Origin of the sequence: Bacteroides sp. 224 (genome assembly GCF_010500995.1) — a bacterium.
GTDB lineage: Bacteria > Bacteroidota > Bacteroidia > Bacteroidales > Bacteroidaceae > Bacteroides.
This window is the reverse complement of record NZ_QVMK01000005.1, coordinates 57,672-105,308: the sequence shown is the minus strand read 5'-3', so window position 1 is coordinate 105,308 and position 47,637 is coordinate 57,672. Positions and strand designations below refer to the sequence as shown.

General features: G+C 40.4%; 28 protein-coding genes and 3 pseudogenes (1 of these 31 cut by a window edge). 8 read left to right on the top strand and 23 right to left on the bottom strand.

Annotated elements, in window-relative coordinates; genetic code table 11:
* Positions 1-320 precede the first annotated feature (320 nt).
* From D0T60_RS05095 to D0T60_RS05005, 20 genes and pseudogenes are all read right to left on the bottom strand, one after another.
* A complete protein-coding gene (locus D0T60_RS05095; RefSeq protein WP_163217070.1) occupies positions 321-1,535 on the bottom strand; it encodes an IS256 family transposase in 1,215 nt (404 codons plus the stop codon).
* Between the two features lie 94 nt (positions 1,536-1,629).
* Entirely contained in the window at positions 1,630-2,529 is a 900-nt protein-coding gene (locus D0T60_RS05090) for a glycoside hydrolase family 25 protein (RefSeq protein WP_163217069.1), read from the bottom strand.
* A gap of 93 nt (positions 2,530-2,622) precedes the next feature.
* Entirely contained in the window at positions 2,623-4,269 is a 1,647-nt protein-coding gene (locus tag D0T60_RS05085; protein ID WP_163217068.1) for a diphosphate--fructose-6-phosphate 1-phosphotransferase, read from the bottom strand.
* Between the two features lie 156 nt (positions 4,270-4,425).
* Complete coding sequence (locus D0T60_RS05080) at positions 4,426-5,670, bottom strand: aspartyl protease family protein (RefSeq protein ID WP_163217067.1); 1,245 nt, start codon at positions 5,668-5,670, stop codon at positions 4,426-4,428.
* A gap of 8 nt (positions 5,671-5,678) precedes the next feature.
* Positions 5,679-7,079, bottom strand: coding sequence for a TlpA disulfide reductase family protein (locus D0T60_RS18990; protein ID WP_163217066.1), 1,401 nt, complete (start codon positions 7,077-7,079; stop codon positions 5,679-5,681).
* 575 nt (positions 7,080-7,654) lie between these two features.
* Positions 7,655-9,064, bottom strand: coding sequence for a DUF1735 domain-containing protein (locus D0T60_RS05070; protein WP_163217065.1), 1,410 nt, complete (start codon positions 9,062-9,064; stop codon positions 7,655-7,657).
* A 20-nt stretch (positions 9,065-9,084) separates the two neighbouring features.
* Positions 9,085-10,773 carry a PKD-like family lipoprotein gene (locus D0T60_RS05065; RefSeq protein WP_163217064.1) on the bottom strand — a complete coding sequence of 563 codons (1,689 nt, stop codon included), beginning with the start codon at positions 10,771-10,773 and terminating at the stop codon, positions 9,085-9,087.
* A 12-nt stretch (positions 10,774-10,785) separates the two neighbouring features.
* The gene (locus D0T60_RS05060) at positions 10,786-11,628 is read right to left on the bottom strand and encodes a DUF4843 domain-containing protein (RefSeq protein WP_163217063.1); all 843 of its coding nucleotides are present in this window, start codon (positions 11,626-11,628) and stop codon (positions 10,786-10,788) included.
* A 27-nt stretch (positions 11,629-11,655) separates the two neighbouring features.
* The gene (locus tag D0T60_RS05055) at positions 11,656-13,209 is read right to left on the bottom strand and encodes a RagB/SusD family nutrient uptake outer membrane protein (protein ID WP_163217062.1); all 1,554 of its coding nucleotides are present in this window, start codon (positions 13,207-13,209) and stop codon (positions 11,656-11,658) included.
* 35 nt (positions 13,210-13,244) lie between these two features.
* Positions 13,245-16,616, bottom strand: coding sequence for a SusC/RagA family TonB-linked outer membrane protein (locus D0T60_RS05050; RefSeq protein ID WP_203558283.1), 3,372 nt, complete (start codon positions 16,614-16,616; stop codon positions 13,245-13,247).
* 474 nt (positions 16,617-17,090) lie between these two features.
* Complete coding sequence (locus tag D0T60_RS05045) at positions 17,091-18,458, bottom strand: efflux transporter outer membrane subunit (protein WP_370524387.1); 1,368 nt, start codon at positions 18,456-18,458, stop codon at positions 17,091-17,093.
* A gap of 11 nt (positions 18,459-18,469) precedes the next feature.
* On the bottom strand, positions 18,470-21,577 hold the full coding sequence (locus D0T60_RS05040) for an efflux RND transporter permease subunit (protein WP_163217060.1): 3,108 nt from the start codon (positions 21,575-21,577) through the stop codon (positions 18,470-18,472).
* Between the two features lie 11 nt (positions 21,578-21,588).
* Complete coding sequence (locus tag D0T60_RS05035) at positions 21,589-22,758, bottom strand: efflux RND transporter periplasmic adaptor subunit (protein ID WP_163217059.1); 1,170 nt, start codon at positions 22,756-22,758, stop codon at positions 21,589-21,591.
* A gap of 820 nt (positions 22,759-23,578) precedes the next feature.
* Positions 23,579-25,948 (bottom strand): glycoside hydrolase family 3 N-terminal domain-containing protein, encoded by a 2,370-nt coding sequence (locus D0T60_RS05030; RefSeq protein ID WP_163217058.1) that lies wholly within the window; start codon positions 25,946-25,948, stop codon positions 23,579-23,581.
* 249 nt (positions 25,949-26,197) lie between these two features.
* The gene (gene carB / locus D0T60_RS05025) at positions 26,198-29,530 is read right to left on the bottom strand and encodes a carbamoyl-phosphate synthase (glutamine-hydrolyzing) large subunit (protein ID WP_370524386.1); all 3,333 of its coding nucleotides are present in this window, start codon (positions 29,528-29,530) and stop codon (positions 26,198-26,200) included.
* 72 nt (positions 29,531-29,602) lie between these two features.
* Positions 29,603-30,739 (bottom strand): annotated as a pseudogene (gene carA / locus D0T60_RS18755) (glutamine-hydrolyzing carbamoyl-phosphate synthase small subunit); the annotation flags it as partial.
* Between the two features lie 99 nt (positions 30,740-30,838).
* Entirely contained in the window at positions 30,839-32,722 is a 1,884-nt protein-coding gene (locus D0T60_RS05020; protein ID WP_163217057.1) for an amidophosphoribosyltransferase, read from the bottom strand.
* 2 nt (positions 32,723-32,724) lie between these two features.
* Positions 32,725-34,569, bottom strand: coding sequence for a glutamine--fructose-6-phosphate transaminase (isomerizing) (gene glmS, locus D0T60_RS05015; protein WP_163217056.1), 1,845 nt, complete (start codon positions 34,567-34,569; stop codon positions 32,725-32,727).
* Positions 34,570-34,784: 215 nt separating this feature from the next.
* Complete coding sequence (locus D0T60_RS05010; RefSeq protein WP_163217055.1) at positions 34,785-35,474, bottom strand: DNA alkylation repair protein; 690 nt, start codon at positions 35,472-35,474, stop codon at positions 34,785-34,787.
* A 198-nt stretch (positions 35,475-35,672) separates the two neighbouring features.
* Positions 35,673-36,008, bottom strand: coding sequence for a hypothetical protein (locus tag D0T60_RS05005; RefSeq protein ID WP_163217054.1), 336 nt, complete (start codon positions 36,006-36,008; stop codon positions 35,673-35,675).
* A 480-nt stretch (positions 36,009-36,488) separates the two neighbouring features.
* On the opposite strand from D0T60_RS05005, the gene D0T60_RS05000 reads away from it, so the two are divergent.
* Positions 36,489-37,274, top strand: coding sequence for a hypothetical protein (locus D0T60_RS05000; RefSeq protein WP_163217053.1), 786 nt, complete (start codon positions 36,489-36,491; stop codon positions 37,272-37,274).
* Positions 37,275-37,289: 15 nt separating this feature from the next.
* Here D0T60_RS05000 and D0T60_RS04995 read toward each other — a convergent pair whose 3' ends face one another.
* Genes D0T60_RS04995 through D0T60_RS04985 form a run of 3 tightly spaced genes read right to left on the bottom strand, consistent with a single transcriptional unit; the run spans position 37,290 to position 41,254 of the window.
* Positions 37,290-39,638 carry a hypothetical protein gene (locus D0T60_RS04995; RefSeq protein ID WP_163217052.1) on the bottom strand — a complete coding sequence of 783 codons (2,349 nt, stop codon included), beginning with the start codon at positions 39,636-39,638 and terminating at the stop codon, positions 37,290-37,292.
* Positions 39,639-39,652: 14 nt separating this feature from the next.
* A complete protein-coding gene (locus D0T60_RS04990; protein WP_203558281.1) occupies positions 39,653-40,657 on the bottom strand; it encodes a hypothetical protein in 1,005 nt (334 codons plus the stop codon).
* Positions 40,658-40,681: 24 nt separating this feature from the next.
* Positions 40,682-41,254: a hypothetical protein gene (locus tag D0T60_RS04985; protein WP_239059493.1), complete on the bottom strand. Its 573-nt coding sequence runs from the start codon at positions 41,252-41,254 to the stop codon at positions 40,682-40,684.
* Between the two features lie 41 nt (positions 41,255-41,295).
* On the opposite strand from D0T60_RS04985, the gene D0T60_RS04980 reads away from it, so the two are divergent.
* From D0T60_RS04980 to D0T60_RS04950, 7 genes and pseudogenes are all read left to right on the top strand, one after another.
* Positions 41,296-42,060 carry a glycerophosphodiester phosphodiesterase family protein gene (locus D0T60_RS04980; protein ID WP_370524384.1) on the top strand — a complete coding sequence of 255 codons (765 nt, stop codon included), beginning with the start codon at positions 41,296-41,298 and terminating at the stop codon, positions 42,058-42,060.
* A gap of 121 nt (positions 42,061-42,181) precedes the next feature.
* Positions 42,182-42,997, top strand: coding sequence for a diaminopimelate epimerase (gene dapF / locus D0T60_RS04975; RefSeq protein ID WP_163217050.1), 816 nt, complete (start codon positions 42,182-42,184; stop codon positions 42,995-42,997).
* An 11-nt stretch (positions 42,998-43,008) separates the two neighbouring features.
* The gene (locus D0T60_RS04970) at positions 43,009-44,238 is read left to right on the top strand and encodes an LL-diaminopimelate aminotransferase (protein WP_163217049.1); all 1,230 of its coding nucleotides are present in this window, start codon (positions 43,009-43,011) and stop codon (positions 44,236-44,238) included.
* Positions 44,239-44,275: 37 nt separating this feature from the next.
* Positions 44,276-44,989 carry a hypothetical protein gene (locus tag D0T60_RS04965; protein WP_163217048.1) on the top strand — a complete coding sequence of 238 codons (714 nt, stop codon included), beginning with the start codon at positions 44,276-44,278 and terminating at the stop codon, positions 44,987-44,989.
* 113 nt (positions 44,990-45,102) lie between these two features.
* Positions 45,103-45,768 (top strand): annotated as a pseudogene (locus D0T60_RS04960) (ammonium transporter); the annotation flags it as partial.
* A gap of 89 nt (positions 45,769-45,857) precedes the next feature.
* Positions 45,858-46,547: pseudogene (locus D0T60_RS04955) on the top strand (glutamine synthetase type III); the annotation flags it as partial.
* A gap of 388 nt (positions 46,548-46,935) precedes the next feature.
* Positions 46,936-47,637, top strand: the 5' portion of a protein-coding gene (locus tag D0T60_RS04950) for a hypothetical protein (RefSeq protein ID WP_163217047.1). 225 nt of this gene lie beyond the right edge of the window; only the first 702 of its 927 coding nucleotides appear in the window; the start codon lies at positions 46,936-46,938; the stop codon falls past the right edge of the window.

The following is a 47,637-nucleotide window of genomic DNA, read 5'->3' as shown; positions in this document are numbered from 1 at the left end:
TGTCTGTATATGCTTCGTTGCTTATAAAGTATATAAGGAGTTAGAACGACTCATAAAGGAAAAGAAGATTCCTTTGAGTGTTGATAAAGTATTGGACATGGGAGCGTAAATTAAACTGTGTCAGCGCTTCGCTTTCACTTTAAAATATCAGGTTTTTCATATCCTTTTCTCATTCAATGGGTAATGAGGAACCTGAGTTTTGTTGGTAAAAACGGTTAGGGGTCGATCCCCTAATCGTTTTTGTTTCAATGGTACAAAGTATCACCATCGTTTTGTTGGTTTTACAAATCTACTAAATAATGCGGATATTTTAAATTTGGCTAAAACAATTTAAACCTCTCAGGATATAAAATAGCCAGTTGTTGTGCTGTTTTCCCCCAGTTAGCTAGTGGCATAGTCCATTTTTTGCGTATGTTCCGATAGGCTAAATAGACCAGTTTCTCTAACGCTGTATCATTAGTAAATACACCTTTGTTTTTAGTCACTTTCCTGATTTGCCGATGATACCCCTCTACGGTATTTGTGGTGTAAATCATTCTCCTAATGCCATCAGAGTACTGGAAGTAAGCAGAGAGTTTGTCCCAGTTATCACGCCAAGACTTGATGACGATAGGATAATCCTCTCCCCATTTAAGTTCCAGATTGTCTAATTCAACTTCTGCCTGCTCCTTGCTAACAGCTTGGTAAACCAATTTGAGGTCTTTCATAAAAACCTTTTGATTTTTACTGGCAACATACTTTATGGAGTTTCGTATTTGATGAACAATACAGCTTTGGACGGTGGTCTCCGGGAAAACGCTTTTGATAGCATCTGAAAAACCAGTCAGGTTATCTGTACAGGCGATAAGAATGTCCTTTACCCCACGAGATTGTATGTCAGAGAGACAAGATAACCAAAAATTGGCACCTTCACTTTTGGAGATGTACATACCCAGTAGATCTTTATATCCATCAGGGCTGATGCCGATAATATTATAAATAGCTCTAGTTACAGGACGATTCTTCTCGTCCATAACTTTGTAATGGATAGCATCCATCCAAACAATTGCGTATACATTTTCCAAAGGGCGAGAACGCCAGGCTTGTATCTCGGGAAGAACACGATCAGTGATCGAACTGATAGTTTCAGCAGAAACTCGATTACCCAAATTCTCTTCCATCCAGTCACTGATCTCACGGGTACTATTACCCAAAGCATATAAACCAATGATACGGTCGGAAACTCCGTCTGCCAATATACGTTCACGCTTTTTGATAAATTCAGGCTCAAAAGTGGATTCTCGATCACGAGGGGTATGAACGGTTACCTCGCCAAGAGGAGTCTGAACCTGTTTAGAGGTATAACCATTCCGACGGTTGCCCAAGGAACGTTCTTGCTCATCCATGTGAGCATCCATTTCACCTTCTAAGGCTGCATTGAGAATACTTTCCAATAAGGGGGCAAAAGCACCGTCTTTACCTAATAAAGACTTACCGGACTTCAATTGCTCTAAAGCCTTGGTCTTAATACTGTCAAAATCAAATTCTTCTTTCATAAAAAACTGTGTGAGTAAAGTTAATAATTTATTCTTTACTGACACAGTTTAGATTACAGTCTCGAATTAACTCAAAACACTTACAATAAAGCTTCTATTTATTCTGTTTTTCAAGCCCGGGTCGCCTGCCGGAAGCACTAATTGTCAGCCCTTGCAACTCCTTCAATGTTCCGTTGAAAACGTTCAAATCTACAGCTTCTTTAATGCCGGGCACACGTCCTACATCTGAATGTTGCCAGAAATTCCATTTACCCTCATAATGTACGGAATCAACATAATAATGAGCAATCCAATAAGGATAGGTATTGAACAGAGAATCATTCAGGTATTTCATCTTGAATTTATAAGAGGCGTAAATAATGGGCTTCACTCCATAATGAGTTTCTACCTCTTTAAGCCATAACTTTACACCTTCCTGCAATTCCTCTTTGCTCTTATTGCCTGTTATTTCCACATCTAATACAGGAGGCAAATCGCCATTCTTTAACTGAACGGTACGAATAAAGAAATTGGCCTGCTTTAAAGCGTCTGTTTTAGGTATATAAAAATGATAAGCCCCTCTAATAAGCCCTTGCCTGCGCGCCATATCAAAGTTCCGGTGAAAAGTACTATCGCACAAATCACCTCCTTCGGTTGCCTTCATAAAAGCAAAACGAATGGGATGAGCGGCACTTTGATTTGTGTCCAGCTGTGCCCAGTCAACCTCGCCTTGATAATGAGATATGTCTATACCATGCACCAAGTATCCATACGGCATACACACTCCATACGCTTTCTGACCACGACAAGGCTTCCATCGGTAAGAATAAGGACGAATAAAGAAATAGTAAAAAACAGAAATAAAAAGAAATACAATAGTTACAGCGATTATATTCCGCACCCAGTTTGGCATATCACGGGCAGCAGTTTTCTTCTTTCGCTTTCGAGTAGTATTAGTGCGACGGGAAGATAAGGCAGGTTTCTTGCGCGATTTAATCGCTTTTCGAGGAGGCATGGTTAAAGAGTCAGGAGTTAAAAGAAGTTAGGAGTTAAAGAAGTTATAGGTATATAAGTAATCTATTCTTTAACTCCTTTAACTCCTTATTTATTATTTAGCTTGCTCTAACTGCAATGTTTTAGTAGGTTGATCGCAAACCTCGGTTGGACCAAAATACTGGATAGGACCCGGATATACATAGTCTGTATTAACAGCCCATTCATCACGTTTTGCTGCGAATGTTTTAAATGGAGCACCATCCAATTTCACCAATGCTTTCTGAATAACCGGTTTCATTTCGCCGTGGCGACGTTCCATATTCATCATCATAGTGATAGGCACACCACCTGCAATCCATTGTTCGGCAGGAGCTGTTGTATTACGTACGGAAGACATATATCCTGTCTTGCCATTAGCAATCAACAAAGAAGCTGTATAACCCAATGAGTAGCAATAATCGGCATCATAGTTAGATGGAGCAGCACAACGTCCCTCATAACCAAAGAAGTGATGTTGAGCAGCAAACTTACCTACAAACTTACCTTCTTCTTTCCACTTAGCAAGTTTAGTAGCTACCATTTCCGACAACAGTTTTTCTGTTTCGATTAATGATACCTGCACATTTCCGTGTGGGTCGCGATCCAGTGTTAACTGACGGGCAACACCTTCCGGAAGACTTGCATACACATCTGCATTTTCTTTAGAAAGCTTAGAGATAATATATTCGCGTTGGTGAGATTTCTTAATGTGCGAGAACTCATCGGCATTGTGAGCAAGGAAGTCGTTTAGTTCGGAAATCAATCTTTTCATAGCCGGAATAAACTCAACCAAGCCTTCGGGAATCAATACAGTACCAAAGTTATTACCTTGAGCAGCACGGTTGGCAACTGCCTGAGCAACGTAAGTCACCACATCATCTAATGACATATTCTTTGCTTCTACTTCCTCTGAAACGATACATACATTAGGTTGCACCTGAAGCGCACATTCCAAAGCGATGTGAGAAGCCGAGCGTCCCATCAATTTAATGAAGTGCCAGTATTTGCGAGCTGAGTTACAGTCACGTTGAATATTACCAATTACTTCTGAGTACACTTTACATGCTGTATCAAAACCAAATGAAGTTTCAATCATTTCATTCTTCAAGTCACCGTCAATAGTCTTAGGGCAACCGATTACTTGTATGCCATAGTTTTTAGCTGCATAGTATTCAGCCAACACACAAGCATTTGTGTTAGAGTCATCTCCTCCGATAATTACCAATGCTTTGATACCCAGCTTCTTCAAGATCTCGTAACCTTTTTCAAACTGTTCGGCAGTTTCTAATTTAGTACGACCTGAACCGATGATATCAAACCCACCGGTATTACGATATTCGTCAATAATATCGCTTGTCAGTTCCATATAGTTGTGATCTACTAAACCACCCGGACCTAAGATGAAACCATACAACTTGCTATCTTTGTTCAGCGTTTTAATACCATCGAAGATACCTGAAATTACATTATGTCCACCGGGAGCTTGTCCACCGGAAAGTATTACTCCTACATTAACAGCAGGAAGATTTGCTGCCTCCTTTGATTCTACAAACTGAATCAACGGCATACCATAAGTGTTAGGAAATAATTTTTGAATGGCTTCTTGGTCGGCTACTGATTGTGTAGCATCTCCTTCGGATACTTTTACTGAGCCTCTTAATGCTTTAGGAAGTTTTGGCTGATAGTCAGCCCTTGCAATCTGCAATGCACTTTTTGTCATCTTTCTATCTATTTTTAAAGGTGTTTAGTTCGTATTTCAATTAAAACGGAACAAATTTCGCCTTTTTTTTTCAGATATGAAAGACTTATGAGTTGAAAGTTGAGAATTGAAAATTGAGAGTTACGATGCCGCATAGTAACTCTCAACTCTCAATTCTCAATTTTTAATTAAATCAAACAAGTGTACTTCGTTTTTCAGCAAATCAATTACGATATTAAATTTACTGAAGAAGCCTACGCCCAGCGAGCCATCCGGAAGTGTTTTGTTTTTATTACTTGGTCCGGCTTGTAGAGTGACGGGGATGTCTTTATCTACAAAATCATCACCTAAAAGAAATTCGTGTGCTTTACCATTGTACACAGGGGTAACAATTCCTAAGCTCATCGTAGAAGCTTGCGATTCGGGCTTAAACCCGGATAGTAGCAGTCTGTTTTTACGAACGAAGTTGCTAAACATTATCAAGTAGTAGTTTGCACCCGTATCCATAATAAAGTTTCCGTTCACAACTTTATCACCTGTCAGATTTATACTACTGGGTAACAACATTAAACCATGAGGAGTTTTTACCGGTATGGTGATGTTCTTTCCTTTATATTCTCTGTTGCCGAAAGTATATAAATCAATCTGTTTAGTATCATAATTAATCGAGGTAATGTATCGTTTCACCAGGTTCAGTCCGATAATTCCATCCATTTCATGTCTTACTTTAGGGAAAAGTGCCATATTTTGGTCTTTAAGACTTAACTCTTCCGTTAAATGAACGACATTACCACTTGATATTTCAATATGCTGCTGCCCTCCCACTACATTGGCATTTTGAGAGTGGCTTACCGATATTCCCAAAGAGTCTGCCAATGATTTACGAATAGCCATACCATCGGCTCCGGTATCCAATAAAAAACGCAACGGCATATCAGACTGATTCAATTTCAGTGTCAGGTAGATAGAGCCCTCCGACACTTCGATAGGTATAGTTGCCACGTGTTTAGATTCCCAATAGCGACTGGCACCAAACAAACGATCGAAGTAATCTACAAATAAGATTTTATTATCCTTGGTAAAAGCTACCTTAGAGTTTTCTTTAGTCTGATCGCTTAAGGTAAATACAACGTCTACCACTGCTTTGCCTTCTTCCTTCTTTATTTTTTTCGAAGATAGTTCTATCGATTCTATTTCTTTATTGTTCCAGATAATATTCAGCAAGCTCTGTGCCGAAGGCCATGTATTGGTATGAACAGTAAACTCAGGAGCTACACACTGCTGAATGATGGCATGATCTTTCGCCTTCAATCCGGCAGTAAAGGTGGTCAAAGCCACCTTTACACTGTCTATATTTACTTGTGCCGATACAGCAAGCGGTAATACAGCTAATAAAATAAGAAGTTTCTTTATCTTATTCATTCCCTTACTTATTTAAGAGCATCATTCAATACGGTTCTGATTTCTGCCGAAGATGGACGCGGAGCATCTGCAAATATCAGGTTACCATCTTTGCCTACTAAGATAAAACGTGGAATACCTTTAATTTTATAAGGTCCCATCAGTTTATCATTGGCTTCTGCTCCTGCAAACAGTTGAACTCCCGGTAGGTTTTCCTGTGCCACGAAGTCTTTCCATTTTTGCATATCACCGGCTTTGTCAACGCTTACACCTATAAAGACAATGTTCTTATTATCTTTATATTCTTCTTCCAGTTTCTTTAATTCAGGAAGTTCTTTCTTACAAGGAGCACACCAGGTTGCCCATACATCTACATACACTACTTTTCCTTTGAAATCAGAAAGAGCATGCGTTTTTCCGTTGGCATCTGCAAAAGCAAAGTCAATAGCAGGATCTCCCTTTGCATTCTTTATCAAAGGAAGTCTTTCATCGGCCAATCTCTTTTTCTGAGCATCTGTTACAAGATACTTAGCATAAGAATCGATATACTGATCGAGTACCAATAATATTTTTTTGTTTTTAGAATATGCTAATACAAGCTCAGCTCTAACCATAGGATCGGCTCCATTCATCAACTCTTCATTATCAAGAATGCCGCCCTCGGGAGTAGCAGTAAGTTTGCGTTTCGTTTCATCATCAAGATCGTCTGATGTCCATATTTTCACCATCTTAAGTTGGCTCAAAAGACGCAGGCCTTCCGGATAGCTTAATATAAAAGGATCGGCTACAAACTTCTCCATATTAATAGCTCTGTAAAAATCGGGATAATCTTCTCCCTGAGGATGTGCCGGACGAGGGAGGAATAGATAAGAAGTAGCCAAATCTATAAGGTTCAACTCTTTATATTTGGCAAAAACTTCATTAAACACTTTATTTGATGTAGATTTTGCTTTATACTTCTTTATTTCTTTTTCTTGCTGTTCGAGTAAAGGAAAGTAATCTACATAAGTAGTCATTCCTGCAGAATAACGATATAGCATCGCTTCAAGCGGTGCTACAAGTTCTTCCCACCGAGCCATCTCTTTATTTTCAGGTGTATTATCTTTCCCTGTTAGTTCGTAAGTTGTATCGGTGATTTTAACGGATAGCTTATCCCCCGGCTTAAAATAGAAGTTATAGCTATGTCTTTTCGAGGTCGATAATCCAAGTGCATAAAATCCTTCTTTAGAGGGATAAAAAGCCAGAATAAAGCGACCATCTTCGCCTACTTTAGAAGATGCCAATTCTTTATAATTGCCGTTTTCAATAGCAAATAGCTTTACGTTTTCAACTTTGCCTCTTCCCCATATACCCTCTATGGTAGAGAGACTTTGCGCACTTGCCAGAGAAGTCATAATAACGAGTGCCAAACTTAAAAATACTTTTTTCATATCAGAGTAATTTGTTGTTTTATACTTTTACAGTATCAAGGTTATACAAATATTTTCGTTCAATTAAGTCTATAAAAGCGTTACACCTTAGATCTCTATGTAAGCTTTGCCTTTTCAAAATGCAAAAGAATAACAAAGAGTTCTACCGCATATTGCTATTAAGCAGTAACAAAAGTATTATTTTTTTTTAGATTAATAGCATTTAGACAATATGTTTTATAACGAGATATAGTTTATTTAACTGAAACTGATAGAAAATTCATACTCATTGGCGAAATTAAAAGAACTATTTCACCACAGATTATCACAGATTACTAATTAGGGTTCTGCGTTATCTGAATAGTTTGTGGTGAAATAGCTTCTCTTCCTTCGGGAAGAAGGAGTCTCCGCGAGGGGAGGTGGTAGGAGAATGCAGAAGAGTACTGCTTCGGCTGGTAAAGAGGCGCGCAAATGCGTAAATAAAAGAAGCTGTGTCAAAAAAGGTTGTTACCAACTATTTGACACAGCTCTCCAAATGTATTATTCTGCTTTTACACGGCTACATTACTTGTACTCCGAATCGCATGAATTACTCATTACTCAGCGGTATAGATAAAGAAATTTGTGAAAGCAGTGTATCCAGATGCCGGTATCATATTGCCCAATCTAATATAGCGAGCAGTCACAGGTTTCGCAAATTTGAAATACATATTTGCTTGACCGGAAGGATTTAAGGAGCCGAGACTTACCGAAAGGCCGCTAGTTTCATTATACATTTTTTCTCCAGCATAAGAGAAGTCTATGTTTTTAGGAGCCATATTTTTATTGTTGGGCACGATATGTAACCCGGTTATATTGCTAATTTCGCTTCCCAAATCGATTGTGAGAGTTGCCGTAGCTTTCGTTACCCAAAAACCTCCTGAAAACATATCATTCCACTTACCTGTCATAAGCGAATAATTACCTGCCGGTATCACATTATAAGCTTTTCTATCGGTTTGCTTCGTTCCAAATCCAGTATCACTCGTTTCAAGTGTACATCCATCAGATATGGAATTTACCAACAGATAGTATGTATCTGTAACCATAGTCTTCACAGGTTCCGCCGCCCCTGGTGAGTCGACTGATTTTATCTTGATAGGAACCAGATAATTACTACCTGCAAGCTGCGATGCATCACCCTTGTAGGTGATTTTTCCATTAGCCGAAGTGGAACCTGCCGGCAGTGAAAGTTCAGCCAAATCCCAGTCTGTTGCAGGAATAGCTTTGAAATCAGTTCCGTACTGGCTATTGAAGGCTGCTACCTCGCTATTGTCTACTTCCAAACTTACATTGATATCATTGTCGGATGCCATATAAGCCACCATCGGAATAGTACACTCCTTTAACGTCGCGTCTCCTACTACCATCAGGTTGTTTTTTCCTTCCTCAAATCCTACACCGTTCTCCTGTATCACATTCATAGCCAGATAAGAAGTTCTCTTGGCGTAGTCCATTTGCGCGTCATATCCCCAAGCCGAAGTAATACGAAGGGGCACGATGTATCCGTTTGTATCGACAAACTCTTTTAGAGCCCGAGTAATGGCAATGGTAAGCGTATCCGAAGATTCTGTACTTCCTTCAGGAATAGTCAGAGTCGATTTATTAAGCTTTACCCAATTGCTAAAAAGACGATTGTAAGATGTCTCATTATTTCTATTGTATACATCTACCAGCAGGGTATCAACCGCAATTTTCACCTTCAGGTCATTTCCCGCGGGAGATGTACAGTTGACTACCAGCTTGGCAATCAATGTATCCATGTTAGACACCTCGCCCTCTATCGTGCGGTGGGAATCAAAGCTCAGCAAAGCGTATTGTTCGCTGATAAAGACTTTGTTGGAGGCCTCAGCAGCCGTCTGTTTCTCAAAGTCATTGATGTCTTCCGAACATCCTGCCAAGAAACTGAACGAAACCCCAACCACGGCCAGTAGGCCTGCTATTTTTCTAAGTTTTCTATTCTTCATCTTTTCAAATCGTTTAAGGTTTATTTGTAATCTACACCTACTATTTTTCCAAAACCTTTCCATGACATATCTATCGTTTCATCATCAGTTACCTTATGTGTGGCCAGTTCAAGATCGCCAGAAGAGATACTTGGCATTTTATAGAAATCAATTCTACCTCCTTCGTCTCCTAAAGAGCTGTTGTAGGTAGCAATCGCCAAATTTTTACTGCTCGTGCTTGGAATCAAAAACTTCAAAGAGGTGATTTCACTGTAGCCTTCAGGAACAACTTTATCCGTTATTTCTCTTACTACTGCATTGCTGCTCGATATATCGGCATAATAAACCTTGTTGTCGTCTGTAGCATAGTAGATAAAGGCATTGTTGGGTTCGGGAGCGGCAGCAATAAACTTGGCACGAGCTATTCCCGTAGAAGCGTCAAACATACACTTTCTCAACTTATTTTCTTTCCCAACCAGAAGAGTTATACTTGTTGGCGAACCAAATTCAATATATTTGACTTTACCATCCGCTTGTTTCAGAAGGGCGAAACTCGTCATTTTACTTATGTTGGTATAACGTTCGCTCATATACAGCAGTCCTTCATTTTCATCATTAAAGCTAAAAATATGATCGGTACTCTCATCCACAACCTTATCGGTAAAGAAAAACCCGGTAGAGAAATCAGCGGAAGAACGGTACGTAGTCTGGCAATTGAATCTCTTCTCCTTCTGATCGTAAAACATGTTAAGCCTGGGGCTGCACGCTAAGAATGGAGCTGGCTCATACCGTTCACTATCGTATACGGTACTTCCTGTACGATAAGCATTCATTGGAAAAGAGAAGAAATAGTACACCGGGAAAATCTTGTGCAAATACCAATTTCCCTCTCCTTTGTCGTTTTTCACATATATGTATGTATTAGGACGTACAATATTACTCGAAATAAAATAACCGGTCTTCATTTTCTCCGCAATAATAGGCCGCCCAGCGGCTACATAGTCATCATAAATGGGCGAATTGCTTTCTACGGAATTGGAAACGTCATAAGAAGCATCCCAACTGAAATCACCCACTTTCAAACGCGTCGTATAGTGGTCGGTCAGCAAATACATCGAACGTTTAGACCCGTCTGGCTTATACGGATTAGGGGCAGTGGCATCGTCAAATATATTAATTCCATAAGGTTTCACCCCTTCGCGTTGCAAAGAAGGTGCGGTAGAAGCCAATATATCATACTTAGGAATGAATTGATTCTGGGTATTATGAACAATCATTCCCATATCAAATTCGTTTTCTTTCTCGTATACCAGTACATATCCCTTGTTAAAAGTTCCCGCTACCTTTATGCTAAAAATATCGCGGTAAGCAACACCCGTCAGTCTATTCTTAACTTCGAAAGCACAAGTGTATGTTTTGTACGGAGTACCGATAGGGGCAGCTATCTCAAAATCAAAATTCCGACCCTCTTGCAATACACTCCATTCAGTGCCGTTTCTATAATACCATGTATAGTCGAGATCATCCTCATGTCCCATAGTAGGATCAAATTCGGGGGTAATTTTCAGTTGTTCTCCTATTTCTACCGAATAGCTTTCTTCAATGCCAGTGATATCATCCACCTGATTGATTGCTTTGTAGTCATAATTGCCCTTGTCTTCATTGCACGCCACCAGAGACAACAATGCAGCACATACAATTATTATTCTTAAATTCATTATATATTTCATATCCGTCATCTTTTATTGAATATTCATACCCATCTTAACTTCGCTGCCAAATTCATCCAACAGAGCTTTTCCATCATGGTCTTTTTTATACTGTGCTAAGTAGCGGTTGGTCAATGCAATCAGCCCATAAGTCATTTCAGTTGGAAAGCGTTTATCAAATGTCTTTTCTCCTGTCGGGTCGTTATCATCTGGATCTAGTTCAAAGAATTCTCTTGTCAGTCCGCAAGCCTCGCATATCGCATCCAATTTAACTTTGCTATATGGACCAAACATCCCATTCAGAGGCATCGACGAGTAAGAAGCCGCCCACAAACCCGGTTTATCTGCCAACGCCGTAAAGTATATGCTGTAGATCAACCCGTTCTTAACTCCATGCTTATCATCTAATACCTTTGAATAATCCGTATGAAAGTTCTCATTCGAAGCCAAACGAATACGAGCAAGCAGCATTTCCTTATCTACCGCTTTCGTACGATTCAGTTTCACCTCTACAATTCCATAGACTGAGCCGGCAGGCAGATAGGCAGACAGAATCTCTATATCTTCGCCTTCAGTAGCCGTAGACTCTTCGGGAATCAACACCACTTTCGCCACGCGGTCTTTTTCCGAAATCTTTCCCATTAGCTTTAAGGGAATCCTAATGATAGTATCATTCTTCACCGGATTGTCATATCCCATGTTGATAATTATCTGATCATCACTATCTCCTAAACTGGAAGGTACTGCATCCGCATATTTAAAATAAATTCGGGGTACATCTTCGTAGGTTATTAAATCTTCGTCAGCGCAAGATGCCCATCCTATCCCTTGGAGTAGAAATGCGCAAACCCACCATTTTAAACTATTTTTTTTCATATTGAATTTTATTTTTAAAAGACAAAATTATATCTCTGTTTCAATCTTCGGGAGAGGTATATTATACATTTTTTTGGTATTCATCTTTTCCTCCACACCGTCTTTATATCCGTAAAACATCTTCGCGGTATTCAGTCTCTTATGATAAAAATAGACTTGCCCTTCTCCATAGAATTCTTTATAATATTCGCTCAGAATATGAGATTGGAAATCTTCGTCCGAAGAAGTTTCCGTCAAATAATAAGAGCTGGTATCCGGGATACCCCTATGAGAAGAAATTCTGTTCAATAGTTCGGCAGCCGTCCCCGTTTCACCCACTTTCAAAGCGGCTTCCGCTTGGATATAATACATCTCGGTGATACGAATCAACGGCTGAAAATCAACTAATGCCGGAATATTCGTATTGGTCACCATATTAAACTTGTTAGAGATGTAGGTTCCCTCCTGCGAATAGGAAGAAGCGCCAGACTCGTTATTGCTTTCCACCCATTGTCTGGCACGGACATCTATTATAGCTTTCAGGTTATCGCCAAAACCTTCATAGATATTCTTCATCAGATTGTTGCGGTCAACCGCATACATAGTCGCAAGCTCCGACTTATTGAAGAAGGAATTGAAATTGGAAGTCATATTCGGATTATTAATACCGAAGATTACTTCACTGAAGAAAGAATAATCTTTGTTGGCAACCACCTTGGTAGCATCCGCCCATGTGAACTTTTTCACATCACCGCCTACCACGTCGGTCACTACCTTGGCTGCAATAGCCGCATTCTCGTGGTCTTCCATGTATTGCAACACACGGGCTTCGAGCGCTTTCACCGCATAATAATTCATGCGTCGATTGCGGTTCTTATAAAAATCATCCGACAGTTTTTTGCTTATGGCAGTATCGTCAGTCAAGATAGGGTCTGCAGCCAACAAGCGTTCCGCCTCACGGATATCGTCCAATACATATTTCATGTATTCATCGGCGGTAGAATATACATTTTCCTCATAACCCGCATGGTTCAATACCGTAGCCGTGCTTCTGTTATAAGGCAATACCTTATTTATGCTTGAACGCTCTTCCCAGCGAGGACCAAACAAACGGAAAAGGTCGAAATGGAGATAAGCCCGCAGTCCGTATGCTTCGCCCGTCAATATGAGTTTATTGTTGCTGTTCATAACAGCAGTCGACTCTCCCAGACATTTCAGAAAGTAGTTGATATTAAGAAGCGAATTATATCCATTTTTCCAAATATCGCCAAATCTATCTGCTGCCGACCCGTATTCGTCAGAACGCCCGTTGCAGAGAAAAAATAGTGTATGAGACAGTTTACTGTCCGATGGTTGTGTGGGGGGGTAAGTATAAAAGTGAGCCATCGCGTCAAGAGTCGTCTGAGACAGATTACCTCCATAAAGAGAGGTAGATATAAACTGCCTGTAAAGCCCGTTTAATGCTCCATTAATGCCGACTTCCGTTTTGTATTGGTCATCCTCCAATACCTTGTCCTTCGGCGACACGTCAAGAAAGTCGCTGCAAGAAGCCAAGAAGCCCACGGCTATAATATAACAAATGTTATGTATATATCTTTTCATATTTTATAGATTTTATTAATTAGTGTTTGTCATCGTTAGAAACGAGCACTTAACCCGAAAGAGACGGCTCTCTGGAACGGATAGTTTATTCCTCTTTCACGTTTCATCTCGCTCAAATCGAAGAAATCATTGAACGAAACATTGAATCGCAAGTCTTTCAGGAACAAACGCTTCACCCATTCGTCTCTGGAAAAGTCCCAACTAAGTCGAGCGCTCTCACCACGGAGATAATTGTCACGCTGAACAAAACGAGATGAGATCTGAGTTTTGGTACCCAACGAAATACCCTTGTACTGTGATATGTCACCCTCATTCTTCCATCTACTATACAAAGCACGTTTATCTTGATTGTGAGCAATATTGCTTGAGAGGATATTCTCTACCTTATTAAATAAAGCATCGTTGAAAGCATACGAGCCGAGGTTATAACGCAAGTTAATACTGGCTTGCAAATTCTTGTAAGTGAACGATACACCGAATACACCGCGTATTTTTGAATTTGTATCGGCTATCTTCACACGGTCGTCAATATTGAATTCAAAGGTAGGCATCCCGTTTTTGGTGAGAAATACTTCTTTACCAGTTGACGGGTCGATACCCAACGAACGAACCGCATAAAGAGCGGTAGGACTTTCGCCATCCCGATACTGTACCAATGAGTTTAAGTTCAATTCTTTATCTACCGAAGAATCTTTTTTATACGCGTCGTTCAATTCTTTCAAAGCTGCGCCAAAACCGCCATATTTGGATTTATAGGTGTTCCCGTTCAGTCGGAAACTCAGCATAATACGGTTTTTGATATCTTTGATAGCATACCAGTTCACATTAAATTCGAAACCATTGGTATTCAAATGTCCCATGTTTATGGGCAAAGAAGATAACCCGGAAGAAGGTTTCTGCTGAATAGAGACTACCAATGGATCGGTATTGGTGTGATAATAATCCATAGTCAACAACAAACGATTCTCCCAAAACATAATGTCAAGACCTACAGAGGCTTTTTTCACCACTTGCCACTCTAAATTCGGATTGGCATAACCGGATAGATAAGAGGCAGTACCGAATATATCGCTACCAGAGTAGTAGCTATATACATTACTTGTCAGGTTGCTCACGTTCTGATTACCGTTGCTACCGTATGATCCGCGCAACTTCAGTTCCTGCATCCAATTCCAATCTTTGGCAAATTCTTCCTTGTGGATGTTCCATCCGGCTCCTACCGACCAGAATGTCTGGAATTTCTCATCGCGACCAAAAGCTGTGGAACCATCACTTGAGATACTTGCATCAAACAGGTAACGATACTTATAGTTGTAATTGAAAGTACCCAGGAAACTAACTGCACGATTGATATCTTCACGATATCCTGGCGTTGAGTTTTCTTTGAACGAATAGGCAAAAGAAGGTATAGCACCTACTCCTTTCGGAAATCCGGTAGCCGTAAACGACTCAGTATTCGATGAAGTAGAACTTATCTCAGTGCGACCGTTGAAAGTAAGATTATGTTCTTTCAAAGAGAGCGCATAGCTCAAACCGGTATTCATTGCATAACGCCAGCTTCTCGAAACCGATGAAGCATATTCTCCCTGCTTGGTATAATCTAACGAAGCATACTTAGTGTGAGCCGGATCGGTAAAGTTCATATTATCCGAATTAGACGTACTCAAACTCATCGAGGCCGTCCAACGTAAATTGTCTTTAATATACCAGTTAAGATTGGTATTGTTGGTAATAGAGAGTATTTTAGATCTGGACTCCGAAGGCAACATGGCATTGTAATACGGATTGGTAGCGGTTATGGGTTCATAGCCCTCACCACGTTTATATACATCCAAATCACGAGGTATAGTTCCGTCTTCATTAGTCATCGGATAATAAGGATTGGCATTCGCAAAATCAGAGAAGGAACCCCAAGAACTATTATTACCATTGGTTACACTAACGCTCAAGTTATTTGAAACATTAAACTTGTCTTTACGATAAGTCATACGCATATTTCCACCGAACGTCTGACGATCAGAACCTTTCATTACCCCTTCAATATCCTTGAACATGGCGCCTATCTGATACAGAAATCCTTTATCACCTCCCGACACATTCAGTGAATGAGATTGTGTGATGGCTGTCTGAATAGGTTCTTTTAGCCAGTACATATCCACACCTCTTTGCACATTTTCCAGTGCCCGATGATATTGCGCAATACTTTCTCTATTGCCCGCCCAGTTATTCAAATCGCCATAACGACCGGCCAAAATTTCAAATTCCAATTTCTCGGCAGCGTTCATCATGTTGTAAACGCTCAAATCTGCCCATGCCACTTGCGCATCGCCGCTATAGTTAATCATCACTTCGCCAACTTTGGGTTTGATAGTTTCTACAACCACTACTCCGTTTGCTCCTTTCGAACCATAAATAGCGGTAGAAGCAGCATCTTTAAGCAAGGTGATAGATTCGATTCTATTGATATCCAAATCGTTAATCGTTTGCAGATTGGTTTCGAAACCATCGAGAACAAAGAGAGGTTCGTTGGGATTGGTCGTTGTATCGTCATAAATGCCCGAAATAGTCATCGTAGTACCTCCACGCATGCTAATTCTGGCCATTGTGTTAGGGTCGGAACCCATCGACATATTATCGGAAACAACAAAAGAAGGGTCGAGCGTTTTCAAACTCTGAAGTACGTTGATATTACCAACGGCTCTCAGTTCTTCTTGGTTTACACTGCGGTATGATCCGGTAAATCCCATTCTGTCTCGCTGAATAATACCTGCTTCTACTACAACTTCTTCCAACTCCAAATCTTTATCTGAAGCCATCGTTACATTATAAGAAGTTACGCCTTTTTGAAGTTTTACTTCTTTTGTAGCCATACCGATGTAGGTGAAGAGTAATGTTTCAGCATCACTTGCTTCAATAGCAAAAGCTCCATCTATATTGGTAGTTACCCCTACACTTGGACGCTCTTTGATTCGTACATTTACACCAATCAGGGGTTCTCCCAGGTCATCTACAACAAGACCACGCATGGAGCCCTTACCAGCAGCTCTTTTAGTAATATAGGCAGTTTTTCCTGAAGCTTCAAGAACATACCCTAAAGGCTCAATTGTTTTGCGAACCACCGAAGCCCAAGCTTCATTAGTTGCATCTACCGAAACTTTACGGGCACCTTTCAAAATAGCAACATCGTAGCTAAAGTTTACACCTGCCCTTGATGACACTGCATCAAAAAAAGCTTCTAAACTTACATTGCTTAATTTCATTGAGATTCTTTCGGGAGGTTGTTGCCCGACTGCCCATACATTAGCAGTAAATAAAAAAAGCAATAAAAGGCACATTTTCAAAAAAAGAGAGGATTCCTGTTTTTCATAGCTGGAACTCCTCATCGAAAAGAAATGCTTTTTCACCATGAGATTAATTTTTACATGAATTAAGATTAAAAAACACTAATTGAACAAAGATGGCTAAACATATCATAGACCATTAACCACTTCTCAGGGACAAAAATAAAAATCTTTTTTTAATTCTAAAAAGTATTTAACCTAAATCTGCTTATTCTTTTTGTTTTTTGAAAGCATTCCGTATTCATTCTCTAAGCAAATTCGCATTTCAGCTTTCGCATTGAAACTTCTTACTGAAATCGAAATTCTCGTTTTTTGGGAACGAATAAGCATTCCTATTGTGCAGTAAAGAATAAAACACGAATATTTTCCTTAAAAAGTGTATCATAAATGAGTTCAAGAAAAACGTAAAATCATAGCAAAATGACAAATGGTTAAATTGACCTTTAGAATCTATAACAGAACAATCGAAACAGAGCGTTTTCAAGACTTTCTCTGATTTTTCGATGTATTCACACATAATCATTGGAGCACGTCTCGAATTTACCAGCCTCCACCAAGTGCTTTATAAATTTGAACAACAGTAATTAATTCGTCTCGAATGGCGTTACTTAGACCAATTTGTGCGTCAAAGTAACCACGCTGAGCATCTAAAACATCGAGGTAGTTAATGACTCCATTGATATATTGCAATTGCGATAAATCGACATGGCTTTTGGCCGATTTTTCAAGTCTTTCCTGCAATTCGCACATTTCCCGTACTTTATTGAAGTCAATGATAGCATTATGTACTTCTCGGAATGCATTCAACACCGTTTTTTCATATTCATAATACGCTTGTTCATATACAGCTTTTCGAGCTTTCCATGCCGCCCGATTTTTGCCGGCAGCAAAAAGAGGAGTCAAGAGGGTTCCATCAATGAATGCATAAGGCGATTTTAAGAAGCCGGACAGTTCGCTGCTCTCCAAGCCGTATTGTCCGGTCAGTGTGATACGGGGAAACATATTAGTATAAGCAACCCCCACGTTGGCATTGGCAGCAACTAAAGCTTGTTCTGCCCGACGAATGTCCGGACGACGTTCCAACAAACCGGAAGGCATACCTACCGGTAACATAACCGCGTAATTATACTCTTCGAGCAGCCTGCTTCTCTTTATTTGCTCAGGAAATTTTCCGGCAAGAAAAGCTATATCATTTTCTTTCTTAACAACTTCACGTTCAAGGTCGGGAACCATTGTGGCAGTACGCGCCACTTCTAAGCGGGCTTGTTGATAAGCCGTTTCGGAAGTTAATCCTCCTTCGAACCGAAGACGGGCAATACGCACTCCTTCTTCGCGAGCATAGAGGGTTTGTTTCACAATAGCTAACTCATTATCTAACGCTACCAATTCATAATAAGATTGGGCTACCTCTGCCACAATAGACATCCGGAGGGCGCGTTGCGCTTCTACAGATTGCAGGTATTCGGCTACAGCGGCCTCTTTTCCCCAACGAAGATTGCCCCAAAGATCCAACTCCCAAGATAATAAGGCCTTTGCCTCAAAGGTATTGGATTGAGTAGAATGATCTCCACCGTCATTTTCGAACTCACGTTCGCCCGAGATGATTCCGTTGAGTTGAGGATATAGATTGGAGGTACTAATCCGGCGTTGGGCTGCCATTTCTTTCACACGGGCAGCAGCTATCTTCAAGTCTTTATTATAAAGGAGTGTTTTTTCTATCAATTGCTTTAGAGGGCCATCTGTATAGACTTCCCACCACTCACGGTCTGCCATACTAAGATAGTTTTGATTGCTCCAAAGACTATCCGGCAATGCCATCTCAGGACGAGAGTAGCTTTTCCCAATCTTACATGAGTATAAAGCAATCCCTATTAATAAGAGACAGACACTCCGGCATCCTATCTTTATTATTTTTAATTTCATAGCTTAATGTTCTTCTTTTTAAATTTATTCCTTCCTTTATAAATTAAGATGAAAAAGAAAGGAACCATTACAATACCGAATATAACAGCAAAGATCATCCCGAAAAACACGCCCGTACCTATGGCTTGTCGGCTGGCAGACCCAGGGCCACTGGCTATAACCATGGGAAGCATTCCCAGAATAAAAGCCAAAGAGGTCATCAGGATAGGACGAAAGCGCAGTCGGGCCGCATGAATGGCAGATTGTAGCAAGTCTTCGCCTTTATCGGCTTTTTCTTTGGCAAATTCTACAATTAAGATTGCATTCTTGGCTGCCATACCCATAAGCATTACCAAGCCGATCTGAAAGTACACATCATTTTCCAATCCGCAGAGCCATACACCAAGATAGGCACCGAGAGCCGCAATAGGCAAGGATAAAAGAACGGATATAGGTACCAGCCAGCTCTCATATTGGGCAGCCAGAAAGAGAAATACAAATAAGAATACCAGTGCAAGCACCATGCCCGTTTGCCCTCCTGCCTGTTTTTCCTGATAAGAAAGCCCACTCCACTCCACGGCTATATTTTCGGGTAAATGCCTATTAGCAATATCTTCCATAATTTGCATGGCCTGCCCGGAACTATATCCTTGAGCAGCTCCTCCCCTGATTACAGAAGCAGTAAACATATTAAAGCGTCTGACACTGCCCGGGCCTGTGGTATAAGAGGCTCCTCCCAACGAGGTTAGGGGAATCATCGAACCATTGGCGGCACGAACAAAGAATAGATTGATATTGTCTTTGTGCTCCCGATAAGGGGCCTCCGCCTGTATATACACCTTATATATACGATTGAACATATTAAAATCATTAACATACACAGAGCCGGTATAAGCCTTCATGGTAGAAAAAATATCGGCCATCGGTACTCCCTGCAGTTTCGCTCTGTCTCTGTCTACATCGAAATATAATTGAGGGATTTCGGCTTGCAAAGAAGAAGACAATCCTTCTAACTCTTTTCGTTGAGAAGCATAATACATTAATGTATCAACTGCATCTACCAGATTATCAAAAGTGGCATCTCCACGAGCTTCTAACTGCATTTCGAATCCACCGGATGTTCCAAGTCCGGGTATCACGGGAGGGGTGGTCAGAAAGACTTTCGATTCGGGGTATTTACTCAGTTCTTCCCGCACTTCATTCATCACTTCATCCATCGAGCTACTTTCACGTTTATCCCAAGGCTTGAGAATAACGGTCATTTCACTACGAGACTGATTGCTACCTACCCGCGGACTACTACCTACTACACTCAGTACATATTCCACATCCGGATGCTGCTCCAGATAGGCCATGGCACGTTCGGTTACTCTCCGACTGCGTTCCAGGGTAGCTCCCTCGGGTAATTCCAACTCTACCGTAAAATATCCCTGATCTTCTTTGGGTAAAAAGCTACTTGGAATAATTTTATGGATAATAAAGATAAAAATGAGAATCATACCGAAAGATGTTAATACACGCTTAGGATGCTTTACTACCTTTCTGATTTGGGCAATGTATTTACGGTTGCCCATATTTAACCAATAGTTTATCTTCCGAAAAACGATATTCCTCTTTTTATGATTGGGTTTTAAGATCAATGAGCACATCACAGGGCTCAATGTCAGGGCTACCACTGTAGATATAAGTACCGAAACTACAATCGTCACTGTAAACTGTCGATAAAGCTGTCCGGTAATTCCCGGCAGAAAGCTTACCGGGATAAATACTGCTGCCAGTACCAAGGAGGTGGCAATCAGAGCACCGGCCAATCCGTCCATGGCTTTTTTGGTGGCTTCATACGCACTTAGTTTCTCTTCTGCCATAATGCGCTCCACATTTTCTACTACCACAATGGCATCATCTACCACAATACCAATGGCTAATACCAACCCCAAGAGGGTAAGCAGATTTAAAGAGAAACCGAAGATCAGCATAAAGCCGAAAGTTCCGATTAAAGAAATAGGTACGGCTATTACCGGAATAAGTGTAGCTCTCCAATTTTGCAAAGACAGGAAAACAACTACAATTACCAAAAACAAGGCCTCAAAAAGAGTTTTATATACTTCGTGAATAGATTCCGATATATAGGTAGTCATATCAAACGGAATATCATAGCTCAGACCTTCGGGGAAGTTTGCACTAATTTCCTTCATAGCTTCTTTTACATTCCCGGCCACCTCCAAAGCATTCGCTCCGGGCAACATATATATTCGGAGGATGGCAGCATTTTCTCCATCCAATCCACTTTCGGTATTGTAAGAGGATGCTTCCAGAGAGACGCGAGCTACATCGCGCAAACGAATCACGGAGCCATTTTCATTGGCACGAACTACTATTTCTTCGAACTCGCTTACGGTAGAAAGTCGACCTCGTGTAGTAATAGGGATGGTAACATCTAACCCTGTAACGGGTTGCTGTCCGAGTACACCGGCTGCCGATTCCCGATTCTGATCTTTCAACGCGCTCTGCAAATCTTGTATGGTTAGACCAAAACTTGCCAGTTTATCGGGTTGTACCCAAATCTGCATGGCGTAGTAGCGACTACCGACATTCGAAACGCGACCTACTCCGGGAATACGTCGAATCACATCCAATACATTAATGGTAGCAAAGTTACTCAGGTATATTTCATCAAACTTAGGATCATGGGATATCAAGGCAAGTGTCAACAGTTGTCCCGGAGCTTGTTTCTCAACCGAAAGCCCGTTCTGAACAACCTCAGCAGGTAAGCTCGACTCTGCCAACTTGATTCTGTTTTGAATCTCCACAGCTGCCAAGTCAACATCTGTCGATATATCAAAGGTGATGGTGGCAGAGAATCCTCCGGAATTAGAACTGCTCGATTCCATGTAGATCATCCCCGGTGTTCCGTTAATTTGCTGTTCGATAGGAGTAGCCACCGCCTGAGAGACAGTAGTAGCACTTGCCCCGGGATAAGAAGCACTTACTTTTACCACGGGAGGAGTTATTTGTGGGTATTGATCTACAGGTAGCATCTGCAATCCGATAACTCCCACAATAACAATGAGTATGGAAATTACAATGGAGAAAACAGGCCTGTCTATAAAAAAGCTTACTTTCATCTTTTACAATCTTAATGGGTTTCGGATTCTTGCACTTTCACTTTCACACCGGAGGTTAGTTTATGAACACCTTCTACCACTACATATTCTCCGGCAGCCAATCCTCTTTCTATCATGGTATTATTATCTATTTCAGGGCCAAGCTCTATGAAGCGTTTCTCTACAATAGAATCTTTACGCACAACAAATACATTGGCTCCTCCTTTTTCTACGATTACTGCTTTTGCAGGAACTACAATGGCATCCTCTCTCACATCCAGTAGCAATTTCACCTTGGTAAACTGTCCGGGTAGCAGAATGCGATCGGGATTTATCATTTCTGCACGAACCGAAAAGGTACCGGTTTCAGGGTCTACCTGTGGGTCTGCAAAATCGACCAGCCCCTTATGAGGGTAGATGGTGTTATCGGCTAATGTGATAGCGACAGTGGGTTGCCAGGAACGGGAGGCATCTTGCTGTCCGATATTTACATTTCTTTCTTTGCTTTTCAGGTAGTCGAGAGCTGTCATACTGAAATCAACCCAAACTGTATCACTGTTTACCACAGATACCAGAAGCGACTTACCATTCACACCAACCAGTGTTCCCAAACCTACTTTACTATCTGTAATATACCCTGCTATGGGAGAGCGCACCATAGTATGAGCGAGCTCCATCTGTGCTTGTCTCAAATCGGCTTTACTCATGGCTACAGAGGCAACAGCGGTTTCATAAGCAGCAGAAGCATTATCCAAATCGAGTTGGCTGGCTGCATTCAACTCCTTCAGTGGTTTAATTCTCTTTAAATCTCTATCGGCTTTTAGTGCTTGTGCCTCATCCTTCATCAGTTGGGCACGCGCTTTATCGACTTTAGCTTTATATTGATCTTGATTAATCACAAATAGCAACTGATTTTTCTCTACGTATGTACCTTCATTAAAAAGCATCTTTTCGAGATAACCTTCCACGCGTGCTCTTACCTCTACCACGTTCTGTGCCCGAATGCGACCTACATATTCTCCATAGATTTCTACATTACTTTTCTTAACTTGCTCCACAGTTACAATAGCAAGAGAAGGCAGAGCCTTTCGGGGTCTGGAAACATATACATAAATGCCTATTAAAACGATCAGTATAAGTGCGCCTATAATGAGCCGTTTTTTATTAATTCGTATTTCACCTTTAGGAAACCATGATTTCATATTACTATCCTTATTATTTATTCTTCTCAAAATCCTGCTTTATATAATATTAATAAAATAGAGAGGGTTTTGTTCAAGGGGAAGGGAGATTAGATGGAGAATTTAGCTCTTTTGTTGTGTTTTGAGGGAAATGGGTACGCGGAAAAAACGGAATGAGCGGAAACACGCGGAATTATTTTTTCTTGCCACATAAGGACAGAAATATATATTCCGCGTTCATCCGCTCATTCCGTTTTTCCGCGTACCTATCTTGTTTTGAGTTATATTGAACCGCAGAGTTACGCAGATTAACGCAGAGTTTTAATTAACACAATGCTGCATAGAACTAAAACTTAATCCTCTGCGTTAATCTGCGTAACTCTGCGGTTCAAATTCAATCATTTTTCAAACCGTGATGAGCCATTAATATTTCGCTTTTTAAGGCCTCTTAGAATTCAATATTCAGTCCAACCGGTCGAACAAAAGAAAAAAACGCAAGGAAACCCAATTAAGCAAAATACATTTTGTCAAATTAAAACAAATAACAAGATTATTTTAATACCAAATTACAATTACACAAATAATAAGATATAAATATTCACTATAACAAACCAATAAGACACCAAGAAATCATTCAAAACACTCCCTCTTCCAGAAGAAAAAGACTCCTAAAATGCCTACTAAACACCAAATAGCCCGATGAGAGATATTTATACGGCCGTTGGAATAAATTCGCACGGCCGCGCCAATATGCAGCAACGGCCGCTGGAGATTATTCCAACGGCCGTTACAATATATTCAGTAGGCCGCAAAAGGCCAGAGAATGAATAAGAACAAAAAACTACTTCACTTCAAAAGTATCCTCTAAACGAATATCGGCAGAAGAAGCTCCAAGCATTACTTTAAAAGTACCGGGCTCTACAGTGAATTTATTATTCTTATCCCACAAGCCAAGTTCTTGAGGAGTAAGTTTAAACTGAACGGTTTTCTCTTCACCGGGTTTCAAGGTAATACGTTCAAAGCCTCTTAGTACTTTTACGTAGGTAGTTACACTACTTACTTCGTCTCTTAAATAAAGCTGAACAACTTCATCACCTTCTCTGTCGCCTACATTTTTCACTTTGCATGCAACGGTGAACTCTCCTTGCACACCATGAGTTTTAGGAGTAATGTTCAGATTAGTATATTCAAACTTCGTATAGCTTAAACCATGTCCGAAAGGATATAACGCTCCAAACAATCCGGTTTTGGTTTCTACATCAGAGCCGGGTTTGAAAGGAAAGGCAAAAGGTATCTGTCCCACTGTTTTCGGGAAGGTTACAGCCAGTCTTCCAGCCGGGTTATAATCGCCGAACAAGGTTTGTGCAATGGCTGTTCCTGTGGTTTCTCCGGGGAACCATGCATGCATAATGGCAGGAATGTATTTATCGGCATAATTAATGGTAGAAGCTCTACCGTCTAACAATACCAGTACCACCGGGGTACCTGTAGCATAAACGGCTTCCAAGAGTTCTTGTTGTCTGCCGGGTAAGTCCAGACTGGTACGGGAACGATCTTCGCGTACTGTCAACTCATTACCTCCAAGTACCATAATGGCTACTTCGGCATTACGGGCAGCTTCCACTGCTTCATTAATCATTTGTGATTCTTCCGGAGTTTTTTCGAACTTAAGTACTTCACTTAAAGGGAAATTAGAGTCGATAATCTCGCAACCTTTTTTATAAACAACGTCGGCCGTAGGTAAATACTCTTTCAACCCTTGATATACAGTTTTGATAGAAGCATTAGCCGGGCCATACCGACAAATCAAATACTTTTGTTCGTCTGCATTGGGACCTATTACGGCAATCTTCTTTAAAGATTTATTCAAAGGCAGCATATTATTTTCATTCTTCAACAGCACTAATGACTGCTTAGCTGCTTCTAAAGCCAACTCCTGATGTTCTTTAGAATGTACTATTTTCTCTGCTTGTTTAGCGTCTCCACGATAAGGGTTATCAAACAACCCTAACCAGAACTTCACACGAAGTATTTCGGCTACCCGTTCATTTACCATATCCATGGAAATCTTTCCTTCTTCAATGGCTTTACGCAAAGGAATGATAAATTCATCCGGCTCGGTAAAGTTGGTACGAATATTTAATCCGGCATTGATAGATTGTGCAATACCGTCTACATAATCATCTGCTACTTTATGTTTGTTGTGGATAAATTCTACTGCTTCACTATCAGAAACCACATAACCTTTAAAACCCCATTCATGACGAAGAATTTCGGTCAGGAAACGATAGCTTCCGGTAATCGGTTCACCATCATAATCGTTGTATGAGCTCATTACACCCAAAGCACCGGCTTCCTGAAATGCCATGCGGAAAGGTTCCAGATAAAGCGTACGCATCTCACGAGGAGCCACATGCGGGTCGGTACGCGTACCACCATCGCGCCCTCCTACGGGAATACTATATACGGCAAAATGTTTGGGAGTAGCTACCAAGTTTTGTTTTTGCAAGCTGGTAATCATTTGTTTACCCAACTGACCTACCAAATAAGGATCTTCGCCATAACACTCTACGGCACGTCCCCATCTGGGATCTTGAGCAATATCAAGTATAGGAGAGTAAATGTTGGTATAGCCTAAAGCATTGGCCTCTTTGGCTTCTGCTTCTCCGATGCGGGCAATCAGTTCTTTATTCCAGGTGCTTCCTTGTCCGCTTTGCGAAGGAAAATAAGTTGCCTGGTAATGGCATAAACCACGAATACCTTCGTTGGTGAAGTCTACAGGTATGCCTAAACGGGTTTGCTCTACAAACCAACGCTGATAGGTATGTTTTGTATCTACATGCTTGGTGTATGGGAAAGCATATTCTCCGCGGAATTTACCTAAGCCGTTATGCTCTTCGTCGATATTTCCGATGCCGTCTTTCCAGATTTCATTTTTCCATCCTTCGTGCGGCAATGCATCTTTCAAAACTCTGCCCGAGCCGTAGAGGGTAGCCATCTGGCAGGTTTTTTCATCCAGATTCATTTGGCTCAACAAATCGTTTATTCTTTCTTCAACAGGGGCGTTCGGGTTTTCGTAAACGTCCATTTTCCCATTTTTATTAAAGTCTATCCATCCTTTCTGGTAGATAGTACCCTTCTTTTGAGCAAAAGAAATAAAAGGGATACATAAAAAGAGAAGAAGAATACTAAGTTTAGATCTTACAGTCATCACTTTTAATTTTAGGTATTAAATTACGTTTTTTCAGTTCAAAGATACGGCTAAAGTTTTATTTATCTAAACCTGTTGGCAAAATTAGCTTAAATTTATAGTGGTTTTAAGTGAACTCACCACAGATTAGCACAGATTTTCACAGATTAAATTATTTCACAACAAACCCAAGAGGACAGAGTTTTAGTTAATAATCTGTGAAAATCTGTGTTAATCTGTGGTGAAAAGTCCTTCTTACCGAACCCTACCTTATTTATATTCCTCCCAACTCTTTATCGAAATATCATCTATACTCATTGTGCAGAAGGCATTGATGAATGCACTTGCCAACCTTGCATTGGTAATCAATGGTATATTCAGGTCGATGGCTGCGCGACGGATTTTATATCCGTTATCCAACTCACCAGCAGTTAAGTTCTTCGGAATATTCACTACCATATCAATTTCTTTGTTGTGTAGCATATCTAAAGCTTGCGGTTTAGCGTCCTCGCTGGGCCAATAAACCAGGTTGCTTTCAATTCCATTCTCTACCAGATACTTATGAGTACCTCCGGTAGCAAACAACTTATATCCTTTCTTCACCAGCATACGAGCCGCATCCAGCATATCGGCTTTTTGTTTGGGTGTACCGGTTGACAATAGAATATTCTTTTGCGGAATCCGATAACCCACCGACAGCATTGCTTTCAGTATGGCACAAGAAGTATCCGAACCGATACAACCCACTTCGCCGGTAGAAGCCATATCCACTCCTAACACCGGGTCGGCTTTCTGCAAACGGCTGAAAGAGAATTGAGAGGCTTTAATACCCACATAATCCAGGTCGAATAAGTTCTTCGAAGGTTTCTCTACCGGAAGCCCAAGCATTACCCGGGTAGCAATATCAATAAAGTTTATTTTCAACACTTTGCTAACGAATGGGAAGCTACGTGAAGCACGCAAGTTACATTCAATTACTTTGATGTCATTATCACGGGCTAAGAACTGAATGTTAAATGGTCCGGAGATATTTAACTCCTTAGCTATCTCGCGACTGATGCGTTTAATTCGGCGTACTGTTTCCACATATAGTTTCTGCGGTGGGAACTGAATGGTAGCATCTCCACTGTGTACCCCGGCAAACTCGATGTGTTCGCTAATGGCATAGACGATGATTTCACCATCTTTGGCTACCGCATCCATTTCTACTTCTTTGGCATGTTCAATAAATTGACTCACAACAACCGGATGCTTTTTACTTACGTTGGCTGCCAGTTTTAAGAAGCGTTCCAGTTCTTCGTAGTTGGAACATACATTCATTGCTGCACCTGAGAGCACATAAGAAGGACGAACTAATACCGGGAAGCCAACCTCATCTACAAAGTCGTTAATATCTTCCATGGAAGTCAGTTCTCTCCAACGCGGTTGATCTACTCCAATACGATCGAGCATGGCAGAGAACTTTTCACGGTCTTCGGCATTATCTATGCTCCGGGCAGAGGTTCCGAGTATATTTACGTTCTTATTATCTAAACGTAAAGCAAGGTTATTGGGGATCTGCCCTCCGGTTGAAACGATAACTCCATGTGGATTTTCCAGTTCGATGATGTCCATTACCCGTTCAAAGGTAAGTTCATCGAAATAAAGACGATCGCACATATCATAGTCGGTAGATACCGTTTCCGGATTATAGTTGATCATAACGCTGCGCCAGCCTTCTTTGCGAATGGTATTTAATGCCTGCACACCGCACCAGTCAAACTCTACGGAAGAACCGATTCTGTAAGCACCGGAACCTAATACAATGATGGATTTCTTATCTCCCAGGTAGTTCACATCGTTAGCAACACCACTGTAAGTAAGGTACAGATAGTTGGTTTGAGCAGGATATTCCGCTGCCAAGGTGTCTATTTGTTTCACTACGGGAATAATACCATTTGCCTTTCGGTATTGACGTACCTGCTCTATGTGATTATCTTCCATTTGATCTTTCCACAGGGCACGGGCAATTTGGAAGTCGGAGAAACCTTGTTGCTTCGCAAGGCGAAGCAGAGCCTCTCCCCGACCCTCTCCAAAGGAGAGGGGGAAAAGAGATTCCTTTATACTATCATTAGCCGGTTCTTTTCCAGTCCCCTCTCCTTGGGAGAGGGATAGGGAGAGGCTGGTATTTACAATGTTCATCAACTTCTGTAGGAACCACTTATCAATCTTAGTAAGTTCATGAATCTGATCGACTGTATATCCTGCACGGAATGCCTTGGATATCACAAAAACACGTTTGTCAGTGGGTTCGCGAAGGGCTTTATCTATATCGGGGATAATCAGTTCTTTGTTTTCTACAAAACCGTGCATCCCTTGTCCGATCATACGAAGACCTTTTTGAATGGCCTCTTCGAAGGTACGACCGATAGCCATTACCTCTCCAACCGACTTCATGGAGGAACCTAACTCACGATCTACTCCCTGGAATTTACCTAAATCCCAACGAGGTATTTTACATACTACATAGTCCAAAGCGGGTTCAAAGAAGGCAGACGTGGTTTTGGTTACTGAGTTATTCAAGTCAAACAATCCATATCCTAATCCTAATTTGGCAGCTACAAAAGCCAATGGATAACCGGTTGCTTTAGATGCCAGTGCAGAAGAGCGACTCAAACGGGCGTTTACTTCAATGACTCTGTAATCTTCGGACTCGGGATCGAAGGCGTATTGTACATTACATTCTCCTACAATACCGATATGGCGAATAATGCGTATAGCCAATTCGCGTAGTTTATGATATTCAGAATTAGTCAGTGTTTGAGAAGGTGCAATGACGATAGATTCTCCTGTATGAATACCCAACGGGTCGAAGTTTTCCATATTACAAACTGTAATACAGTTGTCGAAACGGTCGCGTACGACTTCATATTCCACTTCTTTCCAGCCACGAAGGCTTTTTTCCACCAATACTTGTGGAGAGAAAGAGAAGGCTTTTTCTGCTAATACATTCAGTTCTTCCTCGTTATCGCAGAAACCGGAGCCTAATCCTCCAAGTGCGTAAGCTGCACGAATAATAACCGGGTAGCCTAACTCTTTGGCTGCGCGACGAGCATCTACTATGTTTTCTACTGCTTCACTTTTTATGGTCTTAACGTCTATTTCATCCAGTTTCTTCACAAAAAGTTCGCGGTCTTCTGTATCTATGATCGCCTGAACGGGAGTTCCTAATACTTTCACTCCGTATTTCTCAAAAATGCCGTTCTTGTAAAGTTCCACTCCACAGTTCAAAGCGGTTTGTCCACCAAATGCCAACATCACCCCTTGCGGCTTTTCTTTTTGGATTACCTTCTCTACAAAATAAGGAGTCACCGGAAGGAAGTATATCTGATCTGCTACTCCTTCACTGGTTTGAACGGTAGCAATATTCGGATTAATAAGGATGGTTTCAATTCCCTCTTCTTTCAGGGCTTTTAGTGCCTGCGAACCGGAATAGTCAAATTCTCCGGCTTCTCCTATCTTTAGGGCACCGGAACCAAGAAGAAGTACCTTCTTCTTGAGTTGAGAGTTGAGAGTTGAGAGTTGAGAGTTGGGCTGCGCTTCTGTATTTGTTTCATTGCCCATTGTCCATTGTCCATTGTCCATTGCTTTGATGAATTCATCGAACAAAAATTCAGTATCGGTTGGGCCCGAGGCGGCCTCTGGGTGGAACTGAGCAGAGAACCAAGGGTTTTTCTTATGCTTGATTCCTTCGTTGGAGCCATCATTCATATTAATGAAAAGAGGTTCCCAATCGGCAGGCAATGTATTATTATCTACGGCATAGCCATGATTTTGGCTGGTAATAAAGCAACGATTAGTTCCCATCATACGCACAGGTTGGTTATGACTACGGTGACCATATTTCAGTTTATAGATAGTCGCTCCCGCAGCTTTACCGAGTAACTGATTACCCATACAGATACCAAAGATTGGCAAGTTAGGGTTTTGCATGGCTTTACGGATGTTTTGTACAGCCTCATCGCAAGTATCCGGATCACCGGGACCATTACTTATAAAAAGCCCATCGAACTCTAAATGATTGAAATCATAATTCCAAGGGACACGAATTACTTCCACATCTCGTTTCAGTAAGCAACGTATGATGTTAGTTTTTACACCACAGTCTACCAGTACTACTTTCTTATGAGCCTCTCCCCGCCCCTCTCCAAAGGAGAGGGAGTTGGTTGGTTGGTAGCGAATGACCTCTTTACATGAAACCTTATCGACATAATTAATTGACTCATAGTCAGGTGTATCTGTTCCTCTCTCTTCGGGAGAGGGGTCAGGGGTGAGGCTATCAAAAACGATGCGCCCCATCATAACTCCATGTTCACGCAACACTTTCGTAAGTTCACGTGTATCAATTCCGGTTATTCCGGGTACTTGTTCACGTTTTAACCAGTTGGCCAGACTCTCTACTGCATTCCAGTGACTATACTCTGTGGAGTAATCACTTACAATGATAGCATCCGCATGGATTCTCTCACTTTCCATAAAGGTTGCCAATCCATTGGGTTCCAACGTAAAAGGAGGCACTCCATAATTGCCAACTAATGGATACGTTAGTACCATTAATTGTCCCGCATACGAAGGGTCAGTTAAACTCTCCGGATATCCCATCATGGCTGTATTAAATACAACCTCACCTGTTACCGGTTTCTCATAACCAAACGATTTCCCGTGAAAAACACTACCGTCATTAAGGATTAAAGTTACAGGTTTAAGCCTCTCCCCGTCCCTCTCCCAAGGAGAGGGAGAAAGAGTTTGATTTGTCTTATACGTTTCTTTCATAATCTTTCTGCATTTTATTTGTTATCCTTTATCATAATCTCATAGTCAAAGCTTTCATCCCTTTTCTCCCTCTCCTTGGGAGAGGGACGGGGAGAGGCTTTAGAATTGGTAAATTTGTTCGATATAATCTATAAATGCTTGGTTGACAAGCTTCACACCACCCGATGTTGGATAATCCCCACTGAAATACCAATCTCCTTTGTGGTTTGGACAAGCTTCATGCAGTCCGGCCAAAGGTTGATATACAAGTTCTACTTTGGCTTTTGTTCCTTTTGGGGTTAGCATTTCAGCGATCTTGGCTGATATTTCTTCATCGGTAAAGGGTGCATATATTTCTTTCACATAGTTAACCATTTGTTCTCCGGGTAACTTCTGTTGGTCTTTGGCTTTGTTATAAGCACGTTCAATCACGTCCTTCATTTCGCGCTCTTTCAATAATTCGATGGCAGCTTTGAAGGCGATAAATTCGTTCATCCTCGCCATATCAATGCCGTAATAATCGGGATAACGTACTTGTGGAGAGGAAGATACAATGATTATCTTCTTTGGTTGCAAACGATCCAGGATAGCAATAATACTTTGTTTCAGGGTGGTTCCCCGAACAATACTATCATCAATAACTACCAGGTTATCTACATTGGGAACAATGCTTCCGTAGGTTACATCGTATACATGGGCAGCCAGATCGTTCCGACTGTTTCCTTCTGCTATAAATGTACGGAGTTTAATGTCTTTAATGGCTACCTTCTCGCTACGGATGCGCATGGAAAGTATTTCGTCCAACTCTTCATGGCTCGGGTTATGCCCTAACGCTTCGATTCGTTTGATTTTCTCTTTATTCAGGTAATTATCAAACCCTTCGAGCATTCCGTAGAAAGCGACTTCGGCTGTATTAGGGATGAACGAGAAAACTGTATTCTTTACATCGCCATTAATAGTTTTCAAGATAGGATCAACCAAGGTTCTTCCCAACATTTTCCGCTCGTTGTAAATATCCACATCACTACCACGAGAGAAATAGATGCGTTCAAAAGAGCATTTCTTCACTTCACGCACTTTATTGATCTGCGCCAAACGCATCTTTCCGGCTTTGTTGACCAGAATAGATTGACCGGGCTGCAACTCTTTGATAGCATCTGCAGAAACATTTAACACTGTCTGAATCACCGGACGCTCAGAGGCTACCACTACTATTTCATCATCCATATACCAGAATGCAGGACGAATGCCCCAGGAATCTCTCACCGCGAATGATTCTCCGCTACCGGTAAGTCCACAAATTACATATCCTCCATCCCAATCTTTGGTAGATGTTTTTAATACGTTCGAAATATCCATTCGCTCCTCAATGCCATGAGTTATATCCATGCCGGTAAGTCCTTCCCTTTCGCATTCCTGAAAGAGTCTTTCCACTTCCCTATCGAGTCGGTGACCTATTTGCTCCAACATAATATAAGTATCAGCATATTTTCTGGGATGCTGGCCGATGGCTGTAATCCGAGCAAATATTTCATCTACATTTGTCATATTGAAGTTACCGCAAAGCGCCAGGTTCTTGGCTCGCCAATTGTTCCGGCGAAGAAACGGGTGGACAAAAGAAATACCGGATTTACCGGTAGTACTATATCTTAAATGGCCCATATAAACTTCGCCTGCAAAAGGCAGATATTTCTTGGCATATTCCGCATCATGTAACTGTTCGGGATGGAGATGCTTGAAATGACTCTGAACTGTCCCGAATATCTCGGTAATGGCATCGGCACCTTCTGCCCGTTCGCGAAACATGTATTCCTCACCGGGATTGGCTTCCAGTTTCACACAGGCGAGCCCTGCTCCTTCCTGCCCCCGGTTATGTTGTTTCTCCATCAACAGATAGAGCTTATTTAAACCATACATCCATGTTCCATACTTTTCCTGATAATACTCTAAAGGTTTTAACAGGCGGATCATGGCTACGCCACATTCATGCTTTAATTGTTCCATCTTTATTCTACAGTTACTGATTTGGCCAGGTTTCTGGGTTGATCTACATCCAACCCTTTACATACTGCTACATGATAAGCAAGCAGTTGCAAGGGCACAGTTGCCACCAAAGGATCTAAACACTCCATAGAAGCAGGAAGTTCGATGCAATAATCGGCTATATTACTAATTATCTCATCCCCTTCGGTTACAATGGCAATTACTTTTCCTTTCCGAGCTTTAATTTCTTGTATATTACTTAATACTTTTTCGTACAATCCGTTATGGGTGGCTACTACAACTACAGGCATCTCTTCGTCTATCAAGGCAATCGGGCCATGCTTCATTTCGGCTGCCGGATAGCCTTCGGCATGAATGTAGGAGATTTCCTTCAGTTTCAAAGCTCCTTCCAGAGCAACCGGATAACTATATCCACGTCCCAGATAAATAAAGTTGCGAGCATAAGTGAATATCTTCGACAGTTCGGCAATCCGATCATTTAGTTTAAGTACCTGCTTCATTTTTTCAGGAATCAAACTAAGTTCTTGTACCACTTTCAGATATTCATCGTTATTTATGGTTTGTTTTTCCTTAGCCAAGGTAAGCGCCAGCATAGTGAGTACTGTTACCTGTCCGGTAAAAGCTTTGGTAGATGCTACCCCTATTTCCGGCCCTACATGAATGTAAGACCCTGTATCTGTGGCACGTGGTATAGATGAACCTACGGAATTGCATATACCATATATAAAAGCTCCCCGGCTGCGAGCCAATTCCACAGCAGCCAGCGTATCGGCTGTTTCTCCGGATTGCGAAATGGCAATAACTACATCGCTTTCGTCAATCACCGGATCGCGATACCGAAACTCCGAAGCATATTCCACTTCTACCGGAATGCGGCAAAAGCTTTCAATCAGTTGCTTACCAATCAGTCCGGCATGCCAGGAAGTACCACAGGCTACAATTATAAAACGTTTAGCTTCCAACAGTCTTTCTTTATAATCAATAACAGCCGAAAGAACCACATTGTTTGCATCTACATTAATTCGCCCGCGCATACAGTCATAAATACAATCGGGCTGCTCGATAATCTCTTTCAACATAAAGTGAGGATAGCCTCCTTTTTCCAACTGACCGATATTCATGACTACCTGCTTCACTTCGGGGGTAGATTCTACATTATTCAAATCTACCACCTTTAGCTCTTTGTTTCGTTCGATGACGGCAATCTCTCCATCTTGCAAATACACTACTTTATCGGTATATTCTACAATGGGAGTGGCATCCGAAGCCAGAAAGAATTCATCTTCTCCTATTCCTACTACCAGCGGACTACTTTTACGAGCTGCGATAATCACATCCGGATGATCTTTTTCCAGCACTGCAATGGCATACGCACCTATCACTTCGTTAAGAGCCAACTGAACGGCCGAGAGTAAATCTATTTGGTTGGTTCGTTTAATGTATTCGATGAGTTGAACAAGAACTTCTGTGTCGGTACTACTTTTAAAAGAATAGCCTTTGGCTTGGAGTTTTTCTTTGAGAGAAGCGTAATTTTCAATAATACCGTTGTGAATGAGAGCGAGAGTTTCGGAAGAAGAATAGTGGGGATGGGCGTTTGCTGAACAAGGTTCCCCGTGAGTAGCCCAGCGTGTATGTGCAATACCAATGTTACCTGAAATATCTTTTGAAATGACGAATTCTTCGAGTTCGGAAACTTTTCCTTTCGCCTTATAAACATTGAGATCTTGTTGATCACTGATGAGTGCTACCCCTGCGCTGTCGTATCCACGGTACTCTAACCGTTTCAGCCCTTTTATTAGGATGGGGTAGGCTTGCTGTTTACCGATGTAGCCTACAATTCCACACATTTTATAAAATGGTTATTTGTTTTTAATCGGCTGCAAAGATATGTATTTTCATAAAAAGAAATTTCTTTGAAATGAGAATAATTGCAAAGAAAAGAGCAAAAAGCAATAAATTAAGGGTTAAAAAGATTAAAGCATATACAAATGTTACATTTGTACTACAAAACAAAGCATTATGAAAGCAAGCCTAAAAATACAGTCTCCTCAGGGGAAAGAGGTTATTTCATCTTCATTTCATTCAACAGTTCCTTAATTACTGGTGATACACGGAAACTTTCACGCGCTTTCTGGATAGATTTATTATGTACAAACTTCGAGAAGGCTTTTTGTTCCAGCAAAGGCAGAGTGTTATCGTAAAACTTAATAAGCCCTACGCTCATAGCCCAGGCAATAGCCATATCCACATAATATTGTCCTTGCGGCACTTCCGAGAAATGCTTCAATGTTTTCTCTATGTAGGTTTCATTTATAAAATAATCCATCAGGATAATAACAAATGTACGCTTTGTAAATTCTCCTTCATCAGTTTTGAGAGGCAAGTAATGGGCAAGTACCTCCTCAGGGTACTTTCCGAATATTTTTAGAGAAGAAATAATAGTATCTACATGTGCCCAATTATCGAACTTCAGAATTAAAGGGTCTAAATAACGAAACACGGTTTCCAAGGAAGGCTTTTTAAGCTGTCCCAATACCAACCCATAAAGAAGAATATGTTCGTAAGTAGTAAACTCTGCATTTTCAAGATAAGTTTCTACATTCGGATTTGTTGCCAGTTCCTTTGCCAACTTTTTAAGTGCAGGCATACGAATGCCGAGTATAGCATACTTCGTAGGAATGAGTTTTTCGTTAAATGCTTTGTAATCGCTCTCTGCCAATGCATGGAGTTGTTGGTTGATTTGGTTATTCATGATTTTATTAGAAATTGATGGTGATCAAGATTTATTCCTATTCATTATGACTACATTATATTTTTTTATCTCCTCTGCTATGTATTCCTGAATTTGTAATGGATTAATTTCATACTTAGGAGTTAAAAACATACTCTCTTATACATTCTAACTGACTGATAGGTTCAAACAATTTCTGCGTATGAACTGCTAATCCTTTCATTTTTGTAATAATGATTTAACATACTGATTAGACCTCATTTTTATATAGCGATTCGGATTTTTAATATTAAAATACAAGAGACTAAACAATATATTATATGAGTGATACTGTGGCTCCAATGGAATAATTTGATGAACCCAAACTTCTTTTATCTTCTTCTTGGGAAAAATTGAAAAAAGTCTATTAATATCCTGTATATCTAAATGAAGTAAAACTTTCTCAATAAGCATTTCATCAGAGATCCGGTTTATTTCAGGCTCTTTAAAAGACCATAAAGCATGTACTTGCATCAATTTATTAAATAGTTCCTTTTTTATTTCTTTTTTATTCATACACCTCTATATTAAAACATTCTCACTCTCCCCAATAATCGATTTTCTTTATAGTTCAATCTATTATTTTATAAAGATACAAAAATATAGAATCATTCATTTCCCTTTTTAATGAAATTCATGAAAAAACGCTCCACACAGCATATTTTCTTTTTATTTACATCCTCACCATTAAACAAAAAAACACGCATCAACTTCAAAGAGTACACGCATCAAGTTTGAAGAGTACACGCGTCAAGTTTGCGAAGTTGACGCGTGTACTCATTGGAGTTGAAGGCTCAAAATCAAAGACCTCCACAAAGCGTTGTAGAGCATCTTTTCGACGCATCTATGTATTTTTGAGAGAATGTATAAAGCTTCCTCTTTTGTTTACAAAATATATAAAAAGCACCGTTCCGATTGTTAGAAAACGAATAAATACCTATATTTACAACAAGAATCAAACATAAAAATCCATCTATCTCAATAAAACATACAAAGATGAAACAACTGTCAACGATCTTCATTGCATTATCTATTTCTTTATTAACCGGCTGCTCCGAAGGAAAGCTTGATGAAAAAGGTTTTCAGGTCAGTACCCCTGCTCAAAATAGAGAGAATAACCACGTTGATGATTTACAAAGCGACTCCTTATCTATTGAAACCCGGCCAAGCAATGTACTGCTAACCGGTATTCCTCAAATAAGAATTACTAATATATATAAGGTGAATCTGAATAGAGATACTAAAACTACATTCATTGGCTCAAACTGCTATCATCAAAACTATTCTGATTTTGCACACAGCAACGGCAATAACTGGAATTATAATTTCATGCCGGGCATTGAAGCAACATTTGGCTACAACATGGTAAATGTTTCTCTTTATGACTTAAAAGAGAATAAAAAGAAACTGTTCTTTGAAAAGCCTGTGCTCGTCAGAACTTTATATTATCCAACATCCTCTAAAGATACATTGAACACAAAGCCTGTACATAGAGACTACTTTATGGTGTCTGTTTATAACGAAGATACCAATAAAGACGGCTTTATAAATGTGAAAGACCTCAGAAGGTTTTATTTATTCGATTGGAAAGGAGAAAGACAAAAAGCACTCGTTCCCGAGAACTACTCAACCATTAAATCGGAATACGACCCAGAGAATGACTTAATGTATGTTTTCGCTCAACTTGATGCCAACAATAATGGCCGACAAGATTCGGGAGAACCTATTCATATCTTCTGGGTAGATTTGAAAGATCCTCATAAAACGGGGCAGTTGTATTAAGAGAGAGCACACCTATTACAAACAACTAACATAATATTCAAAGTATTTACAATTCGTTTCCACTTCCTTGAAAAAACGGGTGTTTTTATACTTCATAAGTTCTTCGAAATACTTACGGTTGGATATCATTACCCAATCCTCATCTCTACCGCTCCACCAATACTCGTCGGCTTGGTACTTGTCGAAAAGTTTTTGGTAATGCATTCCCTGTTCGCATTTCGATAGAGCAAATACAATACGGGCTTTTAACTCATTGTCCGAAGCAAACTGATATGCAGTTTGAAGATAGTTATTGGCTATCTCTACCGAATTATCAAAGTAGGAAGGAATATCTTTCAGGGAAATCTGATCCTTAAACAATCTGTTTTTATCCTTTGTATCAAAAAACCATTGACTATTACTTGCATACCCAAAGCGAACATAATTACGGTAATATCCTGTAGCTGAAACATTATAAAAGAAATTACCCAACAGATAATTGGCTTTGGCCGATCGAGAATCATTCTTCAAAGCCTCTTCTTTTAACTGCATCAATATATATACAAGTTCTCCCTCCGATATATTATCATCTATATAATCAAACTCCGATAAGTAATCTATTGCCATATTATCTTTGCATTCAAAGCATTCTATTCGGTTATAGCCAAATACATCCGATGAAATAGAGTTACTCAAGTATCTGTTTGTTTCAAACATCTGTTTTGCCATCTCTAAATCATCGTTTGCCAGATAAATAACCCCTTTCATATATTTGATATAGTCTGTCACAGATATCTTTTCTTCATTATTAGCTGTGCGAATCCCTACTTTAAACTCGTTTACTAAGTATTCTTCAAAAGTATTCTTATTGGGTTTATTATATAGATTTTCTATCTCTATTAACAAATCGAGGTTCGGATTACCCTGAAGTTCAATCAATGAATTTTGCAACATAAAAGATTTCGCATAGTCTTTTTGAAGATAATAGCGGTTTGATAACAAGTCAATCACATACGCTGCCACCTTACTTCGTCCTTCCGAAGAAGATCTGTTCATAAATACATCATTATATTCCGCATAAAGCCGTTTCTCTACCTCTCTGTTTATAATCGGTTCCCGACCTAAATCTATCAACATGGCTAAAATATCTTTTTGGAGTTGATAACCTTCCTCGCTTACATCTACCTTTTGCAGGTAAGCATTGGCCTCTGCATACTTTCTATCTAAATAGAGTAGATAAGCTGTAGTAATGTTCCAGTAGTTTTTTTGATTTACTTTATTCGATACAGCTTGCGTTTTTACAAAGGTCAGTACATCTTGCATATTTCTTATTTCATCCTTATTAACAATAGGAAAACGCCTGTCTTTATACCCCGACACCTCGCCGTACTTTTCAATATCACTTTCAATAAAGCTGATAGCACGAGCTGTCAACACTTTAGCTTGTATGGCATCGGGCGAACGCTTTGCTATTTTCCGGGCACTTGCCAGCGGATTACTAAACGAAATATAACCCAACAACAAATCTGCATCATTTTTCTCTTCGATGGTTTTAGCTCTCATCAGGAAACTCTCATAGTCCACATTTTCGTTTAATTTCATGGACGACAAAGCCGTTGTTTTCAGATCAATCGAATAAGAAAAGACTTGAAAGAAAAGGCTGTTAGCCGTAATAACATCTCCAAGCCCTCTTATGGCACCTGCTTTTTGCGAAAGTGCATAGTAATACATTTCTGATTTCAGGTTCAAAGGTTCCACATATAAATCGAAAAGATCAACAGCCTCTTGATACCTCTTGTTATAATGGGCAAAGCGTACTAATTGATATCCATAACGTAGTTTAATCTCTTTGTTCTTTGCCTGTTTCCATGCTTTTTGCAGTTTCAGGTTAATTTGATTATAAGGTAGTTTATCAATATCGGTTTCGGAATCCTCGTAATAAGACCAGTCATTACTAAAAGCTCCGGAAATAGTCATATAAGGTTCCAACTCCTTTGCTGTCAATAAGTATTGCAGGGCTTCTGTATGCATGCTTACAAAGTTTCTATCAGCAAACTTTAATTGTTCATCTTCTACGTTTTTGTTGGCGAGCAACCGTAATACATTTTCTTCCGAAGCTTTAAACACCAGATAATAAGCCTGTTCGTATGGTATGTGCAAATAGGTACTCCATTCTTCAATATTACCAAACTTAGTTTCATCTGTTTCATAATAAGGAAGATAAAAATCGAGCAGAAAAGGATAATAACGTGAATCGTTAATAAGTTCCTGCGAAAAGATAAGGCTATAATAGCTATAGTACTCTTCTTCATCCCATCCGCATGACCACAATTTAGAAGAAGACAACAATAAGGAAAGGACGATTATAAGAATTTTCTTCATCATGTTCCGGCTAAATTTTATTTCAGTTCATCTATCGTAAACCTTTCAATAAAGGGTTTATCCAAATGATAATATACTATATGGTAGTTTTTCTTTAATTTACTGTCCAGATAAGATTTTGCTTCATTCAATAATGCCGGATCTATTCTTTCGATACGCAAAGTGAAACCTTTATTCAGATATATGCCTTGCAGAAAAAAGTCATCTTGTGCTTCATAAGTATTCTCTCCTGTCTGCTTAAAGAACTCCGGAACCATATCGGTTATATCCACATTGTTTATCAGCCGTATTTCTCCACGATGATTTGTCACCACTCCCCAGGAATAAAGGGGTAAAGCAACATCTAATTCCACCGGGTATTTATGGAGTTTCCCGGTATACGCCTTCAATAATTCAATGTCTAATATTGAATTTTGAGTATCCGTATCCTGAGGAGATGATGTAGCATAACACATCAGATACACTTTATCGACAGGAGGAACCCCTGTCATTTCCATATCTTTCACCTGGTGTAGTCGTAAAGTACAAGTTATCTTTCCTCCAAACAGTTTTTTCAGTTCGCGTAGAAAAGTAAAAAAGTTCTCTCGGGTAGAAGTAGTCCAATCGCAGTCTATTTGTATTTCGTCCGGAGAAGGTATTTTATTCTTCTCTACAATCTTCTCTATTAACCCATGTGTGCTATTTGCCAAGCTTTCGGGACTACTGTACTCCATCTTTCTGAATGTACGATTGGTAATAAACACCACCGGAATATATTTAGCATCCAGTTCCTTAGGATTGAATAATGCTATTTTTGATTTTGGAGACAGATAATCTTCTGAGTCCACATCAATATCAAAGAAACGTATGTATAGTTTCTCGCAATTCAGTTTCCGAAAATAGTCTTTCTCGGTTTTTCCAAAGGTTACATTCCTTTTCCAATAATAGAAACTAATCTCTTTAGAAGGAGTTTTTTTCTCACAAGCTGTTAATAATGGAATGGCAATGATCCACAGAAGTATCTTTATTTTTAAATGCATCATCTATCTTCACCAAAGTAATTAAAGTCAGTACCTCCCCGGGTAAAACCTTTCCAGCTTCAGTATATAATAACGTAACATTAATAAAGGAACAATGCCAAAAATACCAAATGAGCTATCTATCAATTGCCAGTAGAAAGGAATTTGCCGGATAGATCCGCAAATAAAGATAACAGGCATAATAGCCACACACAAAATCATGGCCCAGTAAACAATCCAGATATTACGAACAGGCTTATAATACACGCCGAAGAAAGCAATGGCTATGGCAATATGTGCAAAGGCCAACCAGTCGGTACCATACGCCAAAAACGGATATGCTTTATTGGTAGTACTCACTCCCTCATAAATCCAAGCGATCCAGTGTTGAAATCCGGTATAATTAGCAGCAGGAACATCGGTAGAGATTCCCAGTATCTTACAAAACAGACCAAGTTCGGTTTCTAAGGGAAATGCAGTAGCTCCTGAAATTACTAATGCTGCCATAAAAAATATTATCAGCAAACGAATGGTTAGTAGCAGTCGTTTTTCTTTCTTCGATCGGTTCATTGTGTCATTCAAATTGATGTTATAAAACGGATTAGGAGGTTTGTCAGCCAAAGGTATAAAAAGTTTTAGTACATTTGTATATCATACTACAAATTGTTATGAGAAAAGCCGTTATCTGCACTCTATTTGTTTTCATATCTGCAAATATGATGTCACAAACCCAAGTCATAGCTCATCGTGGTTTTTGGGATACTCAAGGTTCCGCACAAAACAGTATTGCCTCTTTACTAAAAGCAGATTCCATCAATTGCTATGGCTGCGAATTTGATGTAAGAATGAGCAGTGACGGGAAATTGATCGTTATACACGATGCGATTCACGGACTTACCTCCATCAAAAAGAATACAGCCGATACGCTTACCCGGCTCAAACTGAAAAACGGAGAGAGCCTGCCACTCCTTTCCGAATACCTTCAAAAAGGAACCGAATTAAAAACCCGACTTATTCTGGAACTGAAAAAGCTTAGTACTCCCGAGTTGGAAACCAAAGCCATCGAACAAATCATATCACTTGTTAGCAAAATGCAATTGGAACCGCGTATGGAATATATTTCCTTTTCATTGCATGCCGTCAAAGAATTCATCCGCCTGGCTCCTCAAGGCACACCGATTTATTACCTCAATGGCGATCTTTCTCCTCAGGAACTCAAAGCGATCGGTTGTACAGGGCCCGACTATAACAGCAAGGTATTTAAAAAGAATCCTGAATGGATTACGGAATGTCACTCATTAGGACTCAAAGTAAACGTTTGGACCGTAAACAGTGAAGAAGATATGCAATGGCTTATTAAACACAAAGTCGATTTTATCACTACCGATCGACCTTTAGTTCTTCGTAATCTTCTGAAGAACTATTGAAAGGAATTACAAAAATGAAACATAAATTTAATATCAAAAAAAGATATTATATAAACAAAAAGACATATCTTTGCAGAGGAATTAAACAAAACGACAACAACAAAGATTAATCCTCTACAAAATGACAAAAGAAATAAGATTCACCAAGATGCATGGAGCGGGGAACGACTACATATATGTAGATATCCGCAAAGAGTGCATCCCACATCCGGAGCAGACATCCATTCTGTGGAGTGATCGTAATAAAGGAATTGGAGGCGACGGCTTGGTTTTAATTGGTTCATCGGATATTGCCAATTACAGCATGCGGATATTCAATGCCGATGGTTCGGAAGCCACCATGTGCGGAAACGCCTCGCGTTGCGTAGCCAAATACCTTTATGACAACGGCGACATTCAAGGCAATGAATTCTCATTGGAAACCCTCTCCGGAATAAAATACCTCAAACTGAATATCGAAAAAAACGAAGTAGCATCGGTTACAGTAGATATGAATGAGCCGAGCGATATTCAAGAGATTGAAATTAAACTATCAACCGGACATCAGCTTACCGGAACTACCGTAAATATGGGAAACCCCCATCTGGTGATATTTGTAGATGATATATCGGAAATCAATCTTCCTGTTTTAGGACCGCAAATAGAGCACCATCCTCTCTTCCCGGGACGAGTGAACGTGGAATTCGCACAAGTACTCAGCCCAAACAAAATACGTATGCGAGTGTGGGAAAGGGGTTCGGGAATAACCTTGGCCTGCGGAACCGGTGCCTGCGCCACAGCAGTAGCGGCTATACAATCAGGAAAAACAAAAAGAAAACCGGATGTAATTATGGACGGAGGCACGCTGACCATCGAATGGAATAAAGAAACCAACCACATTATGATGACAGGACCGGCAACCAAAGTATTTGATGGAAAAATCGAAATAAACCAATAAAAGACAACAATATGGCATTAGTTAACGAACATTTCCTGAAACTGCCCGGAAGCTATTTATTTTCGGACATCGCCAAAAAAGTAAATACATTCAAAGCCACACATCCCGATCAGGACATTATCCGCCTGGGAATCGGAGATGTTACACAGCCACTGGCACCTGCATGCATCGAAGCCATGCATAAAGCGGTAGACGAAATGGCAAACAAAAGTACCTTCCGCGGGTATGGTCCTGAACAAGGATACGATTTTCTGACGGAAGCCATTATAAAGAACGACTATACACCTCGCGGCATTCAGCTAAGCAACAGCGAAGTTTTTGTAAGCGATGGTGCCAAAAGCGATACAGGAAACATCGGCGACATACTGCATCAGGATAATAACATCGGGGTAACCGACCCCATCTACCCCGTTTACATCGACAGCAACGTGATGGGAGGGCGTGCCGGAACATTGCAAGAAAACGGTAAATGGAGCAATATAGTCTATATGCCCTGTACAGCCGAAAATAACTTCATACCGCAAATACCGGATAAGAAAATCGACATTCTTTACCTCTGCTACCCCAACAACCCCACCGGCACCACACTAAGCAAAGAGGAACTCAAAAAGTGGGTAGACTATGCTTTGGTAAATGATACACTCATCTTGTTCGATGCCGCCTACGAAGCTTATATTCAAGATCCGTCCATCCCCCACTCTATTTACGAAATTGAAGGAGCCAAAAAATGCGCTATCGAATTCCGCAGTTTCTCCAAAACAGCCGGATTTACAGGCATACGTTGCGGCTACACCGTAGTACCCAAAGAACTAACAGGCACTACTCCGCAAGGAGAACGCATATCATTGAACAGCCTCTGGAACCGTCGACAGAGCACTAAGTTCAACGGAACATCTTATATTACTCAACGTGCCGCGGAGGCCATCTACACCCCCGAGGGCAAAGAACAAATAAAGCAAACAATCAATTATTATATGACTAACGCCCGAATCATGAAAGACGGATTGGTAGCGTGCGGACTGCAAGTATATGGTGGTGAAAACGCCCCTTACCTATGGGTAAAAACACCGAAAGGAACTCCCTCTTGGCGTTTCTTCGAACAAATTCTGCACGAAACCCATGTAGTAGGAACACCCGGGGTAGGTTTTGGCCCCAGCGGAGAAGGTTATATCCGGCTCACTGCCTTCGGCGAACATGACGATTGCATAGAAGCCATGAAAAGAATAAAGAATAGAGATTGAGATTCACATTATTTTAACTATTAAAGGTAAAAGGACAATGAAAAAAATGATTCAAAACAAGTTCAGGGTAATGGCAGCAGCCTTAGTGATTGCACTTAGTACACTAACAGCAAATGCGCAGAACAATGTAGAGGTTTCAGTAGGTGCCGATGTAGTAAGCAATTACATCTGGCGTGGGCAAGACTGCGGAGGGGTGAGTATACAACCCTCTATAGCAGTAGGTAAATACGGATTCTCATTAAGCGCATGGGGATCGGTAGGTATAGAAAAAGAAGACACGAAAGAACTTGATCTTACGTTAGGCTATAACGCCGGAGGATTTAGTGTAGCAGTAACCGATTATTGGTTCGATTATGGCGGAAAATACTTTAAGTATGCCTCCAAAGAAACCGATCATGTGTACGAGGCAACCGTTGGTTATGATTTCGGACCGCTTTCAGTAAGCTGGAACACCAATTTTGCGGGAGCCGACTACTACAAGGCAAAGAGTGATGGTAGCATGGATCGTGCCTACTCCAGTTATGCGGAAGTGATGGTTCCTTTCAAACTCGGCGAATTTGATTTCTCGGCAGAAGTAGGACTTACTCCTTGGGAGGGAGCTTATTCTGATGGATTTAATGTAGTAAATGTTGGACTAACAGCCGGTAAAAACATCAAAATCACCGACTCATTCTCCCTACCTGCATTTGCCAAAATAACAGTAAATCCGAATACGGAAAAAGCATACTTTGCATTTGGTATTAGTTTTTAAAGAAGGTAATTAAAACGTTTTCAGGTAACACTCATTATTTTAAATTATGAAAAAGATTGAAGCTATCATCCGCAAAACAAAATTCGAGGATGTAAAGAAAGAGGCGACATTGCACAAAAGATGGTAAGTCGAGAGCCATCCCCGGGCACAACCTGACGCTGGCCTGTTTGGGAGTTTTCATCCTTTGGTTCGGATGGTTTGGCTTCAACCCCGGTTCTCAATTGGCAGCAGCCGGAGAAGCCGATCGGCTTGCCATTTCGCACGTATTTTTAACCACCAACCTTTCGGCTTGCGCCGGTGGTTTCTTTGCCTTGATACTCAGCTGGTGCAAATACAGCAAACCATCGTTATCGCTCACATTAAACGGTGTGTTGGCCGGGTTGGTAGGTATTACAGCCGGATGCGATATTGTTTCGCCCGTAGGAGCTGTTATCATCGGTGCTTTATCGGGAATTACTATGATTTATTCTGTAGATTTCATCGATAAAGTACTGAAAATAGACGATCCTGTAGGAGCCTCATCTGTACATGGCGTATGCGGCTTCTTAGGAACTGTACTTACCGGATTTCTTGCCACAGAAGAAGGTTTACTCTACGGTGGTGGCTGGCAATTCCTCGGAGCTCAAATATTTGGTGCCTTAGTGGTAGGCGCATGGGCACTTGGCATGGGGTATATCATCTTCAAAGCACTCGACAAGATTCATGGTCTCCGCGTGAGCCCACGTGTCGAAGAAGAAGGATTGGATGTATACGAACATGGAGAATCGGCCTATAATTAATTGACGATTGGACAATTTACGATTTACGATTAGAGTAACTCTCTATATTGTAAATCGTAAAACTAAAGGCCATCAACAAAGTAAATACCAAAGAAGATGTAGATGCACTGATTGAACAAGGCGAACCCAAAGTATCGGCCCTGCTGGACGTAATACGTAAATACATCAAAATATGCAAGCCCATCCATTTTGATGGCAACGGTTACAGCGACGAATGGAAAGAAGAAGCTCAAAAACGTGGCTTGGATTGCGAAACCAGCGTGCCTGTTATCTTCGACAACTACCTGAAACCCGAAACCATTGCCATGTTCGAAACCACAGGAGTGATGAGCAAAATAGAGTTGGAAGCCCGCAACGAAGTAAAGTGGGAAACCTATACCAAGAAAATCCAGATTGAAGCTCGCGTATTGGGCGATCTGGCCATGAACCACATCATTCCCGTAGCCACTCAATATCAAACCGATTTGATTGACAACGTTTACAAAATGAAAGAACTGTATCCGGACGATAAATGGAAAAAACTTTGCTGCCGAAACCTGGAACTGATTGAAGAAATTGCCGACCGCGTAGGATTCATTAAAGAACACGTAGATGCTATGATTGAGGCCCGTAAGGTAGCTAACAAAATTGAAGACGAACGCGAAAAAGCCATCAACTATCATGATAACATCGCCCCTATGCTCGACGAAATCCGTTATCACATCGACAAGCTTGAACTGATTGTGGACAACCAAATGTGGACGTTGCCCAAATACAGAGAACTTTTATTTATAAGATAAATAAAAGCAATAGATAGAAGTTATCTATTTCTTTTGTTGGTTGTTTTAAGTATCCGGATAGGCTTTGTTGAGAAACAAGGCCTACCTAAAATACAAACATAAGAACTAAAACCGAATCATAAAAGAAGAATGATTAAAAAAGATAGTAGCATTTGTTTTTCTTAAAAACGAATGTATGCTATTATAATAGTTATTTAATATATAGCTATTTAATATATAGTTATTAATGTAGACGACACATAGAATCATATATAGAACGATGCATAAGACGACACATAGGATGATCATTATTAAAGTGTCTCATTTTTAACATTCGTTTAGCTATATCATTTCAGCAAATAAAAAGTCTTCCTTATATTTGTCTTTCATTAAATAACCAAACAAACACATGGAGAAAAATCCGTTTATACTCATTCCCCTCCCCCTATTGAAAGAGTTAATTGTAGATGCAGAAACTATTAATACGATGTTCCATGTTGGCATATATTTTACTGCAAACAAAATAAACGTTTCTGAAAACGATGCATACAAGGAGTTCATTTATTGCATTTACAGAGACTTAAAAGGCCTTACCGACCAGCTTATACATACATTCCATACGATGGTTGATTTCCCTTACGATGAGGATTATAACGGATTCGATACTTCGGGAAATGAATTTAATCCGGAGGAAGAATTCGAATATCTGTTAAGTTACAGTGAAGAGAATCCCGATTTTCACCATCTATTAATGGCCTGGTATAAAATACGCCAAGTCTATAAAATGCTTGAGTTGAATACGGAAACCGTTAAATACACCATTCTCCTGGTGAATGAACATTTGAAGAAATACTCTTTCGAAGGCTGCCCCTTTATCCTTTTAAACGGCAAGGTAATGATGAATATCTACACCCAAAAAGATAAGATGCAGGCAGATGAGCGTGCCGTATGGGCCATGTATTTAGGCATTTTATCTATCATAGGAAATAAAGAATTTGCCTGCACCACCTCGGATATGATTAAATGCAGAATGTTCGGAGCAAAGAATAAGGATGAACTGACATTACTTCTTAAAAACAAAACCTTTAAAAAGGCTCATGATAAATACACC

What these genes read in the sequence shown, in the direction of transcription:
- D0T60_RS05040 (WP_163217060.1), bottom strand. Translation starts at nt 21,577, where the DNA reads ATGAAAGTAAGCTTTTTTATAGACAGGCCTGTTTTCTCCATTGTAATT.
- D0T60_RS05035 (WP_163217059.1), bottom strand. Translation starts at nt 22,758, where the DNA reads ATGAAATCATGGTTTCCTAAAGGTGAAATACGAATTAATAAAAAACGG.
- D0T60_RS05000 (WP_163217053.1), top strand. Translation starts at nt 36,489, where the DNA reads ATGAAACAACTGTCAACGATCTTCATTGCATTATCTATTTCTTTATTA.
- D0T60_RS05020 (WP_163217057.1), bottom strand. Translation starts at nt 32,722, where the DNA reads ATGGAACAATTAAAGCATGAATGTGGCGTAGCCATGATCCGCCTGTTA.
- D0T60_RS18990 (WP_163217066.1), bottom strand. Translation starts at nt 7,079, where the DNA reads ATGAAAAAAGTATTTTTAAGTTTGGCACTCGTTATTATGACTTCTCTG.
- carB (WP_370524386.1), bottom strand. Translation starts at nt 29,530, where the DNA reads ATGGGCAATGAAACAAATACAGAAGCGCAGCCCAACTCTCAACTCTCA.
- D0T60_RS05005 (WP_163217054.1), bottom strand. Translation starts at nt 36,008, where the DNA reads ATGAATAAAAAAGAAATAAAAAAGGAACTATTTAATAAATTGATGCAA.
- glmS (WP_163217056.1), bottom strand. Translation starts at nt 34,569, where the DNA reads ATGTGTGGAATTGTAGGCTACATCGGTAAACAGCAAGCCTACCCCATC.
- dapF (WP_163217050.1), top strand. Translation starts at nt 42,182, where the DNA reads ATGACAAAAGAAATAAGATTCACCAAGATGCATGGAGCGGGGAACGAC.
- D0T60_RS05060 (WP_163217063.1), bottom strand. Translation starts at nt 11,628, where the DNA reads ATGAAAAAAAATAGTTTAAAATGGTGGGTTTGCGCATTTCTACTCCAA.
- D0T60_RS05050 (WP_203558283.1), bottom strand. Translation starts at nt 16,616, where the DNA reads ATGGTGAAAAAGCATTTCTTTTCGATGAGGAGTTCCAGCTATGAAAAA.
- D0T60_RS05095 (WP_163217070.1), bottom strand. Translation starts at nt 1,535, where the DNA reads ATGAAAGAAGAATTTGATTTTGACAGTATTAAGACCAAGGCTTTAGAG.
- D0T60_RS04970 (WP_163217049.1), top strand. Translation starts at nt 43,009, where the DNA reads ATGGCATTAGTTAACGAACATTTCCTGAAACTGCCCGGAAGCTATTTA.
- D0T60_RS05065 (WP_163217064.1), bottom strand. Translation starts at nt 10,773, where the DNA reads ATGAAATATATAATGAATTTAAGAATAATAATTGTATGTGCTGCATTG.
- D0T60_RS05085 (WP_163217068.1), bottom strand. Translation starts at nt 4,269, where the DNA reads ATGACAAAAAGTGCATTGCAGATTGCAAGGGCTGACTATCAGCCAAAA.
- D0T60_RS05010 (WP_163217055.1), bottom strand. Translation starts at nt 35,474, where the DNA reads ATGAATAACCAAATCAACCAACAACTCCATGCATTGGCAGAGAGCGAT.
- D0T60_RS05055 (WP_163217062.1), bottom strand. Translation starts at nt 13,209, where the DNA reads ATGAAAAGATATATACATAACATTTGTTATATTATAGCCGTGGGCTTC.
- D0T60_RS05070 (WP_163217065.1), bottom strand. Translation starts at nt 9,064, where the DNA reads ATGAAGAATAGAAAACTTAGAAAAATAGCAGGCCTACTGGCCGTGGTT.
- D0T60_RS04965 (WP_163217048.1), top strand. Translation starts at nt 44,276, where the DNA reads ATGAAAAAAATGATTCAAAACAAGTTCAGGGTAATGGCAGCAGCCTTA.
- D0T60_RS05030 (WP_163217058.1), bottom strand. Translation starts at nt 25,948, where the DNA reads ATGACTGTAAGATCTAAACTTAGTATTCTTCTTCTCTTTTTATGTATC.
- D0T60_RS04990 (WP_203558281.1), bottom strand. Translation starts at nt 40,657, where the DNA reads ATGATGCATTTAAAAATAAAGATACTTCTGTGGATCATTGCCATTCCA.
- D0T60_RS05080 (WP_163217067.1), bottom strand. Translation starts at nt 5,670, where the DNA reads ATGAATAAGATAAAGAAACTTCTTATTTTATTAGCTGTATTACCGCTT.
- D0T60_RS05090 (WP_163217069.1), bottom strand. Translation starts at nt 2,529, where the DNA reads ATGCCTCCTCGAAAAGCGATTAAATCGCGCAAGAAACCTGCCTTATCT.
- D0T60_RS04995 (WP_163217052.1), bottom strand. Translation starts at nt 39,638, where the DNA reads ATGATGAAGAAAATTCTTATAATCGTCCTTTCCTTATTGTTGTCTTCT.